The sequence below is a fragment of the Aminobacter sp. BA135 genome (assembly GCF_050859125.1).
Classification (GTDB): Bacteria; Pseudomonadota; Alphaproteobacteria; order Rhizobiales; family Rhizobiaceae; genus Aminobacter; species Aminobacter ciceronei.
The window spans coordinates 5254061-5311731 of sequence record NZ_CP139572.1 but is presented as its reverse complement, the minus strand read 5'-3'; the positions used below and the strand labels follow the sequence as shown (position 1 = coordinate 5311731).

At 58.7% G+C, this 57671-nt stretch carries 39 protein-coding genes and 20 pseudogenes (2 of these 59 running past the window's edge); 35 read left to right on the top strand and 24 right to left on the bottom strand.

The window, feature by feature from the left end; all coding sequences use genetic code 11:
• The 5 genes in view from SLT36_RS25830 to SLT36_RS25810 are tightly spaced (at most 24 nt apart) and all read left to right on the top strand, a layout consistent with a single transcriptional unit that may run on beyond the window.
• On the top strand, positions 1 to 283 hold the final stretch of the coding sequence (locus SLT36_RS25830; RefSeq protein WP_432284919.1) for an ABC transporter substrate-binding protein. The gene continues 1301 nt to the left of window position 1, outside the view; 283 of the gene's 1584 nt are visible here — the last part of the coding sequence; its start codon lies off the left edge, out of view; the stop codon is at positions 281 to 283.
• A 24-nt stretch (positions 284 to 307) separates the two neighbouring features.
• Positions 308 to 1246: an ABC transporter permease gene (locus SLT36_RS25825; RefSeq protein ID WP_432284918.1), complete on the top strand. Its 939-nt coding sequence runs from the start codon at positions 308 to 310 to the stop codon at positions 1244 to 1246.
• Between the two features lies 1 nt (position 1247).
• The gene (locus SLT36_RS25820) at positions 1248 to 2138 is read left to right on the top strand and encodes an ABC transporter permease (protein WP_432284917.1); all 891 of its coding nucleotides are present in this window, start codon (positions 1248 to 1250) and stop codon (positions 2136 to 2138) included.
• Positions 2135 to 3148, top strand: coding sequence for an ABC transporter ATP-binding protein (locus tag SLT36_RS25815; RefSeq protein ID WP_432284916.1), 1014 nt, complete (start codon positions 2135 to 2137; stop codon positions 3146 to 3148). The genes SLT36_RS25820 and SLT36_RS25815 overlap by 4 nt, the downstream gene beginning before the upstream one ends.
• Complete coding sequence (locus SLT36_RS25810) at positions 3145 to 4149, top strand: ABC transporter ATP-binding protein (RefSeq protein WP_432284915.1); 1005 nt, start codon at positions 3145 to 3147, stop codon at positions 4147 to 4149. Before SLT36_RS25815 ends, SLT36_RS25810 begins: the two co-directional genes overlap by 4 nt.
• Before the next feature lie 607 nt (positions 4150 to 4756).
• Here SLT36_RS25810 and SLT36_RS25805 read toward each other — a convergent pair.
• From SLT36_RS25805 to SLT36_RS25785, 5 genes and pseudogenes are all read right to left on the bottom strand, one after another.
• Positions 4757 to 5071 (bottom strand): hypothetical protein, encoded by a 315-nt coding sequence (locus SLT36_RS25805; RefSeq protein ID WP_432284914.1) that lies wholly within the window; start codon positions 5069 to 5071, stop codon positions 4757 to 4759.
• Positions 5068 to 5988 carry an ABC transporter substrate-binding protein gene (locus tag SLT36_RS25800; RefSeq protein WP_432284913.1) on the bottom strand — a complete coding sequence of 307 codons (921 nt, stop codon included), beginning with the start codon at positions 5986 to 5988 and terminating at the stop codon, positions 5068 to 5070. Before SLT36_RS25800 ends, SLT36_RS25805 begins: the two co-directional genes overlap by 4 nt.
• A gap of 474 nt (positions 5989 to 6462) precedes the next feature.
• Positions 6463 to 6831, bottom strand: a complete 369-nt coding sequence (locus tag SLT36_RS25795; protein ID WP_432284912.1) for a trimethylamine methyltransferase family protein — start codon at positions 6829 to 6831, stop codon at positions 6463 to 6465.
• A 68-nt stretch (positions 6832 to 6899) separates the two neighbouring features.
• A pseudogene (locus tag SLT36_RS25790) lies at positions 6900 to 7373 on the bottom strand (trimethylamine methyltransferase family protein); the annotation flags it as partial.
• A 115-nt stretch (positions 7374 to 7488) separates the two neighbouring features.
• Positions 7489 to 8004, bottom strand: a pseudogene (locus tag SLT36_RS25785) (trimethylamine methyltransferase family protein); the annotation flags it as partial.
• A 533-nt stretch (positions 8005 to 8537) separates the two neighbouring features.
• On the opposite strand from SLT36_RS25785, the pseudogene SLT36_RS25780 reads away from it, so the two are divergent.
• A pseudogene (locus tag SLT36_RS25780) lies at positions 8538 to 9201 on the top strand (tyrosine-type recombinase/integrase); the annotation flags it as partial.
• Positions 9202 to 9270: 69 nt separating this feature from the next.
• Here SLT36_RS25780 and SLT36_RS25775 read toward each other — a convergent pair.
• The 3 genes and pseudogenes from SLT36_RS25775 to SLT36_RS25765 form a co-directional block, all read right to left on the bottom strand.
• Positions 9271 to 9921: pseudogene (locus tag SLT36_RS25775) on the bottom strand (tyrosine-type recombinase/integrase); the annotation flags it as partial.
• 107 nt (positions 9922 to 10028) lie between these two features.
• Positions 10029 to 10172, bottom strand: a complete 144-nt coding sequence (locus SLT36_RS25770) for a hypothetical protein (protein WP_432284911.1) — start codon at positions 10170 to 10172, stop codon at positions 10029 to 10031.
• A complete protein-coding gene (locus SLT36_RS25765; RefSeq protein WP_432284910.1) occupies positions 10147 to 10713 on the bottom strand; it encodes a tyrosine-type recombinase/integrase in 567 nt (188 codons plus the stop codon). Before SLT36_RS25765 ends, SLT36_RS25770 begins: the two co-directional genes overlap by 26 nt.
• 579 nt (positions 10714 to 11292) lie before the next feature.
• Between SLT36_RS25765 and SLT36_RS25760 the strand changes: the two are divergent.
• Positions 11293 to 11995, top strand: a pseudogene (locus tag SLT36_RS25760) (IS5 family transposase).
• Positions 11996 to 12008: 13 nt separating this feature from the next.
• Here the strand turns inward: SLT36_RS25760 and dddP are convergent.
• Together dddP and SLT36_RS25750 are read right to left on the bottom strand one after the other, a co-directional pair.
• A complete protein-coding gene (gene dddP / locus SLT36_RS25755; protein ID WP_432284909.1) occupies positions 12009 to 13340 on the bottom strand; it encodes a dimethylsulfonioproprionate lyase DddP in 1332 nt (443 codons plus the stop codon).
• Positions 13341 to 14335: 995 nt separating this feature from the next.
• Positions 14336 to 15580, bottom strand: a complete 1245-nt coding sequence (locus SLT36_RS25750; RefSeq protein ID WP_432284908.1) for an ATP-grasp domain-containing protein — start codon at positions 15578 to 15580, stop codon at positions 14336 to 14338.
• A 973-nt stretch (positions 15581 to 16553) separates the two neighbouring features.
• Here SLT36_RS25750 and tnpB point away from each other — a divergent pair.
• From tnpB to SLT36_RS25720, 6 genes and pseudogenes are all read left to right on the top strand, one after another.
• Positions 16554 to 17282 carry an IS66 family insertion sequence element accessory protein TnpB gene (tnpB, locus tag SLT36_RS25745; protein WP_432288484.1) on the top strand — a complete coding sequence of 243 codons (729 nt, stop codon included), beginning with the start codon at positions 16554 to 16556 and terminating at the stop codon, positions 17280 to 17282.
• A 69-nt stretch (positions 17283 to 17351) separates the two neighbouring features.
• Positions 17352 to 18933: pseudogene (tnpC, locus tag SLT36_RS25740) on the top strand (IS66 family transposase).
• Positions 18934 to 19524: 591 nt separating this feature from the next.
• Entirely contained in the window at positions 19525 to 20508 is a 984-nt protein-coding gene (locus SLT36_RS25735) for a thiamine pyrophosphate-dependent dehydrogenase E1 component subunit alpha (RefSeq protein ID WP_432284907.1), read from the top strand.
• A gap of 19 nt (positions 20509 to 20527) precedes the next feature.
• Entirely contained in the window at positions 20528 to 21535 is a 1008-nt protein-coding gene (locus SLT36_RS25730; protein WP_432284906.1) for an alpha-ketoacid dehydrogenase subunit beta, read from the top strand.
• 131 nt (positions 21536 to 21666) lie between these two features.
• Positions 21667 to 22428 carry an SDR family NAD(P)-dependent oxidoreductase gene (locus SLT36_RS25725; RefSeq protein ID WP_432284905.1) on the top strand — a complete coding sequence of 254 codons (762 nt, stop codon included), beginning with the start codon at positions 21667 to 21669 and terminating at the stop codon, positions 22426 to 22428.
• A gap of 493 nt (positions 22429 to 22921) precedes the next feature.
• Positions 22922 to 24130, top strand: a complete 1209-nt coding sequence (locus SLT36_RS25720) for an ATP-grasp domain-containing protein (RefSeq protein ID WP_432284904.1) — start codon at positions 22922 to 22924, stop codon at positions 24128 to 24130.
• A gap of 42 nt (positions 24131 to 24172) precedes the next feature.
• Here SLT36_RS25720 and SLT36_RS25715 read toward each other — a convergent pair.
• Together SLT36_RS25715 and SLT36_RS25710 are read right to left on the bottom strand one after the other, a co-directional pair.
• Positions 24173 to 24983: pseudogene (locus tag SLT36_RS25715) on the bottom strand (IS110 family transposase); the annotation flags it as partial.
• 106 nt (positions 24984 to 25089) lie between these two features.
• Positions 25090 to 25260 (bottom strand): annotated as a pseudogene (locus tag SLT36_RS25710) (aminopeptidase P family protein); the annotation flags it as partial.
• Between the two features lie 804 nt (positions 25261 to 26064).
• On the opposite strand from SLT36_RS25710, the gene SLT36_RS25705 reads away from it, so the two are divergent.
• Positions 26065 to 26817 carry an SDR family NAD(P)-dependent oxidoreductase gene (locus tag SLT36_RS25705; protein ID WP_432284903.1) on the top strand — a complete coding sequence of 251 codons (753 nt, stop codon included), beginning with the start codon at positions 26065 to 26067 and terminating at the stop codon, positions 26815 to 26817.
• Between the two features lie 146 nt (positions 26818 to 26963).
• On the opposite strand, the pseudogene SLT36_RS25700 reads toward SLT36_RS25705, so the two are convergent.
• The 3 genes and pseudogenes from SLT36_RS25700 to SLT36_RS25690 all read right to left on the bottom strand — a co-directional run.
• Positions 26964 to 27086, bottom strand: a pseudogene (locus SLT36_RS25700) (6-carboxytetrahydropterin synthase); the annotation flags it as partial.
• A 254-nt stretch (positions 27087 to 27340) separates the two neighbouring features.
• Positions 27341 to 27889 (bottom strand): iron-sulfur cluster assembly scaffold protein, encoded by a 549-nt coding sequence (locus SLT36_RS25695; protein ID WP_432284902.1) that lies wholly within the window; start codon positions 27887 to 27889, stop codon positions 27341 to 27343.
• 27 nt (positions 27890 to 27916) lie between these two features.
• Positions 27917 to 28071: pseudogene (locus tag SLT36_RS25690) on the bottom strand (iron-sulfur cluster biosynthesis family protein); the annotation flags it as partial.
• A 752-nt stretch (positions 28072 to 28823) separates the two neighbouring features.
• On the opposite strand from SLT36_RS25690, the gene ectB reads away from it, so the two are divergent.
• The 4 genes and pseudogenes from ectB to SLT36_RS25670 all read left to right on the top strand — a co-directional run.
• Entirely contained in the window at positions 28824 to 30083 is a 1260-nt protein-coding gene (gene ectB, locus SLT36_RS25685; protein ID WP_432284901.1) for a diaminobutyrate--2-oxoglutarate transaminase, read from the top strand.
• Complete coding sequence (locus SLT36_RS25680) at positions 30073 to 30915, top strand: hypothetical protein (protein WP_432284900.1); 843 nt, start codon at positions 30073 to 30075, stop codon at positions 30913 to 30915. Before ectB ends, SLT36_RS25680 begins: the two co-directional genes overlap by 11 nt.
• A 229-nt stretch (positions 30916 to 31144) precedes the next feature.
• Complete coding sequence (locus SLT36_RS25675; protein WP_432284899.1) at positions 31145 to 31618, top strand: GNAT family N-acetyltransferase; 474 nt, start codon at positions 31145 to 31147, stop codon at positions 31616 to 31618.
• A gap of 79 nt (positions 31619 to 31697) precedes the next feature.
• Positions 31698 to 31904, top strand: a pseudogene (locus tag SLT36_RS25670) (IS5/IS1182 family transposase); the annotation flags it as partial.
• A 143-nt stretch (positions 31905 to 32047) separates the two neighbouring features.
• Here SLT36_RS25670 and SLT36_RS25665 read toward each other — a convergent pair.
• Positions 32048 to 32307 (bottom strand): annotated as a pseudogene (locus tag SLT36_RS25665) (IS21 family transposase); the annotation flags it as partial.
• A 41-nt stretch (positions 32308 to 32348) separates the two neighbouring features.
• Between SLT36_RS25665 and SLT36_RS25660 the strand changes: the two are divergent.
• Positions 32349 to 32495, top strand: a complete 147-nt coding sequence (locus SLT36_RS25660) for a hypothetical protein (protein ID WP_432284898.1) — start codon at positions 32349 to 32351, stop codon at positions 32493 to 32495.
• A complete protein-coding gene (locus SLT36_RS25655) occupies positions 32492 to 32689 on the top strand; it encodes a hypothetical protein (protein WP_432284897.1) in 198 nt (65 codons plus the stop codon). Before SLT36_RS25660 ends, SLT36_RS25655 begins: the two co-directional genes overlap by 4 nt.
• Before the next feature lie 595 nt (positions 32690 to 33284).
• Here the strand turns inward: SLT36_RS25655 and asnB are convergent.
• From asnB to SLT36_RS25620, 7 genes and pseudogenes are all read right to left on the bottom strand, one after another.
• The gene (gene asnB / locus SLT36_RS25650) at positions 33285 to 35117 is read right to left on the bottom strand and encodes an asparagine synthase (glutamine-hydrolyzing) (protein WP_432288482.1); all 1833 of its coding nucleotides are present in this window, start codon (positions 35115 to 35117) and stop codon (positions 33285 to 33287) included.
• 271 nt (positions 35118 to 35388) lie between these two features.
• Positions 35389 to 35604: pseudogene (locus SLT36_RS25645) on the bottom strand (transposase); the annotation flags it as partial.
• A gap of 121 nt (positions 35605 to 35725) precedes the next feature.
• On the bottom strand, positions 35726 to 36418 hold the full coding sequence (locus SLT36_RS25640; protein ID WP_432284896.1) for an ATP-binding protein: 693 nt from the start codon (positions 36416 to 36418) through the stop codon (positions 35726 to 35728).
• Between the two features lie 10 nt (positions 36419 to 36428).
• Positions 36429 to 36821, bottom strand: coding sequence for a hypothetical protein (locus SLT36_RS25635; protein ID WP_432284895.1), 393 nt, complete (start codon positions 36819 to 36821; stop codon positions 36429 to 36431).
• A 343-nt stretch (positions 36822 to 37164) separates the two neighbouring features.
• Positions 37165 to 37388: pseudogene (locus tag SLT36_RS25630) on the bottom strand (IS5/IS1182 family transposase); the annotation flags it as partial.
• Positions 37389 to 37785: 397 nt separating this feature from the next.
• Complete coding sequence (locus SLT36_RS25625) at positions 37786 to 38415, bottom strand: amidase family protein (protein WP_432284894.1); 630 nt, start codon at positions 38413 to 38415, stop codon at positions 37786 to 37788.
• 577 nt (positions 38416 to 38992) lie between these two features.
• A pseudogene (locus SLT36_RS25620) lies at positions 38993 to 40647 on the bottom strand (MFS transporter).
• Between the two features lie 596 nt (positions 40648 to 41243).
• Here SLT36_RS25620 and SLT36_RS25615 point away from each other — a divergent pair.
• From SLT36_RS25615 to SLT36_RS25585, 7 genes and pseudogenes are all read left to right on the top strand, one after another.
• A complete protein-coding gene (locus tag SLT36_RS25615; protein ID WP_432284893.1) occupies positions 41244 to 41519 on the top strand; it encodes a hypothetical protein in 276 nt (91 codons plus the stop codon).
• A pseudogene (locus SLT36_RS25610) lies at positions 41518 to 41757 on the top strand (hypothetical protein); the annotation flags it as partial. The gene SLT36_RS25615 and the pseudogene SLT36_RS25610, both read left to right, overlap by 2 nt.
• A gap of 12 nt (positions 41758 to 41769) precedes the next feature.
• Positions 41770 to 41934: a hypothetical protein gene (locus tag SLT36_RS25605; RefSeq protein ID WP_432284892.1), complete on the top strand. Its 165-nt coding sequence runs from the start codon at positions 41770 to 41772 to the stop codon at positions 41932 to 41934.
• Between the two features lie 443 nt (positions 41935 to 42377).
• Positions 42378 to 43553: a M24 family metallopeptidase gene (locus SLT36_RS25600; protein WP_432284891.1), complete on the top strand. Its 1176-nt coding sequence runs from the start codon at positions 42378 to 42380 to the stop codon at positions 43551 to 43553.
• A 493-nt stretch (positions 43554 to 44046) separates the two neighbouring features.
• Positions 44047 to 44168 (top strand): annotated as a pseudogene (locus SLT36_RS25595) (transposase); the annotation flags it as partial.
• Between the two features lie 666 nt (positions 44169 to 44834).
• Complete coding sequence (locus tag SLT36_RS25590; RefSeq protein ID WP_432284890.1) at positions 44835 to 45830, top strand: succinylglutamate desuccinylase/aspartoacylase family protein; 996 nt, start codon at positions 44835 to 44837, stop codon at positions 45828 to 45830.
• Between the two features lie 278 nt (positions 45831 to 46108).
• Positions 46109 to 46241: pseudogene (locus SLT36_RS25585) on the top strand (IS91 family transposase); the annotation flags it as partial.
• 63 nt (positions 46242 to 46304) lie between these two features.
• Here SLT36_RS25585 and SLT36_RS25580 read toward each other — a convergent pair.
• Positions 46305 to 46633 (bottom strand): annotated as a pseudogene (locus SLT36_RS25580) (IS91 family transposase); the annotation flags it as partial.
• Here SLT36_RS25580 and SLT36_RS25575 point away from each other — a divergent pair.
• The 8 genes and pseudogenes from SLT36_RS25575 to SLT36_RS25540 all read left to right on the top strand — a co-directional run.
• Positions 46616 to 46870: pseudogene (locus SLT36_RS25575) on the top strand (transposase); the annotation flags it as partial. The pseudogenes SLT36_RS25580 and SLT36_RS25575 sit on opposite strands and share 18 nt — an antisense overlap.
• A gap of 438 nt (positions 46871 to 47308) precedes the next feature.
• Positions 47309 to 48478, top strand: coding sequence for a M20 aminoacylase family protein (locus SLT36_RS25570; RefSeq protein ID WP_432284889.1), 1170 nt, complete (start codon positions 47309 to 47311; stop codon positions 48476 to 48478).
• A 71-nt stretch (positions 48479 to 48549) separates the two neighbouring features.
• The gene (locus SLT36_RS25565) at positions 48550 to 49653 is read left to right on the top strand and encodes an ABC transporter substrate-binding protein (RefSeq protein WP_432284888.1); all 1104 of its coding nucleotides are present in this window, start codon (positions 48550 to 48552) and stop codon (positions 49651 to 49653) included.
• Positions 49654 to 49829: 176 nt separating this feature from the next.
• Positions 49830 to 50897 (top strand): ABC transporter ATP-binding protein, encoded by a 1068-nt coding sequence (locus SLT36_RS25560; protein ID WP_432288481.1) that lies wholly within the window; start codon positions 49830 to 49832, stop codon positions 50895 to 50897.
• A 22-nt stretch (positions 50898 to 50919) separates the two neighbouring features.
• Positions 50920 to 52698, top strand: a complete 1779-nt coding sequence (locus tag SLT36_RS25555) for an ABC transporter permease subunit (RefSeq protein WP_432284887.1) — start codon at positions 50920 to 50922, stop codon at positions 52696 to 52698.
• Between the two features lie 560 nt (positions 52699 to 53258).
• The gene (locus SLT36_RS25550) at positions 53259 to 54515 is read left to right on the top strand and encodes a sarcosine oxidase subunit beta family protein (RefSeq protein WP_432284886.1); all 1257 of its coding nucleotides are present in this window, start codon (positions 53259 to 53261) and stop codon (positions 54513 to 54515) included.
• Between the two features lie 17 nt (positions 54516 to 54532).
• The gene (locus SLT36_RS25545; RefSeq protein ID WP_352610991.1) at positions 54533 to 54799 is read left to right on the top strand and encodes a sarcosine oxidase subunit delta; all 267 of its coding nucleotides are present in this window, start codon (positions 54533 to 54535) and stop codon (positions 54797 to 54799) included.
• A protein-coding gene (locus SLT36_RS25540; protein ID WP_432284885.1) for a sarcosine oxidase subunit alpha family protein crosses the window boundary here: on the top strand, positions 54796 to 57671 show its 5' portion. It continues 163 nt past the right edge of the window; the window shows 2876 of its 3039 coding nt (coding positions 1-2876); it begins with the start codon at positions 54796 to 54798; the stop codon falls past the right edge of the window. The genes SLT36_RS25545 and SLT36_RS25540 overlap by 4 nt, the downstream gene beginning before the upstream one ends.

Genomic DNA, 57671 nt, shown 5'->3' with positions numbered 1-57671 from the left:
GTACGACTACGTGACTTGGTTCGTGCAAGATCAAGTGGGGATATGGAACTGGCAACGCTTCCGCAGCGAACGCTTTGACGAGCTAAACGCTAAGGGACTCTCCATCGACGATCCCAACGAGCGGGCAAAGCTTTATCAGGAGATGCAGGACCTGATGGAGGATTCTGGTGCATTCCGGTTCCTGACCAATGAGACCAATCCAGTCATGTGTCGGACGACGCAAATGACACCGGCGATGCGCCCAGATGGAACTCCGTTATATATCGATTTCCAGCCGGCTTAAGCTTGAGCGATCGGAACCGGAACTGTGTGGATCTATCTATTGAGACGCGTTTTACTCGCGGTCGCAATTACGGTGATCGCGGTGACGCTTGTGTTCATGATGATCCATGCAGTGCCTGGCGACCCAGCAGTTGCTCTGCTAGGTCCCCGCGCCACGCCTGAAATGATAGCGCACCTCCATCGGGAGATGGGGCTGGATAAGCCGCTTGCCGTGCAGATCGTCATTTTCTTCGAAGGGCTGCTGCAAGGCAATCTTGGTTTTGATGTGTTGAGTCAACGTCCAGTTGCGGACATAATTTTCGAGCAACTTCCTTACACCATCGAACTAATCTTCGTCTCAATTTCGTGGGCGGTGGCGATTGCGGTGCCGCTCGGTTGTTACTCGGCCGTGAGGCGTAACTCGGTCATCGACCAGATCGTCGGGATCATGGCAGTCGCCACGATCGCGATTCCTCCGTTCGTCATGGCTGTCTACGCACTTCTGATTTTCGCTGTCACTCTCCGTTGGTTACCAGCAGTCGGAGCCGGAGACGGTTTTTTGGACGGCCTTGTTCATCTCATTTTGCCAGCCTTCGCCGTCGGGATCGGCTGGGTCGGGTACATCTCCCGGCTTGTACGGGCATCCATGATGGAGATCCTAGGTGAAAACCATGTGCGAATGGCCCGTTCTTTCGGGATTTCCGAATGGCGCATTGTTTCGTGTTACGCGCTGCCGCTTGCGATCCTGCCGACAGTGACGATCCTCGGCGTGGGCATAGCGTGGTTGCTTTCGTCAGCTGTTTTTATCGAGGTCGTTTTCGCAAGACCAGGCATCGGTGCATTGATTGTACAGGCGGTTAACACGCGCAACTATGCAGTCGTAATAGGGGCCGTGCTCGTCACAACTGTTGTCACTGTCTTGGCGACAACGGTGTCCGATCTGATCGCGGCCTCCCTTGATCCTCGAACCCGCGAGAAACTTTAGCATGGCGAGCCTTGAAGCGCTCAGCGAAACTAGCCCGGTGCTAGCGCCCGGTAGCTTTCGCAAGATAGCGCGCCAATTGCGCAATAACCGTCTTGGCGTCCTTGGAGCCGTGCTGGTCGCGATCGTGTTCGCTAGCGCGATCTTCGCCCCGCTCATCACTACGCATGATCCGATCCGCATCATGGTGGGGCCACGTTTGGCGGACCCTTCACGGGCGTTTCTGTTGGGCACCGATCAACTGGGCCGCGACACATTCTCGCGCGTCATGATGGGCGGCCGCATCCCGCTGCTGGTCGCCTTCGCCTCGCTTGGCAGTTCGTTGGCAGCGGGCCTTGTGCTTGGTTTGTTTGCGGGCTTCGGACCGAGGTGGTTGGACAATTTGCTCCTTCTTTTATTTGATACGATCCGCTCTTTTCCCGGCATCATCTTCGCGTTGGCGATTATCGGCTTGCTTGGACCCAGCCTAGCCAGCGTGATTTTTGTCATTGCAATCACCTCTATGCCTATTTATGCGCGGGTCGTGAGGACCCAGACAGAGGCGCTGCGCAACAGTGAATACATCGCCGCAGAACGCACTCTGGGCGCTGGCACGACGCGCATACTCGCGGTGCACGTACTGCCTAACGTCATCGGCCCGCTTCTCATCCTCGTGAGCATGGACGTGCCTGCGGTCATCGCGGTGGAGGCCGGTCTCAGCTTCCTCGGTTTGGGCGTACGTCCGCCCACGCCCGATTGGGGGTCAATCCTCAACGACGGTTACAATTACATCCAGCAGACGCCGTGGCTTGTGATTGGCGGTGGTGTTCCAATCGTCCTCGCAACGCTAGGCTTCACATTCCTGGGTGAGGCGCTACGCGACATGTTCGATCCAAAGTTGCGGAAAGATCTATGATACGACACGATCGGTCATCGCAATCGACCTCACCCCTCCTGGAAATACGTCACCTCAATCTCGACTTCGGAACACCAGAAGGGCGCATTCATGCACTGCGAAACGTGTCGCTTGATGTCGCAGCCGCAGAGGTGGTCGGCATCGTCGGGGAAAGCGGATCCGGAAAGTCGACGCTTGCGTATACAGTGATGGGCCTGCTTTCGGAAAATGCCGATGTCACAGGTGGCGAGATCCTGTTTGAAGGGCGAGACCTGCTGAAGATGCAGGCTCAGTCGCGGCGTAGCCTGCTTGGCGACCGACTTTCCATGGTTTTTCAAGATCCGATGACTGCGCTTAATCCTGTGCGGACCATCGAGAACCAGATGATCGACATCCAGCACCACGAGCAAAAAAGCCGGAGTGAAAAGCGTGTTCGTGCCATCGACATGCTACATCGGGTCGGAATTCCCGATCCGCAAACCCGGATCGGCGCCTATCCGCACCACTTTTCCGGCGGCATGCGTCAGCGGATATGTATTGCGATGGCGCTGCTTGTAAGACCTGCGCTCCTCATCGCCGACGAGCCGACGACTGCGCTCGATGCAACACTTGAAGTCCAGATCATCCATCTGCTCAAAGGTCTCCAAAGGGAGATCGGATGCTCCGTCCTGTTCGTATCCCATCATCTCGGAGCTGTGGCTGAGTTGTGCGACCGGGTCGTCGTCATGTATGCCGGCGAAGTGGTCGAACAAGGTGATGTACGCAGCATATTCCGCAATCCCGGCCATCCCTACACACGCGCCCTGCTTGAGTGCGACCCGGGGCGGCTTAAACGAACCACACGCACGTTGCCGACCATTTCCGGCGAGGTACCCAGTCTCCTGGGCTTGAAAAAGGGGTGCATCTTCAGCGCGCGATGCCCGCAGGCGTATGATCGCTGTCTCCAGGAACAGCCAGTCGATCAGCCCATTAGCGTAGGGCAGACGGCACGATGCCATCTGCTCGAAGAAAATCGGCTGGCTTCGGCATGAGCGCCCTCCTCAGCGTTCGGGACCTCTGCGTCCGCTTCCGCACGATGGGGCCGCTTAAAGCGCTCGCAACCGGGACAAAAGCCCCTTTCATCGACGCAGTATGCGGTGTTTCGTTTGAAATTCATAAGGGCGAGACGCTGGCCCTTGTCGGCGAAAGCGGCTCCGGAAAATCTACCGTCGCTCGCACGATGATTGGCCTGCAGCGGGCGGTGAGCGGCAGCATCAGATTCGATGGGCAGGAACTCACGGGCCTAAGTGCGGTAGAACGCAAGCCCTACTTGCGGCGCATGGCGATGACGTTCCAGGATCCGATCGGTTCACTCTCGCCAAGGCTGACGGTGCGATCGCTCTTGACCGAGCCTTTCCGCATCCATGGGCTGAAGGATGGCGATTTAGGATCCGAAGCGACGCGCCTGCTGCGGATGGTGGGGTTGCCGGCCGATTTTGCTGGCCGGTATCCTCATCAGCTCTCCGGAGGTCAAGCCAGGCGCGTCAGCGTGGCGCGTGCCCTAGCGCTCAATCCGGACTTGATCATCGCCGATGAGCCGACCGCCGGCCTGGACGTCTCGGTGCAAGGCGAGGTGCTAAACCTTCTCACGCGCCTGCAAGACGAACTAGGCATCGCGATCATGATAATCACGCACAACCTCAATGTAGTGCGCCACATAACCGACCGCATGGCGATCATGTATCTCGGCCGCTTCATTGAAGTCGGCACGACCCAGAGTATTTTCCATCAGCCAAGCCATCCCTATACCGAAGCGCTGCTTGCGGCCAATCCCGAGCCCGACCCAGACGCAGTGCTCAACAGGATTGAGCTCAAGGGCGAAATGCCCAGCGTGATGAACCGACCATCCGGCTGCGAGTTCCACACCCGCTGTCGTTACGCTCAAGACAACATCTGTGGCCGCGTCGCTCCCCAATCCTCAGTCAGCCTGCAGGATCCGGAGCACAGCTTCAGATGCCATTTCCCGTTAAGCTCCAATTCTTTGACCTGCTGAACCGTCATCCAGCGGAAACCGGGGGCCGATTTGTTTGCAATTTTGGCTTGGCTTAAGCAATTTGTGAAAGGCGCGAAAGCCCTTCACCAGCACAACCGCCCCTTAGGGTAATGCATCGGCATACGATAGCGGGTCTAATAGCCGAGCGATTCGGGATGTTCCAGCCGAAACCCCGCGCTAGCGACGGCGTAACATAAAAAGGGATTGGCTCACTGGCTTCGTAACGGGGGAACTGCGTGGAAGGACACCTTCCGCGCGTGTCCACGACTTAACTGTCCCGCATAAGCACTGCCTGGGTTCGCAGGCCCAAAGACGGGCGGGGCGTATGGCGCTCGGTGGGCAAGTGGGGAGGGAGGAGTCCACGGTTCAATGAAGGGCTCAGAAGAGGATCTTTCCGCCGGTGCCCTAAAAGCCGAACAAAATCATGCCGCGCATCAAATCGAATCTGGCAGCCAGACATCTTATCCTCGGGCAGCCGGTGGCTTTCCCAGGTAATAAACGCCTATGAAGTGGCAGTCTCCTCTATACGTCTCCCGCAAGCTCCAAATTCGTTCTGGCTTAGCGGTTCTGGGGACGCTTCTTGTCGGAAACAAGCCGCAGTTCTCGCTCAGCCCAAAACTGGCTTGCATTCGAGATATAATGGGGTTCCATCCGGGCGCATTGCGGCCTGAACCTTGGTTGTGCGATACACGACGGGAGTGGCCCCGTGGGTCAGGAATCGGAAATCCCCAGATTCCTCCATGAGGTCCTGCATCTCCTCGTAGAGCTTTCCACGCTCATTAGGGTCAGCGATGGAGAGCCCCTTGACGTTGAGCTCGTCATAACGTTCGTTGCGGAAACGTTGCCAATTCCAGACGCCGACCTGAGCCTGCGTGAACCAGGTCACATACTCAGACGGATCTGGGAGTCCGGTGAAACTCATGACGAATAACTGCACATCCTTCCAGTGGTCTCCTTCCGATTCCATTCCGAGCGTCCAGAACGAACTGGAATCTCGGGTTGGACCTCCAAGGAAATACCGATCTGCGACAATTGTGCCTGAACTGTCTGGGCTATAGTCGACGAAGTGCTATCGTTCAGGCAGTCGATGCTCAAGGTCAGATCAGTGACACCAGCCTTTTCCATGAACTCCTTGGCCTTCGCGATCGCCTTCCGGCGGGATGAGCGCCTTCTCACGATGTCCGACAACTCCGGGGGAACGGTGCCGGTTGCCAGCACCGCTTGGCCGGCGTACGCTACATCTAGGATCTGTGGGACATCGATAGCCCATTGGATCGCCTTCCGGACATTGATGTCCTTCAGTTTGGGATGATCCATGTTAATGCCGACCCAGACGTAACCGGTTGAGGGCTTTTGTACTATCTCGCTACCGGGGGGCGGATTGCTCCTGAAAGACGCAAGCGATTCGACACTGATACTAGTCAAATCGACATCGCCTGCCTGATAAGCGCGTTCAGCCGCCTTAACATCGGGAATAGGAAAGATGCGGATTTCGTCAAAGCCGGGCCTTAGGCCCGACCAGTCCGGGTTCCGGGTGAGAATGGTATATTGATTCGGCTTCCAATCGGCCAGCACATAGGGACCGGAGAACGCAGGGGGCTTCATGCCGAAATCACCGCCGTCCTTATTTGCCCGCAGCACGGCCTCCTCAGAAACGATTTGGCCCGCCGCGTGAGGCAGTGGAACGAGCCACACAGCTGCATCGGGCCTCTTGAATACAATGACACCCGTATAGTCATCCTCAAGCTCGACCCGATCAAGCAGCTCCCAATGGGGCTTCATGGGTGAATTTAGTTTGACCACGCGCTCGAACGAGAACTTCACGTCCCGAGCAGTCATTTCGCCGTAGCCGCGGTGAACTTGATGCCCTTTCTGAGGCGGAAGCGGACATGTGTGGGGTCCACTTGTTCGATCTTTTCCGCCGCCTCTAACTCCCAGCCCCAATCGGAGCCTGACTTATACGCGTGAGCTTAGAATAAATACAGTGCATCACGTCCACTTCCGCGTCCGTTACAACGAAAGCGGGATCTAATTTGCTGAGATCGGCATTGGCACGCGCGTTTAGAACCTTGCTTCGGCAGCCCAGATGGCCTGGGTGAGCGGCATACCCGAGGCGATGATGCCCCACCAAGCGCGGCACCAGCTTTGAAGAGGTTCGACGGCTAACAATCCCAGCAATATTCGTCTTCATATCCATTCCCCTTATCTGCCAAGCGGTGCTGCTTTCGTTGCGATACATCCAATCAAATGTTGAAAGCTGCTGACATCTAAAACGCGCGCTAGCGTTTCCGGCATTCTTTGCGAAGCCTGGACTTAGGCAAGGCTTGGCGAAATTTCCTCCTGGCGTTTGGCGACAAACGCATCGAGTTCCTCGCGCACGGCGGGGTCCATCGGCGGCTGCTCGTAGCTCGCGATGATTGCTTTCGCCTTCTCCCTGCAGCGCTGTGCCATGTCCTTGGAGCCTTTGACCTTCCACTGCTCGTAGCTTAGGTAGTCGAGGATCTCCGGCGCGATGAACGCATCCTTGAAGCGCTTGAGCGTGAAGGAGTCTCCGAGATAGTGGCCGCCGGGGCCAATGCGGCGCACAGCTTCGAGCGCATCCTCGAAATATTCGAATGATATGCCCCGGGCGTATTTCTCGATGAGCAGGTTCTGTTCAGCATCGGCGACGAATTTCGCCATGCAGCACACACCAGACCGGCTTCATCCCAGCCGCCGGCATGCATCATAAGGTTCGAGCAGGCGCTGGCGCCGGACATGTAGGCAATGGCTGATTCATAACCGGACTGGGCATCGAAGGTTTTGGCGGAGGATTGAGACGCAGTGGTTCGCCACGGCACGTTGTAGCGCCTTGCCAGTTGTCCGATGACGGCGTTGATCAGAGTGACTTCCGGCATGCCGGACATGGGGGCGCCGCTGCGCATCGACACCGAGACGGAATATTGACCGTAGATCATCTTGGCGCCTGGCGCGGCAAGCTGAGTATAGGCCAGAGCGGCGAGCGCCTCCGCATTCAACTGGGCGATCGTGGCGGGGATGTCGGCGGGAGTGTTGGCGGCACCGAGCACGAATGGAGACAGCAGCACGACCTGGTTTGCGTCGACGAAGGCGCGAAGGCCTTCCAGCATGGTCGAATCCCAGACAAGCGGCGAGTTGCCCGACACGTGACCGATCATCACCGCATTCTGATCCATAAATGCCTTGCCGTGCACGATCTGGCCCATGGCGATCGAGTCGTCGGCACGCTGCTTTCCGGTCGTCAGACCGAAGAAAGGCATGTTGGGTTTCCACCAGGCTCGAATGATTGATGTGCAGATGGCGCCATGGCACGGCGATGTCGGTCGGCTCGCAAGTGAACCCGCCGGCGATATGGAAACCGGGCAGCATCTGGGTCAGCCGGTTCATGTTCCGGAGATCCTCGATCGTGGATGCGCGCCGCACGCCCTGAAGATCGCGAATATTTGGCGCACCCTGCATGACGCCGAAAGTCATTGTGTCTGGCGCGATCTCGAAACGCTGTGACGGATCGCGAGACGTCATTTCAAAACGGGGAGGGGCTTTGGAGATGAGGTCCATCACCATGTCGCCCTCAAGGCGAACACGGTGTTCACGGACATCCGCACCGGCTTCTTTCCACTGCCTGATTGCCGTCTCGTCTCTGAATTCGATCCCGATCTCGCGCAGGATAGCCAGGGAAGCCTGGTGGATGCGCTCAAGCTGCTCGGCAGTGACCGCCTCTACCGGCCGGATGCCGTACTTGATGGTTGACACACGTGGCTTTCTTTCAGCCTCCCGTGCTGCAACGACCGAAGAGCGGCCTCCGCGGCGTCGGTTTACGGGAACGTCAGTGTCCATTCAGAGCCTCACCCGCGACAGCGGAACGACCGGCATCCCGCATTAAACACTCGTGGCTCCGCCGTCTAAGAAGGCGTGCCTGACTTGTTCTAATGATGATAGGTGCCGGCAATTGGCCTGAGAAGGGCAAAAGGTTTCGCCAGTCTTAATCCCACTTTATGTCCAAGGCCCTCGGGCGAAGGCGCGCGCGAGGCAATAAGTCGGGATGAGGGCCATTCAGGCGCTGGCGGAGTTCTTCAGGTTGAGTAACGCCCCAGTCAACTCACGTTGGCATAGTATAAATCAAATCATAAAAAGGTTTTATAACCTTGATGCAATGAAGTCAACATGCATTCAAGTTGATGGGCCTACGCTTTAGACTTGGTTGGTGAAAATAATACGAGCTGAAACTCAGAGGTTTGTTCTAAGGCTGTTGATATTCATGATTGAACGAAGCCGCTAACGCGGCATTTGGCGGATCGGTTTGCGGGTGACGCTTCTGTTTTGAAGAATTGCGGCTGTTGAAGCGCAATCTCGAGAACAGGAGCAATGAGATGGTCGAGTTGAGCCCACTTCGCCGGCGCATGATCGAGGACATGACGATCCGCAATCTTTCGCCGGCCACGCAACGATCCTACGTACGCGCGGTGGCGAAGTTTTCCCGCCATTTCGGCCGCTCTCCGGACCGGCTTGGCCTTGAAGACGTCCGCGCCTTCCAGGTGCATCTGGTCTCAACGGGCATTTCCTGGCCGGCGCTGAACCAGACGGTGTGCGCACTGCGGTTCTTCTACGGCGTGACGTTGGGCCATGCCGAGATCCCGGAGCGCATTGCCTACGCCCGCTCGCCACGCACGCTGCCGGTGGTGTTGAGCGCCGACGAGGTGGTCAGGTTCCTGGAAGCGGTCCCGAGCCTGAAGACGCGCACGGCCCTGACGACAGCCTACGCTGCTGGCCTTCGAGCCTCGGAGACCGTCGGCCTAAAGGTCGGCGACATCGATAGCGAGCGCGGCGTCATTCGGGTCGAGCACGGCAAGGGCGGCAAGGACCGCACCGTGATGCTGTCGGCGCAGCTTCTGCGGATCCTGCGGATTTACTGGCGGCTGCGAAGCCGCAGGACGGCTGTTTCCCGGCCGCGGCGCCGATCGCCCTATCGATGTGCAGGTGCTGTATTCGGCCTGTCGCTCGGCGCGTGCGGCCGCCGGCATCGACAAGCGGGTGAGGTCGGCGGTGGCTCAGATACCAGTAGGTCGCATAGATGTTGACGTGGCCCATGTAGGTCGCAAGCGCCGCCATATGCGCGCCGCTTCGGCTTCGATCCGCCGGAGTGCCTTGCAGTGCGCGTACCGCAAACGTGTGCCGCAGATCGTGCAGGCGCGGACGGCGCTTCGCCGCCGGTACGATACCCGCCCTGTCGATCATCCTGTCGAAGGTCTCTTTGACCCCGATGTAGCGCAGCGGCAGACCACGCGCGTCAACAAACACCGGATCAGTCTCGGAACAGGGCCGGTGATGCGCCACATAGCCCTTCAAGCCCGCTACGGCCGTCTCATGCAGCGGCACCAGGCGGGTTTTCCGGAACTTGGTCTCGCGGATCAGCAGGCCGTCGCGCGTCACGTCGGCGACCGTCAACTTCAGCGCTTCGGAGATCCTCAACCCGGTGACTGAGAGCAGTGCGATCAATGTCGCGTAGGTCCGTGAACGCAAGCTGCCTTTGGGTCGAAGCCGAAGAGCGGCCTCGATGAGGTGATCGATCTCCGCTGCTAAGGAGATATGCGGCGGGCGCCGCGTCTTGCGGGCGCCGAAGTGATTAACCGGCGGCAGCTCATGCCGGGCGTCTTCAACCCGCACATGACGCACAAAGCGGCAGGCAGCTTTCAGTCGAGCATCGCGTTGCGCGACAGACGGTCCCCGCGCCGCCCAATCGATTGCGGTTTGCATTTGCCCGCGCTCGGTCGCAAAGGCGGCAAAGCTCCTGAGCAGGTATTCCGCATTCAGCATCGCAAATCCAGTGGCACGGCGGAGCGCCAGATAAGTGTCGATGGCCTTCAACACCAGAGAACCTCCGGCCAGGGCTGCGCGATTTGCTTCAGGAGCGTGACATCGATCTTGGCGTAACGGGCTGTCGTGTCGATGCCTCGGTGCCGCAGGACCAACCCGATCTTCTCAAGCGGAACGCCATGGCGCAGCATCTCGGTCGCCGCCGTGTGTCGCAGGACGTGCGCCCCCTTGACTGGGCGCCACGATGCCGGCCCGCTGCATGAGGCGTTTCACCAGCGACGAGATGCCGTCACCGTTCCGGAACGGTCGAAACGGCGCGATATTGCGGAGGAACACATGATCGCTCGGGCAGGTCGAAGGGCGACACGCGAGGTAGTCGGCGATCGCATCCCCGACATCTTGCGGAAGCGGCAGACGCACCTCGTAGCGCGACTTGCCCGAGACCCGCAGCGAGCCCGTCTCCCACTCGATGTCGTCAAGGCGGAGTTGCGCCACGTCGCCGGCCCGCAGCCCGAGGCGCACCAAGAGCAGGACGATCGCGCGATCACGCCGGCGCGCAACGACTTCGCCATCGCATGCCGCGATGAGCCGGTTCACCTGCTCCGCCGCTAGATCTCGCGGCAGGTCGGCAAGCCGCCAACTGGCAAAGCCAGGAACGACATCGGCGAGACCTGTTCGGCAGCGGCCTTTGACGGCAAGATACCGCAAGAACGCGCGCAGGCTGGTCGTCAACTTCTCCACAGTTCCATTGCCGCAATGGCTCGCGCGGTCCAGGAAAAAGCTGCGGATAGCGGCTGGTTCCCACCTTCTTTCATAGTGCCGTCATCAAGTGGGCGGCATCGCGGGCGTACAGCTTGATGGTGGGATCGGACGCCCCGCGGTGCTTGCGCAGCCACACTTTGAAGTGAGCACTAGTCGCGGCTCGGCACGCAGCAATGCGGCAGCGGCGGACCGGCAAACGCCGATTTCGGCAAGGTGCAGGCGAAAGAGTCTGGCGCCGAAAATGGTGTGGTGGTTGCGACGCCCTCCCATCGCACGCGGACATCGACAAGTGCGCAAGTGCTCGCTGAACATCGCCAGATCAATGTCGCTGAGCATTGCCCCTTGCCGCCACGACATGGCCGAGGTGCGCTGCCGCCCGCAAATATCGCGCGGCCGTCCCGGCGCTATAGCCCTGCCGCTCGAGCGCGGCCGCGAAACTGTCGAGAGACGGTCCGCTTGGCCCGCTCCGCAGATGCCCCAGCAGCTTCGATGCCGAGAAGTCGTGCCGGTATCAGCATTTTCCGGTGAATTGTTGCGCTCTTTGTCTCCATAACAGCGCGGTCGTGCGCCTCCGTCAGCTCGGCCAGCCGATGGCCGGCCACAAACGGAGACGAACATGTTGGAGACTTATACAATCGCCGCTTTATCGAAGCGTTGCTTTGGATTGTGCGGACAGGAAGTCCGTGGCGCGACCTTCCCGCCTTCTTCGGAAGCTGGAACAACGTTTTCAGGCGCTACCGCGATTGGGTCAAGGCTGATGTTTTCATTCGGCTTTTCGAGGCCTGTTCGGATGAACCGGATGAACCGGACATGGAATGCGCCACGCGCAAAAGGGGGACTCAAAGCAGGCCATAGGCCGCTCCAAGGGCGGCATGACAACCAAAATCCTGGCACTCACCGATGCACTTGGCAATCTTGTGCGCTTTGGCCCGGCCAGCGGTTCGATACCGTGGGTGTCGCACCGCTCATCGATGGTGTCTGTTTCGGTGACTTGATCGCCGACAAAGCCTTCGATAGCAACGCCATCATTGCCGACCTGAATGAGCGCGGCGCCAAGATCGTTATTTCACAGTATTCACGTCGTACTTTTCCCCTGCCGCTCGACAAGGAACTCTACAAATGGCGCCACCTAATCGAGAACTTCTTCGCCAAAGTCGAGGAATTCAAGCGTATCGCCATGCGCGCCGACAAAACCGACCAGAGCTTCGCAGCCTTCATCAATCTCGCTGCTGCCGTCATAAACTCACACTGAATCTCAACAAGCCTTAGGCCATCAAAGCCTCATCAAATGGGCATGTCGTGAGATTTTCAACTCCGCTCTCGGTCACCAGCACCTGCTCTTCGAGCTTCACGCCTTCCCGCCCACCGACGGCACCGATATAGGCCTCGATGCACAAGGTCATCCCCGGCTTGAGAACATAGTCGAATGCTCCCGGGATAAAGTCTTCAGGATATAGGATTGCGGGATACTCGTCGCACAGACCAATGCCATGCATCATGACCCCATATCGCTGCTCGACGAACTGCGCGGGGAGCTTGTGGCTACGCTGCGTGAGTTCGGTGAAAGAGACGCCCGGCTTTAGCATGGCCATGTTTGCAGCTACGTGCTCGTATGCGATGGCGTGCAGCCTTCGCTGTTCGTCGGTGGGTCGGCCGTCACCGCAGTGCCAAGTCCGGGAAAAGTCGGCACACATGCCGTACGGGCCTACCATATCGGTGTCGAAGGCGACGAGGTCTCCTGAGACAATGCGACGAGGGCCGGCCTCCTGCATCCAAGGGTTCGTGCGCGGGCCGGAAGTTAAAATGCGCGTTTCGATCCATTCGCCACCACGTGCGATGTTTTCGGCATGAAGAACCGACCAAAGTTCCGTTTCGGCTTTGCCGGGCTGCAAGCGTTCTCGCATTTTGGCAACGGCAATCTCGCAGGTTGCGAGAGAGCAGCGCATGGCGTTGATCTCGTCGATTCCCTTAATGGCCCGGGCATGCTCCATGAGCTGCATGCCGTTGCAAATCTCGACACCAACTGCATCGAGCGCGCGCAGGCCGGGGATTTCGATCTTGTCGACGGCAAGACGGCGGTTTTTGCCGCCAGAGCGGCGCAGCAGTTCGTCAATTTGCCCGGCAAAGTCCCTGGCGATTGCATCCTCTTCGTCGCCGGCGACAAAATAGTAGAAGCCGGCGCCGCCATCCCGGATTTCATCAATGAGCGGCAGATAAGTGGACAGGTGGCCGCAACGGTGGAAGTCCCAGAGAACGACATACCCATCTGCCGATATGAACACAGCTCGCGACGGATTGTGCATGATCCAGATGTGCATGTTTGATGAATCGGTCGCATATCGTATGTTCAGCGGATCGAAGCAGAGCACGCCTGCATAGTCCCTTTGGCGGAGCTGCTGAACAACCCGATCAAGACGGGTCTTGCGCATACGATCAAGGTTGGGCGTGGTCAGGCCCAACGCTGCCCACTCCGCAAAGGCGACGTCCGTCGGGCCGATTTCAACCCGATCGTTGTCATCCAGGCTCCCATCCGGCTTAAGTGCTTTTGCCACTCGCGTGGGATCAATTTTGCGGTTCACAATCGAAAACGAAGACATGTTAGGCCCCTTGGTGGCTCACTCTTGCCCGGATCTAAGACCGGATTCCATGGATGCTAAAGGCGGAAAAAAACATTGCTCGACATAAAATCGATTCATCTGAATTCTAGTCTAGTTTCTTTCCGGATGACGACGATCGGCGAGTAGCAGATGTTTCGCTGAGTTGTTGCGTGCTCTCGATCTTGGCTCGGGAGAGAACGGGGAACTTCGGTGGATGCAGCGCACCAGTCGTCGTCGTTCGGCGTGTTCCGTGGACACAGCGATCCTACCTGCGGGTGCACCTGATCTTGACCGTGGCTTTAACGAACTGATGCCGACGCGCTCGGCGCAACTGCGATCGCGCGCGCGGGGCCGACCATGTTGTCTCGGGCATCCTCGATCAAGAAGGCTGAATAGACGGCTGCCAACGTGGTGCAGCGTCATGCCCCCCTCGCACAGAGGGGCGTCGAAGCTTGCCCGAATCGCCGGTCGAGCAACCCGGGTCCAGTTTCTTTTATCGGTCACGGTGACGCCCGCTTCTGCCATTCCCCGGTCCTGTAATCACGCTGCCGTTTCATCGCCATCTCCATGAGCTCGCTTTAGCCTGTCACTCGCTGGTGCCTAATCGGTCAACTCATCTGCTTACGTCAGGGGTGGAACCTGCTTGACAAGGAACCTGAGGCAGCGCGACTATGAGGACCCCCCTCCGGTCGTAAGGGAACGCTATTTCTGCGGGAGTAAATATGCCCTATCAGCTAGATACACGTTCCGAGGCTGAGCGTTCGTTGGAAGAGAAATGCTATGCGATTTCGACCCTACTGATAACGACTCCGCTAGTCGGCTTGCTTTTTGCATTTGCGTCCCAGGGGACAAATCTTTTTGACTCAACTAACCCGGAGGCGGCCTTTCTCCAAAGTTATTCGATCGTGCTGCCGCCGCGGTGAGCCAGAGCGAATGCCGTGGAAGGCCGCAAAGGCATCGGACGCCACATCTGTCCTACAAGACCTCAAATGATCCTAATCACCGATTACCGGAAATGGCGTGATTGACCATCGTATCATGTCGGCAGCGCACTGTACTATTGCTTCGGTCTGTGCAGCGCTCGGTGAAGAGGCGAAGACATGTCCAATACAATCTCGGAAATCGCCGTTCCTTAAAATCGGGCTCTTGGGTTCAACATACAATTTGACCTCGGCGACGCCTGGTATAGCCGCGGCGCGACAGTAGCCACGGATCCAATCGAGTGTACCATCACCTTCAGCAACCAAAAACCGCGCGGCCGCAGCATGCGAATGCATTCTGCGTAAATTCCATTCCTCTCCAATGACAAGCCTGAGGTGCTCGGTAACAAGGTCAATGCCGTAAGCGAGCTGAATTAGTTGAGGAGTGGGCGTACCAGCAAGCCGTGGATTCACCTCAATGACAACCGGGCCCCGTTTCGTCCAAACAAATTCAATGTTGGTTGGCCCCCAGCCGAGGTCGAGGGCTCGCAAACAACTGAGCGAAGCGTCTACGATAGCCCGGTGCTCGTTATCCGTCAGCAGGGCCGGGTAGGAGCACCCGCGCAAGACGAAATGCGGTGGTTCGCCCCAGTCAATGGCGGCGATCCCAATGACCTCACTTCCCATCACCTCAGCGCTATAATGGGGACCTTGTACGCATTCTTCGACCAACATCCTCGGCGAAGACTCGCCCATCAGATAGGGTGGATGTATATGCTTCCGGCCCAACAGATAGGTCGTATGTTCGGCTAATTCGTCGACATTGCGGCACAATTTAACACCCCTGCTCCCGGTCCCCACAGCCGGCTTAAGAATCGCCGGCAGGCCAATCTCGGCTACAGAGCTTTCTACGTCCGTCGCGTTCGCTGCCAAACGATAAGCAGGTATCGGCACGCCGGCCTGGGCGAGGAGCTGACGTTGAGCGAATTTGTCGCAGCATCCTCCGATCGATTTCGGCTTTGGTCCTGGTAAATTGAAATACTGGCAGAGCTTGCCAACAGTTGCATAGACAGAGTCCAAGGCGCCCGTAATGCCAGCTATGTGATAGATCGTACGCAGTCGGGAACATTCGAGGATCAGCGTATCGGGATTGTCCGTATCGACACGGATTGCTTCAATGCCTTCGGCCGCAAGATAGCCGTACTGAGCTGGATTGGCTGACAGCAAGATTGGATGGAGGCCAAGACGCTGGGCGGCTTGGACAAATAGCAGACCCATGCTTCTGTGGCCTTCAATCAGGATGAGAGCTCTTTTTGCCATTTGGCGGTAACTCCAACTTTCCGTGTGCGGCGGTCTCAGACATGGACGATGCTAGCATTGCGGTCGCCGGGCAGTTGCTAATTTTTTGTAAATATAGGTGCAGGACCGGTGCAATATTTAGGTCCAGCTGTGTAGTCCGGAGTCTCGGAATTGCCCAGCGGGGTTCCGTTGCAAAGGTACCAGTTTTACAAGTCTGTGATACTGCTCCCGTGAGCTAACACTTGGCATTCAAATGTTCGCCTGAGTGGTCTCGAAGATGGTGCTGAGAGATTGGCCCGTGCAATCCTGACTGGGGGTTACTGGCGTCCCGACGCGAGTTTGAACCTCCGCCGCTGATCGCTGACCGAGAGCTACGTCTTGTTTCGGAGCCTGCCGCCTCGATTGGGGATGGGCTTCGTTCGCAAGTCCGGCAGTTGCAGAGGATCAACAATGTCAGTAGCGTCGTCGCAACCGCCATCATCGCCGTCGGCGCCACCCAGTTCGTCCCTCGGCCATTTAACTAACAGGCTGGGGGCATGGCGGTCGTGGGCTTACTGAGCAACCCGATCATTCGGTTGATTTCGGTCGTTGCGAGTTGCAGGCGGTTGACAACCGCGCCGCTAGGCTCTGCTCTTCTCTTCGGGTGACTCGATAGAGAATGAGCCCGTCATGGCATTAGTCACCGCGTTTGTCCGAACCGACCCGGCCTCCATCCATTGGTTGGGCTTCGGACATTCTTGTCTAACTTGGGACAAAAGCCATTTGCTGATTTGTCCAGGGAAGGCTCCTCACTGAAAAACGATTGTGACCGCCTGTCCTTACGTGAGACGGCAGGGTGCTACTTGAGACTGGATGCAGATGGCTTTTTATCTTCGCAAGCAAAGATGAGATCAGGGTAAGCGCCAAGCTGACCCCATCTGGCGCGGCTTGAGGTGATGAGCGAGAGATAGTGACACTGAAGCAAGGAGCCGAGGAGCTTGCAGTGTCAATTTCTATGTCTGCGCCTATGCCTGATGATAGAAGTTTCCATGTTCTTGAGGCGGTTGCGAACCGGCTGGAGGCAAGCCCGCAGCGTCCGCGGCGGCGCTGGTCGGCGGAAGCGAAGTCGCGGCTGATCGAGGCGACACTGAAGCCGGGCGCGAATGTATCGGCCATCGCCAGACAAGCGGGGATGGCGCCCGCCCAGCTGTTCGGCTGGCGGAGCAAGGCGATCAAGAGCGGTGCGGTCACGCCGCAGCGAGATGCGGATCGGCTTGGCTTTGTCGAGGTCACCCAAGCGGCGGCGTCTTCGACCAGTGGAGATCTGTTTGGGCGATGTGGTCATTCGGGCCGGCGCCGACGTCGGCCAGGATCATTTGGCCAGGATCATCCGGGCGGTTCGCCAGGCATGATCCCGGCCGGCGTGAAGGTGTTGGTCGCCAGTCATCCCGTCGATTTTCCCGACGGCCTTCTGGCCCTGGTGCGCGATGCCGGTTCGGATCCGTTCAACGGCGCGCTTTATGTCTTCCGCGCCAAAAGAGCGGACAGGATCAAGATCGTCTGGTGGGACGGCAGCGGCGTGTGTCTTTATGCCAAGCGACTGGACGACGCGAAGTTCTGCTGGCCGCGGATCGGCCACCATCGGGTCCAGCTCAATCATGCTCAGCTGATGGCTCTGGTTGACGGAATGGACTGGAAACGGGTTCGGACGGAGACCGTCAGGCGGCCGCAATCGGTTGGGTAAAACCCTGCGGCATGATGAATCAGGGAAAAAAGCGGGAAAATTGCCCGCGAATATGCTCTGATTTTGGCCATGTCGGCACCCGATCTTGCGCTCCCGGACGACGTTGACGCGCTCAAGGCGATGGTTATTGCCATGGCCGAAAAGGCCGCCCTTCTGGAGGAGCGCAACGTCCATCTCGAGCTGGTCAACAAGAGCGCCGAGGAGCGGATCGCACGACTGACGGCGATCGTGAAGATGCTGGAGCGGTCGCGCTTCGGCAGCCGCTCCGAAAGGCTGCGGACCGGCGCGCTGAGCGAAGAGCAGTACCTCTCGTCTTCGACGAAATCGAAACCGGCGTGGCAGCCATCGAAGCGCAGATGGAAAAGGCTGCGGGTGGGTTGAAAGCGAAGCGCGCGCCGCGCCCGCGCAAAGGCTTTGCGGCCCATCTCGAACGGGTCGAGGTGGTTGTCGAGCCCGAAACGCCTGCCGGCTGCGAAGCGCTGGAAAAGATCCTGATCGGCGAGGACGTCTCCGAACGGCTCGATGTCACCCCGGCGAAGTTCCGGGTGATCGTCACGCGTCGCCCCAAATATGCCTACAAGGGCTGGGACGGCGTCATCCAGGCAGCCGCACCCGCCCGCATCATCGAAAGCGGCATTCCCACCGAAGCGCTGCTGCGCAGATCGCGGTGTCGAAATACGCCGATGGCCTGCCGCTCTACCGCCAGGAAGCGATCTATGCCCGCGACCAGGTCGAGATCGACCGGTCACAGATAGCGCAGTGGATGGGCAAGGTCGGCTTCGAGCTCGAGCCGCTCGCCGATTACGCACTGACCCGCATCAAGCAGGGTGAGCGGGTCTTTGCCGATGAGACCACGCTGCCAACGCTGGCCCCGGGATCGGGCAAGGCCAAGACGGCCTATTTGTGGACTTATGTCCGCGACGACCGGCCGTTCGGGGGCAGCGGACCGCCCATCGTCGCCTACCGCTTCGAGGACAGTCGCGCCGGCGAATGCGTCGCCCGCCATCTGGAAGGCTATTGCGGCATCCTGCAGGTTGATGGCTATGCCGCCTATAACCGGCTGGCCAAGCCCGATCGGGCCAACGACGGCATGACGCTGGCCGGATGTTGGAGCCACGTGCGGCGCAAGTTCTACGAACTGCATGTCGCAGGCTCGTCCGTCATCGCCTCGCAGACGGTGGCGCAGATGGCCCCGCTCTGGGCGACTGAGGAAACCGTCCGCGGCAAGGATGCCGCAGCCCGGATGGAAGCCCGCCAGGACAAATCGGCTTCGGTTGTCGCCGCGCTCTTTGCCCGGTGGGAAAAGGAACTGCCCAGGCTATCGGGCAAGTCGAAGCTTGCCGAGGCGATCCGCTACGCGCTCGGCCGCCGCGCTGCGCTCGAACGCTTCCTTGCCGACGGCCGCATCGAGCTGGACTCCAACACGGTCGAACGTGCGATCAGGCCTCAAACAATTACGAGAAAGAACTCGTTGTTCGCCGGCAGTGACGGTGGTGGACGGACATGGGCAACCATCGCCACGCTTCTGGCCACCGCCAAAATGAACAATATCGATCCGCATGCCTGGCTCACCCAAACCCTCAAGCGCATCGCCAATGGCTGGCCAAACAGCGACATCGAGGCGCTCATGCCTTGGAACTACCAGCGCTAAACGGCATCAGCTACGCGCTAACAGATCAGGAATGACGGCTACGAGAAGACCGTCTAGGCCTGTTGGGCAACTTCTCGCTGGTGAATGTCGGAACCCTAACCGGAGCGACCAAGTTTTCGAATGCGCCCCCAAGGAGGTTTTTTGTTGGGGTCCGACATTGTTGGCGAACTTCGAACAGAAGGAGGTCTGTGCAGTTCTTTCACGACGCCTTTCTTCGATGCAGAAGCCTGTAATACGAGCTTCAGGTCAAATGGCATGACGTGTGCATAGGATTGTGCGAACCGGAAGGAACACCATGATGACAGGGAACCAGATGAAAGTGCCTGCCGAGATCGTGCCTGTTAACACCCGATATAGGGACGTCATCCATCGCATATTTGCCGAAGAGGCCGACCAAGGCCCCCCAGGGCTAGCTCGGCGTCTCATCCACGACCCGCTTAAACGCATGAAAGGGGTGACCGCGCTACCCAAATGCAGCAGGATAGAGACTTGCCGCGTACCTTCGGACCTCGAGCACGAGGATTTAGCCGATGCGCGCTCATATACTGCAGGCGACCACCCATCGAGTTTGCTGACGGGCACGGTTGGGTCATGCAGTTGAAGGGCGATCGCAGGCTAGAGGCTTTTCGACGGATGCTTCGCATCCGCCTATTCGAAGAAGAGGGTAGGCGCCTATTCAACCGTGGTCAGATCCCTGGTTGGTTCCACACGACCGTGGGTCAGGAAGGCGCTATTGTCGGAGCAAGCCTCGCCCTCAGGGACGGTGACGCCATGACCGGAACACACCGTTCCCATGGCCATCCGATTGCGAAGGGCGCGCATTTGCAGGCGCTTATGGCAGAACTGATGGGTAAGGAGGGCGGCATTTGTAAGGGGCGAGGCGGTTCGATGCACTTTGCGGACAGGTCGGTCGGTATTATTAGTGAATCGGGAATCGTCGGAGGGGGCATTCCTCTTGCCACAGGATGCGCATTCAGCGCCAAGGTGCGCGGCGTCGATCAGGTTACCCTTTGCTTTTTCGGCGACGGAGCAGTGAACCAGGGCACTTTTCATGAGAGCCTCAACATGGCCTCATTGTGGAGGCTACCCGTCATCTACCTTTGCGAGAACAATGGCTATGCAATCACCACCTCGGTAGCGACAAGCCACGGACAGCCGGACATTGCGCTACGAGCGGCAGGTTACGGAATTCCAGGAGCAATAGTTGACGGACAGGACGTCAGCGCCGTCTATCAATCTGCGGCATATGCGGTCACACGAGCACGCGCGGGGCAGGGGCCCACTCTAATAGTAGCCAACACTTATCGGTTCGATGAACACAATATTGGCTTGGCCGTTCCTGGGGAGCCTTATCGACCGGTCGAAGAAGTCGAGGCACACAAACGCGACCGGGACCCAATTTTGCTATATCGCACTGTGCTCCTCGAAGAAGGGATAAACGAAAAGACACTAACAACCATCGAGCAGGAAGTGGCCCAAGCCGTCACGCAGGCCGTACAATTTGCTTTGGCCAGCCCCATGCCCCGGCCCGAATCGTTGCCCGACTATATGTTCGTGTCGCCCATTGCCCACTAAGACTGGGCTGGAGGATTTAATGGAAGTGAAAGACGATACCCAGGGAGATGTAGCGACGCCGGGTCGCGATATTCAGTTGACCTATTTTGAAGCGATCGTGCAGGCGCAGCTAGAGGAAATGCATCGGGATGAGCGCGTCGTATTAATGGGAGAGGACATCTCGGTTCATGGCGGCGGCAAGCTTATCGAATGCTTCGGCAAGAACCGGGTTTGGAATATGCCAATTTCAGAAGGCAGCTTTACGGGACTTGGCATCGGGGCTGCCATCAATGGTTTGCGACCCATCGTAGACCTTTCAACCGCCAGTTTCATCTATCTCGCCTGTGACCAGATTGTAAACCAGGCATCAAAATTGCGGTATATGACTGGGGGCCAGATCGACATCCCAATCGTCTTTCGCTGCTCTATGTTCTCGATGGGCTCCGAGGCGGCACAGCACGCCGACCGTCCTTATCCGCTTTTTATGAATGTCCCGGGCCTCAAGATTATCAGCCCGACCAGCGCTGCCGATATCAAAGGCCTCATGAAATCCGCCATTCGCGACGGCGATCCTGTACTCGTCTTCGAGGACACCCGCCTATGGCCTCTCAAAGGCGACGTACCAACGGATCCGGACCATGTAATCCCGATCGGTAAAGCGGACGTGAAGCGCGTAGGGAAGCACGTTTCCATCGTTGCGGTCGCCGGTGCTATTAGGCCGACCATGGAAGCTGCCAACTGCCTCATCGAGGAAGGCATTTCGGTCGAAGTGATCGATCCGCGTACCTTGAAGCCGCTCGATTATGAGGCAATTAAGAAGTCAATCGAGAAGACCGGACGCCTGATTATTGTCGAGAACGGACACCGTATCTGCAACGTCGGAAGTGAAATCGCGGCGGTGATGGCGGAAGAGTCCTTCGATTTATTGAAGCGGCCAATCTTGCGCCTGAGTGCCCCAGACATTCATGTCCCCTTCAGTCCGGCTCTCGAGAAGGACTTTTTTCCAACGAGGGATAGCATTATTAGCGCCATACGACGGTTACTATGAATTACTAGCAATCTGACAGCTAACACAGCAATTTCGGTTACAGTGGCAGTAGACTGTGATAAAAGTCGAGCTATAGGAAGCAGGATATCTGATAGTAAACCGACAACATTCCGGACGTTATAGAGATATTCATGCGTAATTCAGTAATCGATAGCAGATTCAGCTTGCGTGGGAAAACTGCTTTGGTAACCGGCGGAGCACGCGGCATCGGATTGCAAGTCGCGCTAACATTACAAGAAGCGGGCGCCGATATAATTCTCACTGGAAGAGATGGGGTTCGCGTGGCCGCGGCCGCAGGTCAGTTCCCAGTCAAGCCGGAAGTTTACCAGCTGGATGTTAGGGACTCGCAATCGATACGCGATCTCGCCGATGGCATCGCCGTTTGTCCTGATATCCTTATTAACAATGCCGGCGTGTCTCGCGCGGCGCCGACGAAATATACCACCGACGAGGATTGGCGAGCTGTCCTTTCGGTCAATTTGGACGGGCTGTTCTACTGCTGTCGCACCTTCGGGTCCCTCATGGCGGAGCGCGGTTCTGGCGTTATTGTAAATATCAGTTCGATGTGCGGAGATGTTGTCACCCGACAGGCATCCGTGGTCACAGCTTACAACGCGAGCAAGGCAGGGGTAACTATGGTAACCAAGACTCTTGCTTGCGAATGGGCAAGATCTGGAGTTCGCGTTAACGCAGTTGCGCCTGGATTCATACAGTCAGAGATGACTAACCAGTATCCTATTGAAGTGGTCAGGGCATGGTCTGACCGGACACCGATGGGTCGATTCGGCCAACCTCATGAGATTGCATCTGCCGTCCAATTTCTTGCGAGCGACGCATCAAGCTATATCACCGGAACGGTACTGTTGGCGGATGGTGGCTACACTTGTTGGTGATAGCCTTATATTAGTTAATTCTGGATGGCCAGAGCAGTTCGGCGGCGCGTTCTTGAGGGCTGCTATAGGCTAGGTGTGAGCCCGTTCACGCAAACAGTTTGCGAGGAGCAGAAGCTCGTCATCATACCTTCTCCCAGACGCTCCCCGACCGGCTCCCGTGATGCAGACATCGGTCATCAGCCGCTGCCATTGGGATCTCTGGTCGAACCGGTGTAGGAGGATTCGGGCGCTTGCCTCTCCTGCAAGTTCACCGTTCACCAGGAACGGCGCGGTGGTGACGAACTGCACCGTCATCGCCGCCACCCTTCGTCCCCAGGCGACGATAGGCGAGGAATATAGATCAACGACGCAGCAATTAAGACCCTTCCTGGTGGTTAGGACTTCTGTAACAGAGAAATCTAATTACTTCACAATAGTTTAGCAATCTCAAGCCACGAATATTGGTATGTTGATGATATCAGCGACAAAAACGGCTATTCGGAGTCGACAAGCAATGAAAAGAAGAGCGCTTATCCTGATTGGGGGCACAAGGACAAATGGCCCTCTGTATGTCCAAGCGGCCAGAAATCTTGGCCTGAACCCGATTACGATGGCGGATGATCCACGTCGGCACGACTACCATGCCGCGGAAGACAATGAAGTAATCTGTGTGGATACATCCAATCTCGATGCATTGATCTGCGAGTGTGCTCGGCTATTTGCGGCCTACGATATTGCTGGTATTACGAGCTCGGAGGAAGCTGCATATGCGACAGTCGGCAGGCTCTGCCGACATTTCAACCTGCCAGGTCCGAACGCCGACTCGGTTGAACGATGCTGCGACAAATTCACTCAACGTCAGCTGCTTGCGCAGGCCGACATTCCAATTCCTGCCTACGGGTTGGCAACGAATGCGTACGAGGTTGTAAGCTCAGCTGCTGAAATCGGCTTTCCTGTTATTGTAAAACCAGCCACGGACACCGGCGGCAGCGAGGGAGTCCGATTGTGCGCGAGCCGCGATGAGTTAATCCAGCATACTGCTTATATATTGAGTAGATGGAACACACGGCAGTCTTCCCCAAAAATATTAGTGGAAGAATTCGTGAAAGGCTCTCATTATTGGGTGGAAATGATGGGAGATGACGTCATTGGGATCGCCTCTCTCGAGTTCGGTCCCTCACCGCATTTCGTATATAATACATGCGCCTACCCGGCCGTGCTGACCAATGAACAGGATGAGCGCATCTCCGATGTTTCACTGAGATGTTTGCAGGCTCTCGACCTTCACTGGGGCCCAACCAACGTTGAACTCAGATGGACGGAACAAGGGCCAGTCGTCATTGAAGTAAATCCGCGTATGTCGGGTTCGCCCGGTGTTGAACTAGTTGAGCTAGCTTGCGGCATCAATCTTATCAGAGAGCACATTAAACTCGTGATTGGCGATGAGGGAGATTTGCGCGGAAGCCGTTCAGACTCTGCCGCCGCGCAATTCCTAGTTCCTGAACGCGATGGCGTTCTCGATTGGATCGAAGGCGTCAGCCGGGCGGCTGCTATACCTGGCGTTGCCAAAGTGAAGCTTTACCTTCAACCAAACACCACGATCAAAAGGAGAGGCGATCACCGAGACTTAATCGGATATGTGACCGCGAGCTCACCTGACTTAGCTCGGACCGAGGCAATACTTCAGCGGGCCGTCGACTTAATTGAGTGGTCGGTTGCGTAAGTGTGGTTTCCGTTGCGTCCTGGCGCAGCGGAGCGACGCTGTGACTGTCTCGCCGGTCGATCGTTCGCCGGGAACGAGGCCAAGATAACAGATGAGCTGGCACGGGCTCTCGAACCGCTGCACGTCACCAACCTCGGTGGCGAATGTCACGGCAACGATCAGGGTCTACGCCCCTCAGGGTCTGCAAGGCCCGCACGATCGGCGCCAGTGACCAGGTCGACGAACTCCTGGATCACACCCTCAAGTCGCTCGACTCGCTCTTTCGAGACGCGGACTGCTTCAACCATTTCCTGAAGCGCGATCTGATGCGCCGGGTGTTCGAACGGTTGTTGCCGCAGATAGCGCATCGACCAGCCTTTCCTGCGAGGATAGATCCGTCCGTGCTTGAGCATGAAGGCGCTCACATGCTGCCGGTGGACGCGAAGCGTCTCGACTGCGGCCGTCCGGGCGCGGACGAGATCCCGCATGGCTTCGTGACCTTCATCTGGGATCCACACTGCCGTCAGTTCGCCGGCGCGCAGCAGTCGAGCCAACGCAAGGGCGTCCCGGCGGTTCGTCTTCACCCGATCGCCAGGCTTCCTCGGGATCAGCGATGGGGCGACCACCATGCATTCATGGCCGAGCGAACGGATCCGCCGATAGAGACCATAGTCGGTCGGGCCGGCCTCGTAACAGAAATACACCGGTCGAACTTGGTGGCGATCCGCTGGATAACTCGGCGCATACTCGTATCCGATGCGTCGACCTCGCCGAAGAAGCGAACCTCTCCCTCCCGGCCAGCATCCGCAATCGCGATGGCGTTCCTCAGCTTCGCGACATCAATTCCGACAAATGCTTCCCTATAATCTGCCACGGCTCGTCCTCCTGTGATGAGGATCGGATCGGACCGCCCGAGCAACCCTCGGACGCGCAGTGTAGGGCGAGCCACCTCACCGGCAGAGGCGGGCATACGGTCTTACTACCATATCGGTGTCGAAGGCGACGAGGTCTCCTGAGACAACGCGACGGGGGCTCGCCTCCTCCATCCAAGGGTTCGTGCGCGGGCCGGAAGTTAAAATGCGCGTTTCGATCCATTCGCCACCACGTGCGATGTTTCGGCATGAAGAACCAAGTTCCGTTTCGGCTTTGCCGCGTTCTGGCATTTTGGACAACGGCAATGATCGGCGCGGCTAAGCCTTAAATGCAGCTGGAAACGCATTGGAGACGACGAAAACGTTCGCTGGAAAGGCGCTCGATCTAACGCTCCGAGCGGTCGAAACATTCTGCAATGCCGCATAGAGCAGTGGATCCTCAATACCCCCCGACGCGTTACGCGCATTAGGCCAGGAGACTTGGGCACCAAGGCAAGAGAAGCTTACCAGTTCTGCCGCATCCGGACAAGGACAACCCTTGTGCCGATTCCCACCAAACCGCCCAGCTGGTTCCGAACAAGGCGGTGTCGCAGGTCTGATCTCAGCTTGTTTACGATCGCGCGAGGCATAAATTGGTTTTAACCCTAGCGAAACCTTTTGCCCATTCTCAGGGCAGTTGCTAGCGCTTACCATCAGCGTGAGACAAGCAAGTCTGGCCTTAGCAAGTCTGACCTTTATCGGAGCCACTTTTTGCTTACGGGCAGTTTTCGGCTGCAGCATGACGTAATTATCGATGTTAATACTTTCGCATCCGCCGCTGCAGATGCCGGTTGTCCGGGCTGCTGCAGCGGGCGGGTGAACGAAGGAACAGGTCTCGGACATCAGGATGGCATCCGGCTCTTGCGGTAATCTCTGCAGGCCCGCGGGAGCGCCTTCGGCGCCTCCCCGTCGATCCTGCACATACGGCGGTGGAGCTTGGCAACGTGGCCCGCTCGGCAGATCGCAGAGTCGGTGACACCGACGAGATCATCGTGCTTTATGCGATGTCCCGCTATTTATGCAGGTCGCTCGTCGAAGTTAAGGGTGGAAAGAAAGTTGGATAAAAGGTTTGCAGGGAAGGTTGCGCTCGTGACGGGGGGGCGGAGCGGCATCGGTCTTGCGACTGCGCGACGTCTTAGGCACGAGGGTGCCCGCGTGTTCACGGCGCAACGTGGTGAGGCCCCCGAGTTCGAGGCCATTGCCGTGGATTTCACAGCTCCGGCCAGGGCGGCTCATGTGATCGAAGCGGTCGTCGAACGGGCGGGACGGCTCGATGTCCTGGTGAACAACGCCGGAGTAATGCAGGAGGCGCTCGTCGAAGATATGAGCCTGGCAGATTGGGAGAGGACAATCGCCGTAAATCTGACCACCCCATTCATGCTCATAAAGTCGGCGATGCCCCACCTGCGGCCCGCTGGCGGTACGATCGTGAATGTCGGATCGGTCGAGGGGCTGGGATCCAACCCGAAACACGCGGCCTATTGCGCCTCCAAGGCGGCTATTCACGGGCTCACCCGGGCGGTGGCGATCGACCACGGTGCCGAAGGGGTGCGTTGCAACGCGGTTGCGCCCGGGTGGATCGACACTGACCTGAATGTGGGTTTCATCGAGAGCATGCCGGATCCCAAGCGCTTTCGCCAGCAGATCGGCAATATTCATCCAATTGGGCGAACGGGGAAGCCGGAGGAAGTCGCGAACCTCGTAGTCTGGCTGGCTTCGCCCGAATCTTCTTTTGTCACGGGCCAAGTGTGGACGATCGATGGAGGCCGAATGGCGAAGCTCAGTCTACCACAGTAGAACCTGCGCAGATTTACCAGTCCGGATTGCGTTGGAAGTGCACGTCGTCCCTTAGAGGCATCTAGCGAAAGGTTCGTGACACCACGGCATAATGTCTCAATTTTTCAGGCGGGATTGGATCATATTTGCTGAAGCTCATGGACCGACGGGTCTTCCAGGCGCAGTTCCACACGGTATGAGTGGCCACGCATGCGGTGACAGCGGTGGGTTTCTGGCACGCCCGGAAGACAGTGCGCTGCCTCGAAGGTGAAAGCTTGCGGAATTTTCATGATCCCGAGAAGTTTGTGCGTTTGAAGGCTCAAGCGCCAACGTGGGTTGGCAAGACAATAGGCCACTGCGGCGGTCGTATTCGCCTCGCGCTCGGGCCCATCCATCGGCTGCCGCGCCAATCTGAGGATATACGAGCTTTTAGATTAGCTCGTCCCGTGCCATGACCGCGAGGCTTGCATTGCATTTCGGACTGACGTACAGCCAGTCGATGCCGGCGGGTGTAGGGATGGTTCCGTTGGTCTCCACGGCCATTTCAAACACCAAGGGATCCAGCCCTTCCAGGAGTTCTTCCTCGATCTGGAGCAGGGGGCCCCTCCGGTGAGCACGCCAAGACGCTGCCCAGTTCCCGACCCGCGCCAGGCTTGCTCGACCGGCCTTGACGACGAGGCGTGTTCGAAGCCTGCCTCACAGCACGAAAGAACTCGCGCATCAGCCGCAAGCCGCGCTCCAGGATCAGGCGGTCGAGCAATGAGTATGTCGTGTGCGGCGGCTGGGCGCCGAAAAAATCGGCTATGTCCTGATCCGTGATCTGAAGAGCTTCGTCGATGGTCATGCCGACGATGAATTCGGTAAACGTCGAGGAAGTGGTTATAGCCGAGCCGCGACCGAAGGCCTGGAACGTTGCGGCGGTGATCGTCTGCGTCTTACGGTCAAAACTCATCGTCAATTTAAGCCCATCGCCGCAGGCGACGGCGCCGACCTCGTCGGCCGCATTGGGGGTGTCCAAAGCGCCGACATTGTGCGGGTTGATGAAATAGAGCTTGTCGCTGAAGAGGTAGACGTTGTCGGTGTCGTCCCGCATAGGCGCCGATCCTTGTCGTGATGGCGGCTAGCCGAAGGACTTGCCGCAGGCGCATTTGTCCCGCGCATTGTCGAAGACAAAGCCCGAGGACTCCAGGTCCGTGACGAAGTCAACGGTCATGCCGGCGACATGAGCTGGGAGTTTACGTCGACGAACACCTTGATCCCGTCCGTCTCGATGACGGTATGCGCTCCAGAAGCCGCGGCTTCGACCGTGCGATGGCGAACACCGGGCGGTCGATAGCCGCATCAATCGCGCCTTCTCCAAGCAGGCGCCGTCGATTCTGTGTCGGCTCGTGGGTGCCGAACACCACTCAGGTATTCGGCCCTTGGCCTGTAGTGCGGCTGCCACCTCGCGTGCGCCGGCCGAGGCTTGTATATGCCATGAAACCGGGAGGCGGACCAACGCGCCGCCCAGGGAACAGGGCAATCACCGCCACGGGGCCACGGCCGCGATTGGAGGCCGCGGCCAGTTCCAGTTCTGTCGCCAATTCGCGGTCTGGCTCGCCCGCGTTCTAAAACCAGACTTGCGGGCACCAGTCTCGCCGTCACATCGAAGGAGAGAAATCGCTATCTGCCACAGCTACTCGTCGGCAAGGATTCCCGTCACGGCGGACGTAGAGAAATACCAAAGTCCCGTGCTTGCAGTCGCGCAGGAAAAAGCGGTGCGGTTGTGTCAGTCGCCCTTGCCAACAACGCCCCCCGATAGCGTTGCTGGCAAAGCCGGGTACTGACTGCCACGCTATCGATACCCAAAGCGTTGCAACGGATTTGTCAAACAAATTTACAGAGTCTTTGCGAATGCACGTCGCTGACCATGATACGTTCGCTCTAAGTCCGAGATTGGCCGAAGCTAATCGTCAAAATCAATGGTTTGGAATGCGTGAACATAGAATTTGGCGTTGATCGCGAGCCGCATAGAGAGAGGCCCTTTAATGGATATCGACATTTTCGCAGCTTACGAATCTAACGTTCGTCGCTATGGGCGATCGTTTCCCACAGTCTTTACGAATTCCCTGGGGGCGACAATCTGGGACGAGGCCGGCAAGCCCTATATTGATTTCCTTGTAGGGTCCGGCGCGCTCAACTACGGTCATAACAATCCAGATATTATGGCGCCGGCAATTCAATATCTCGTCGATAAAAATATTGTTTTGTCGCTTGATATGTATACAGCTGCAAAGCGTGATTTCATCGAGGTGTTTGTCGAGTCGATCCTGAAGCCTCGGGGCCTTTCTTACAAGATACAGTTTCCTGGGCCGACCGGGACGAACGCTAACGAAGCGGCGTTGGCGCTGGCGCGAAAATATACCGGTCGCTCGAGTGTCATGGCCTTCACAAATTCGTACCATGGCATGTCGCTCGGCTCCTTGGCGGTGTCGGGTTCAGCGTCAACCAGACAGCTTGGCGGCGTTGCTCGCCATGATGTGATCCGTATCCCTTACGAGAACTATCCGAACCAAACTTTCGATTCCGCGAGTTACATTGATCACGTGTTGGGCGACCCAGGCAGCGGGGTAGAAAAGCCGGCCGCAATCATCCTGGAGCCCATCCAGGCAGAAGGCGGCATGAACACCGCATCCGCACCTTGGCTATCAGAAATTCAGCGCATTTGCCGTAAGCACGACGTTGTTTTCATCGTCGATGACATTCAGGCAGGTTCGGGACGAACGGGCGATTTCTTCTCATTTGAGTTCGCGAAAATCGAGCCCGACATCGTGTGTCTTTCGAAATCGCTAAGCGGTTCAGGTAATCCGTTGTCCATCGTTCTGATTCGCCCCGACATGGACGTATGGAAACCGGGAGAACATAGCGGGACCTTTAGAGGCAATAATCTCGCCTTTGTGACTTCCGCGGCCATGTGCAAAATGTGGTCCGATAGGCAGTTTACTAAAGCCGTCGAGGGGACGGCCGTCAAACTGCAAGAACACCTTGATCGCCTCGTTGCGAAATTCCCGAAGTGCATCGAACAAAAGCGCGGCCGTGGTCTGATGGCCGGCCTCAAGTGCCGTTCACAGGCCGTTGTTGGCCGTGTGCACGATGTCGCGTTCGAAAACGGCCTGCTGATCGAATCCTCCGGGCCAAATCGCGACGTCATCAAAGTCCTTCCGCCGATAACAATCTCAGACGACGAACTTGATCACGGAATTGCCATCCTCGATCAGGCACTACAGGAGAAAACCAATGGCGACTAACCAAGTAGCTCAAACGCCGGCCATCTCGCCTCTTACGATCAAAGAACGAACCGGCTCGATCAGCACTGCGGAGATCATCTCAGTCCTGAAAGGTGAGATCACGGCTCTTCACATCAGCCAAGCTTTCAGCGCCGAAGTAGCCGAGGACATCACCACGAAGTTTTTTGGCAGTTCCGGTCTCAACGAGCGCAAAGATGGCGTGCCCGGGCAATATGTCGGTGCATCCCACTACAGGAAGGATGCAGCCACCTATTTCAAGGAGGCGGAAAATGCGCGGCCGCACGTTGACGCCCTTTTTGGCAATTTAGTTGACCCGGTCCGGGCCCTATTCGACGCGTTGAAGCGAGAGCTTCACAAACAAGGCATTGAATTGCGGCTGGCGCGCTCAGAACACGGTCAGGCTAACGTTTGTCGGGCTCTCAGTTGGACCGGCAGTGGCAAATTTTCCTTGGACCCCCACGACGATGTCGCTCAAGTGTTACGTGCTGGGAACGATTACGAGCTTTCTACGGTGGCGCATAACACCGTCGCAGCACTCAACTTTTATCCCAGCATGCCTGAGGAAGGTGGAAATTTGAGGCTCTGGAGTCACAAGCCGACAGTCGCGGATCGAAAGTCGCAAGGTGTCGAGACCACGGGTTATCCGTATTCGGCAGCTTATCTCGAGCCGGTCCCTTCTCGCGAGTTCCAGCTCAAGGCTGGGGATATTGCACTAATCGATGGCGGTTTCGTTCACGGGGTCACCGGTCAGTCAGGCAATGGAAAGCGTCGTCTGGTGCTAAACAGCTTTTTTGGATTTGCGCGGCCGGATCTCGTTCTCTGGTGGACATGAAGGTGGATGTCGCAGCGACTGACCGTGACCTGCCACTGAGATTTCATCCAGTGGCGATTAGAGCCTCGGCCGTTTTGCTCCGATACCGCTGTTACGTTGGCTGCCGGTTAGACCGAATCGGCAACTATCTAGTGGTAGAAATCTGACGCTTGGTACCCGATGCGGATTACCTGTTCCGACCCTTTGCGGACAACGGGGAACAATTTTACAAAGTCTATGACCTCAGAGGGTGTCACAGTTGGCCAACAGCGAATACATAATCTCTGACCTACGGCACCAGCCCCGGTTCAAAGCGACCGTGGCGCACCGCATTTGGCAGGCGTGGTGGATCGGCCAAGACGTACCGCTCAGTTACATCGAAGGTCGCGTAGAGGAAGATCTTACCTCGAATAGAATCCCATTTGCGCTTGTGGCGCATCGTAGCAAAGTGTTCCTTGGAACGGCTTCGGTCATCGCTCACGATATGGACGAACGCCCGCAATATTCGCCTTGGGTTGCGTTGGTTTGGGTGGACCCGGAGCACAGGGGAAGCGGTGTCGGTTCGGCGCTTGTCCGCGCGGCGGGAGACGCGGCTTTCAAACTCGGGCATTCCCCGGTCTATCTCTGCGCAACTCCCGAAAAGTCTAGTTTCTATCGGCGCTTGGGGTGGGAAGCTATTGAGGACGGCGTGAGTGGCATGAACGTTTTCATGTGTTCCCAATAATCTAAAGTCGGCTTTCCACCGAGGCTGTGTGAAAACTCCCGCTCATGCTAGTCTACTGCGGGTCGAGCGAGGATTCGGAATAGCGGGTTTCATTGAGGGAAAGGACCGCCGGGAACAGCTTTTCTTGGCGGAATGCCTCGATGATAATGTCGCCGAAGACAGCCCGGTCCGCGTCGTCGATGTCTTCATCGACGAACTGGACTTGAGCGATTTGGGCTTTGCAGCGGCGACGGGGCGGCCGGGTTACAGCCCTGCGACGATGCTGAAGTCCCTGCGATGGGGATTCCGTCCGCTCCCTGCTTCAGAATAAACGCCTGCTGCGCGTCCGGAAACTTCGATGCCTTCATCGTCTTGCGCTCCTCCCAGCCAAGGGATGTTACCGCGGAAAACTCCACTTTCGAACGATCCAGTTTTCAGGGATCAGAGCAAGACGGTCCGAACGACTTCAGTGAAGATGCGGAAGGGTGCGACAAGCAGCGGCCGCAGGTGCGGCTTCTCCTCCTGGAACATGGCCTCGACCTGACGGCGAGTGCTGCCGTGGATGCGCTTGGAAGCCCCCAGTGCCTCAAGAACTCGTTCTAGGCTTCCAGCGTCTCGAAGCGCCGTCCGGCCAGCGCGGTCCCCTGAGTATGTTGGATCGCATTCTCGACGCTCCCCTTCCGATTGGGGTCCGCCACGCGGGCCGCCTCAATGTGGACCACACATCTTCCGTCATGCGCGTGCAGTCGAGATGCTGCGCGCGTCAGTTCCGCAGAAGGTCATCGGCGACCTCTTGGGGCATCGCTTAACCTCATCGACGGTCCCCTACCTCAAGCTTGCCATCGAGGATCCTAGGGCCATCGCGCTCGATGTGCCGGGCGCGGAGGTGCTGGCATGACCACTGGTTGGCCCGATCGCGATCGCACGACCATTGACCGCTACCTCGCGAGCTTTGATCAACGCAGCATCAAAAGCCAAATCTGCTACCGTCAGGCTTCCAGGATGTCGTCGAGCGCCACGGCAAACTCGATAGGACGTGCTGATCGTGTGGCGGCGGGCATCGGCCGAATGCTGGGCAGCGACGTCGATTGACCGCCATCCCATCACTGTCCTGCGCGATGCGTGCAATATCAAGCAGTCCATGCCGGTCTGGCGCGCTCTGGCGTCGCGCAATCCGGAAAAGGCTTTTGCTCAATTGCGTCGACCACAGCCTTCGGCAGCGTGCGGGAAGAAGTCATGGCTGAGCGCGTCGCGCGGATGCGGAATTGGGGATACAAATACTCCACGCAGTCGGAGAGATTGTTAGGTTTGACTCCGGCACTTCAGGATCAACCGATCGGCGCCCGGCGACAAACAAGGTGAGACTCCGTATTGCCTCACCCTGGAATGCTCCCGAACGATCTTTCCGTTGCCTCACCATAATGTTCCCCTAGGTTGGGATACCATCAATGCGCGATCAGCTCGATTGGCGGCTCCACGTGCATCGGGTCGTCCACCGCCGAGCGATAGGTGAGCGCAACCAAGGCCTCGACGTCAGATCACCTTGATACTGGGCCTTGTGTTTGGCCCGCGGCTGCGTTTTGAAAGACATCAGCTCCGCTACTGCCGTTGCCGCTTGCCTGAACCCACACCAATAACGATCTGTGCACCAACGCCCCTTTGCTATCATTTTGCGTCTTCTGTAGTCTCAAATCGTGAGACTCACGTTGTAATCCGTCAGGAAATCCTGCAGGGTCAGGATTTCCTCAACCCGCCTGAAGTTGTCGGTCGCATCGAGCAATGCTCGGGACTGGTCGAGAGACAACAGCGGGGCCACTGCCGCATTACGGTCATTCAGCAGCGCGGTGAACCGCGTGCGCAGCATTCTGTCATAGGTGGCATCCTGGATAATCGGATACGCGCTCTTCACACGCTGGACCACCGACTGCGGGAGCAGGTCCATCGTGGCGGCCCGCAGCAGACTCTTCTCGCGCCCGTCGAAGGCCTTCTGGGCCCATTGGGTGCCGAACACGTACTCAACCAGACGGTGATCGCAGTAAGGGACCCTTACCTCAAGACCCAACGCCATGCTCATCCGGTCCTTGTGGTCGAGCTCCATCGGTAGGTACCGCGTCAGGAAGAGGTAGGAGATCTCGCGCATGCGACGCTCGTGCGGATCGGCCGAGGCCGGCCCGGTCAGGGCCGGCACTTCCGCAAGTGCCCTGCGGTACTGCTCGTCGAGGTAGCCGGGGAGGTCGAGTTTCTCGACAAGGCCAGGGTCTAAGCACCGCCGTACGATATCGTCGCTGTCATCGATCCAGGGAAACGTGTCGGCCTGAACGTACGAGGGATCGTGGAAAAACCGGTAGCCGCCGAAAAGCTCGTCGGCACCCTCCCCAGACAGGGCCACCGACGAGTGTTGCCGGATGGCCCGGAACAGCAGGTAAACGGAGCTATCTTCGTTCCCGTAGGTCAACGGCAGGTCGCGGGCGTGGAGGGTGGCCGCCCGCACGTTCGAGTCCATGAGTTCGTCCGCCGACAACGTAATGTCCGTGTGGTCGGTACCGACGAACTTCGCGACATCCTGCACGTATGGCCCGTCGGGTGTGGGGCGCGCCGGGCCAGCAATGAAGTTGTCAGTGTAGCCGACGAAGTCGAGGGCGAAGGATCGGATCCGTTCGTCGCTGAAGCGCGCAGCCAGGGCGGTCATAGCCGAGGAATCAAGCCCGCCCGATAAGAGTGTGCACAGCGGCACGTCGGCGATGAGCTGCCGCTGGATCGTGTCCTCGAGCAACTCTCGGACGCGCCGAACCGTGGTAGGCACGTCGTCGGTGTGTCCGCTGTCGGCGAGCTGCCAGTAGCTCATCTCCTTGATGCCTTCGCGGGTCACCCGGACGATGTGGCCGGGCCGCACCTCACGCATACCACGGAACACGGTGTTATGCGGGTCGGCGACGAGAGATAGTGTTCGCCGAAGCCCGTCGGCGTCCATGGCCCGCTCGGCGAGACTATTGGCGAGGATCGCCTTTGGCTCGGAGCCGAACAACACTCCATGCTGGGTGGGATAGTAGTAAAGCGGCTTGATGCCCAGCCGGTCGCGTATGAGAAGCAGTTCGCGCTTGCCGGAGTCCCACAGTGCATAGGCAAACATCCCGTTGAGTTCGCTCACGGCTCTGCGGGGGTCACGCTGGCCCCACTCGCGGTGGGCGCGCAGCACCACCTCGGTGTCACTGCTCGTGTCGAACCGATGGCCCTGGGAGGCAAGCCGTTGACGCAGCTCGCGGTGGTTGTAAGTCTCGCCGGTGTAGACGAGCACCAAAGCCGGTCGGCCCTCCTCCTGGTGCGTTATCGGCTGACGGCCGCCCTGGAAATCGATGATAGCCAGGCGGCGGTGTCCCAGTGCCGCAGGCCCGTCGATCCAAGTCCCCTCGTCGTCCGGACCACGACAGGCCATGGTGGCCGTCATATCGGCAAGCTCCCTTCGCGCGTCAGGACTTCCTAGGTCACGATCGAAATCAATCCATCCACAGATGCCGCACATATTTTGACTCCTTGCCTGGGTAAATGTCGAATCCATGAGGTGGTTTGCCGATGAGCACGCATGCGCCATGCCAAATGAGAAACCGTTTCGAGGCAAAGGGATAGATTTGGCTCATCTAAGTTGGGTGTCCGACGTTGTCGGGGAGCGGACGGCGCCGAAGTCGAAACGCTTGCGGGTCAGGAGGATATCTTGTTCGTGCAGAAGAGTGCGCCTCGAGGGTAAGCGATTGCGTCTAGGCACCTTTCCCGAATCGTCTTGATGGTTAAGTTGCATACTCAGTCCAGTTAGGTTCGGGCCTCCGAGGTGCCGATTTCCATGCCCGAACCTCGCGCCGTCCGCCACTGCTGACGCCGACGGCAATGATGATGGCGACCGACAAGATGCGGCCGCCGCGGCGCGCCTTCAGGTAGGTCGCATCGATCCACAAATACGGCAAGTCACCCTCGATCGGCCGCTCAAGGAAAGCCTTCACCTTGCCGTCAATCTCCTGCGCATTTCGATGATGGCGCGCCTGTATTCCGATCTGATGCCGCGCAGCATTCCGATCTGATCGTGCGTAGGTGCAGCACCTGATCGTCGGGGAAGATGTCACTGCATTTGTGGCTCGGTCAAGCGGCAGCGGAGATGATGGATCTGCGCATGGATTCACGGGTGAGTCCGAGCCGGTGAGCGCTGTGAACGAGGCGGTCGAGGATGGTATCGGCGTAGGTGGGATCTCCGATCAGATCGAACCAGCGGGTCACCGGGAGTTGGCTGGTCACCAGCGTTGTGCGACGCCCGTACCGGTCTTCGAGGATTTCGAGCAGGTGGTCAATCGTCGAGGATGAGGAGATCGACCCTGGCGAGGCTTTCATGCGCGCGGCGATGCGGCCGTCGCCCTTGGCCAGGGACAGGTCATCGATGAGCCGCGGCAGTCGGGTGTAGAGGACCGAACGGTTGTCACGGCAGGCCTTGTGACCGATGGCGCAGGCCAACCAGCTCTTCCCGGCCACGGCCGGCCCGACGATGGCCAAGCTCTCATGGGCAGCGATCCAGTCGCCCTTCAGCAGCTTGTCGAACAGCCGGCGATCGAGACCGCGGCGCAGCACGGTAATCGACATCCTCGGGGCACGAGCATGGGGGCGTGGCCGCGCATGACGAAAGCGAAGCGCAAGGCGCCGGTCATTGCGGTAGGTCCCCTCGTGATCGAGCAACAGGGCAAGCCATTCGGCGTGGCTGAGGTTGGCGGCATCGCTATTGCTTTCAGGCCATGCCGGCCAGACCGAGTGCCCCAGCAGTTCGAGTGTCGGATGTTTGAGCATTGTAGTCCCTTCAGTGGTAATATCCGGAGCCCCCGATGTTGGTGTGGAAGATCGGCGTGTGGTCCGGGGTTTCGCGCACCGGAATCTTGTCGAGCCCCTTCTTGAGGATCGATTTGACCGAGGGATAGTTGCGCGCCTGGACCTCCAGTGCGCGCCGCCCGGCCGCTTCCAGGCGTTGGGCGCCGAAGCGCTTCTCCAGGCCGATGATGCCGAGGCATGCACGGTAATCCTGCTCGGGATGTGGCCGATCCTCGATGATCTTTTCGACCAGCAACGACAGCATCGGCCCGATCCGCGCCGCTTCCTCCCGGATCTCCACGGGCGTCCATTCACGGTAGCGCCGATGGCTCGACGGCATATGTTCGAGGATCGTCGTATGCCGCCCGTTGCCGCTGCCACGCATGTGGGCTGCGATGCGTTCGCCATCGAGGAAGATTTCGACGGTGTGTGCCGTAATTCAAGCCTCGACCTCGCGGCGGGCGAAGCGCCAGGGCACCGAGTAAAGGTGGTGCTCAATCGCGATGTGGTAATCGAGTCCGACTCGGCAGCGCTTCCACTCAGCGTGGACTCACCGTCCCACCGGCAGCGGCTTGAGGTTCGGCGCGTCGATCTCCTGGAACAGCTGGCGCCGCGTTTTGCTGAACTAGCAAAGCACCCGTGTGTCGTTGAGATCGGTTATGCACTCGGCGACCGCCGCGTTCACCTCGGCCAGGCTGTAGAACATCCGGTTGCGCAAGCGGCCCAGGACCCAGCGTTCGACAATGCCGACACGGGCTCGACTGTCGCCTTATCGCGTGGCTTCCTCGGTCGATCACGCCCGCCGTTGGACCGGCCTCGCGCCCGGCTCGCTCGCGATCCAGCATCGGCGCCACGTCGTGAATGATCTGGACAGAAATCGCCGCGCCACCTCGCGAAACCAGCCGTAAACCGTCTGCCAGGCGCCGAAATGGATCGGCAGCATCCGCCAGCCATGCTAGCGGATGATCTCGAGGATTCTCGTCCCAAGCTCCGGATCGATGTTTCAAGGGACGGCAGCGGTGAAGCTGTTCTCCAAAGAAAGATGTCCCAGGCGGCTTTCGATCGCATATGCCGCCGCAAGAACGGAGGTGTCGGAATAACGCGCACCGACCAGTTGGAGCCCAACGGGGAGCCCGTGATCATCCAGGCCAGAGTACAGATGCCGCAGGCTGCTGTGTGAGGTTGAACGGATAGGTGAATGGGGTCCAGTCCACCCACCCAGTGTAACTATCATCTGGGACATTTCGCCGGGAACGGGCGATAGGAATTGTCGGTGTGACCAGGAGGTCCCCGTCTTCGTGGAACTTCGCCATGACAGCGCAAAGCTCGAACCTTGTCGCCTCCGCTCCCTAAAATTCGGCAAGCGGGATCGTCATGTCGCGTTCGGCACCTTCCAGAAAGCCGGGATCTAAGAGCTGCCTTTGCTTTCTCTTCATTCGCGACAGAATACGGGCTGCGCCGGCGAACCAAAATGTGGTAAATACCGGATTGACTTCGATCACCTCGGCTCCAAGAGCCCGAAGCTGGTCGACCGCCTTGTCGGTAACTCTTTGAATGTCGTGCGCCACTTTCACATACCCAAGGTCTCGACTGTAGCCGATGCGCAGACCCTTGAGGGTTTTTGGTGGATCGACCTCGATACCGGGATAAGCGGGTCCCGCATAACCGTAGCGAGCGTCCTTTCGTGCGATGACATTCATCATCAGGATCGAATCCGTAACCGTGCGGGTCATCGGCCCCAAGTGAGACAGCGTGGTCATAGCGCTAGCAGGCCATTGCGGAACGATGCCGAAGCTCGGCTTGAGGCCGAATCCTGTGAAGCTCGCCGGTATGCGGATTGATCCCCCACCATCGCTACCTTGATGAAGAAGGCCGAGGTTGAGGGCCGCCGCGACTGCCGCGCCGCCTGAGGATCCGCCAGGCGTCAGGTCAGGATCCCAGGGTTGCGGGTGATGCCAAGAGGGGGCTATCTGTAACACCTTTCCAGCCAAACTCCGGGGTGGTTGTCTTACCTAAAATAGGATAACGGCACCGGCCTCGCGAATGCGAGCTGTAACGGGCGCATCGTCTGTCCAAGCCTCGTCGGCGCTTCTGGACAGTGATCCACGCCTTGTCGGCCAGCCCGCGTCAAGGTAGATCTTTGATGGTGGCCGGAATTCCATCGAGAACTCCGGCGGGCTCGCCCTTCATCCAGCGCCTTCCGAAGCCCGGGCAACAAACCTCGCCCCTCGGTGATCGACGAGGCAAAATGCGTTCAGCGTCGGGTTGTTTGCGTCGATGCGACTGAGACAGTCATCAATGACTTCAATCGGCGAGACCTGCCGCGTTCGATATAGCTCGAGGCACTCGCATGCCGTCAGATCGCCAAGAGATGTTGGCACGGGTGAACGACTCTTCATTTTACAAGGTGCGCTATATTATGTTTGTCAGACTCATGATGGCAATCATTGCTTGTGGCCTTCTCGATTTTGTTATGCTGCAATGACGTTCCTTCTTATCTATTTTTATTCAGTCTGCAGTGCGCATCAATTCGACCTGAGACGCTTGGTCCTCCGTTCAATGGCGAGGGAAAAAAGGTGTCGATTGCTCGGCCTTGCGAGGGGCACTTGTCGGCCGCTCGATTGACAGCGTTGTTTGCGGTGCATGCTTTCCTTTGTGCAGAAGGAGGATCTTATCGTCCAGTTTCTTGTCTGCCTCGGTAAGACGATGATTCAAGCGGATGTAGTCGGTCCAGGTCGGCGTGCGGAATGTCTCTGTCCATCGTAAAGGCTTCTGCAGGTTGCGCTCGAGCGTCCAGTGCCGAGCACCGACGTGGCTGTGCACATGTCGGCGCTGGCGCATGAGGTCCAGGAAGGCTTCGAGATTTTCCGCAGGTACCAAATACTCAACCTTGACCACGATGGGGCCGCTTCTCGGCTTCAGATTAAGCGCGACCGCCGGGGCGTCGAATTGCTCCAAAGGATCGGGCTCGGATTCGTGGCGGTCGCGAAGAGGAAACAAAAAACCGGCTGCAGCTACGAGCAACAAAGCACCAGCTGAACCTTCCAGTGCCAGGGTCAGGGAATGGTTCTGCGCCACCGTGCCCCATATCCAGCTGCCGGCCGCGATGCCGCCGTCTATCAATGCATAATAAATCGAGATGGTGCGCCCTACGACCCAGCGCGGGCTTGCCATCTGCACGCTCACCCCGACCCCGGACCAGGCGTTGACCCAACCCGCGCCGCCCAAGGCGAGTGCAACTGCCGCCACTGCGATCGAAGAGGTCAGCGCAAGGGAGAGGGAGCACGCCGCGCAGGCGACGCACGCGAGGGTCATCAGCCGCTCTTGAGACAAGTTCCGTCTGAACAGGCTGTTGGAGATACCGGCGATGACAGCCCCTGTCCCGAATCCCGCCATCAGCGCGCCATAGGCGAGCGGCCCGCCCTCCAACTGATTGCGGACAACCAGCGGCAGTAGCGCAAGTATGGAAATGCCCGTCAGGCCAAGGAGGGTTCCGCGCGCGATCGCCGCCTTGATTTCCGATGACATCGCCGTGAAGCGCAGACCGTCATGGATCGCCGTGTCATCGATTCACGCGAAAGAGGTGAGGAGCGAACCTTCCACTTGCAGCGCCATATGGTGACCAAAGGGACCAGATAGGTGAGTGTGGTTACGGCGAAAGCCGCCAGAAGCCCGAACGAGGCAACCACGATGCCGCCGAGCGCTGGGCCCACGGTTCGGACAGTGTTGAAGCCGACGGACAGGAGGGTGACGGCAGCGGGAACATCGCGTCGGTCCACCATATCGCCAACCGAGGCCTGCCAGGCGGGATCGTTGAGCGCGGTACCACTTGCAATCAAGAAGCTGAAGCCGAGGATCATCCACGGACTGACAAAGCCCAGCGCCACGGACGCGGTGAGCATTGCAGAGGCTATCACCATGAGGCATCGGCCGGCGAACATGACCCTGCGACGGCTGAAATTGTCAGCGAGAACTCCGGCGAAAACGGACAAAACGAAAGCGGGCAGGTTAGATGACGCCTGCACCAGCGCAACCATCAGATCGGAGGTCGAGACTGTGGCCATCAGCCAACTGATGGCAACAGTCTGCATCAGCCAGCCGAGGGAGGAGACTTGAGAGGCCAGCCAGATCGAGCGAAACGTCGGATTCCTGAGCGGCGCAAACGTTGCTGGAGAAACTCCATCCGCATCTGCGCCCGCCGCTCTGCTCATTGCTCCGACCGATTGTGTTCCGCCGAGCCTACACCACTTGGCGGGACATGATTCAATTACCGGTCGGATGCGTCAAATGCAGTCTTTGTATTGTGGTCATCTGGCAGCGAGATGGCCCCGGGTAGACAATCGGCCGCAACAGTGACGCGATACGCAACCTGCAACGTACCCGTTTTGATTGGACAGGCAGCGTAGGGGATAGGACATAGGCTTGCGCCTATGTTTAAACTATGAACGATCCGTTCTTACATCCTAACTCTTTGCCTGTAAGCGTCGCATGCCCGAGGTGACGCGACTGCGGTGCAGGTCTACATCGATGCGGTGGCGAAGTCCGTATTCGGGAGATCGAGAACGCGTGCGCCATCTGGAACGCATGCTTGGTCGCAAGACCACGGAGGTCGAGAACTCGCTGCCACCTAAAGAAACCAGCCATGGGGCAGCCAGCGTCGTCGCCGATCCTCGCTTCGGCGAGATCGCGCCGGATCTTTCTCATTGCACAATCTGCCCGGCGTGCCGTTCGGCGAGGTGCGCCTCAGGACCGGTGTGGTCAACTGTGCGTCACGCGGCATGCGCATCGAGCTGGAGGGCAATCGCCCATGCCCGAGACCGGCGTGTCGCCAATGATTGCGATCATCCAGTTGATGCCGGCCCTGCCTGCGCTCGAACGCGAAACCTTTGCCGACGACGATTTCGGCATGGTGACCGTCACCCATACTACGATGGGCGAGGCGGTGTTCGGCATCGCATGGCGGACCTGTGCGCCGCCGCCGAGGCGCTGGCCACAGGATCGCCAGCCAGCATCGCCTTGCTGCTCACTGGGACTACCAGAAATCTTCTTTGCCAGGCGGTGGAGCATCTGCGGCTGGCTCTGAGGAAAACCTGCCGATGCGCGCATCAGAAGACTTCGGCGTGTTTGGCCGCAAAGCAGCTTCGGCGATGTTCTTTCTTGGTGCAGGCGAGCGGCACCCGGCGCTGCACAATCCGGACCATGACTTACCCGATGACCTGATTTCGCCTAGGCTAATTTCAGCTAACGTCAACTTCAGTGCAGAAAAATCGAAATCCCGCCGGCTCTTAGAGCCTGAATCAAAAAAGTTCCTTATACTCTAATACGAAGTCATCATGAATTGCCCGGCAACCGACAGCGCGGTCACCCCGGAGATTGGTCAGCAGCGCGACGGCGAGCCACTGCGCACCGGGGCCGAGGATGACTGCAACGCAAAGGTTTTGGACGAACATCATCTCGACTGGTTTGACCACCACCGCCTGTTGCCAGTCGAGGATTAGGACGATCGGTCGCGTTCCGCTGGCGGGACGAGCGCCATCTCGGCAAGCGAGGGTCGTGACGCTCGACTCGCACAAGCTCATCCGTCGCTTTCTCCCGCACACTGCCCTACGGTTGCAATCGCATCCGACCCGCCGCAGGATGCCTCGTTCGCGCGATTTTCAACATTCACTCTCTGACGGTTCTTGGAGTCTTAGTTGGCAAGCACTTCACCGCGAACTGAATGCGTGGCGGAGCAGGAATTGTCCTCATCGATCGCTATGCCTTTGCTGCATCTCGCCGCCAGATGACGACGATATAGAAACTGCATTTGACGCAAACCGCTAGGACGGTTGAATGTCTGCCTGAACCAAAGCCCGGAACGCTAAGCGACAGCTTCTAACATCGGTCCGATGCGTGCTGTTGCGCAACCAAACCACTACATGGCAAATCATTGAGGTGAGATATGGCGACGATGTCCTCAGCTATTCCTCTGACGGGTGTCCCGTTCCCGAGATCCGAGTACGAGCGCAGGCAGCTCAACGTGCTGGCGGCAGTGGCGAGCGCGGGGCTAGACGCTCTTGTAGTGACAGCCCATGGCCATCTTCGCTATCTCAGCGGATACGATGGCAGTGGTGGGTACTTCGCACCGTTTCCTTTGATCATGGTGCCCGGTCGGTCGCCAATATATGTGGTACGACAGTATGACGAGCAAGCGGTTCGTGCCTATAGTTGCATTGATGAGATAGTTACTTATACCCACCAGCAAGATTTTGGAAAAGTGTGTGCGGACGTCATTCGTCGGTATGGCTTGCAAAGCAAGAGGATCGGTTTGGAGCTTGGTTGCTGGAACCTCGCGCTGGCAGATGTCACTGCGCTTCAGACGCAGCTTCCCGACTTAAAGATCGCTGACGCGACTCGGCTAGTGTCTTCGGTGGCAGCGGTGAAGAGCGAGCTAGAACTGGAGTGCATGCGGGACGCAATGCACATGACTGACCTAGCAGTCCGAACCTTCCAAAGCTCGCTACGGAAAGGTGTTACTGAACTGGAGATTGCAGCGACCATGGCGGCGGCCATCAGCGCAGAGGCCAGCAACGCTGGCGGGGAAGTTGGGCTTGCTCCCGCTACCATTTTGTTCGGGGAACGGACGAAGTTGCCGCATGGCCCCCCATCTCGGCATCCAATTAGTAACAACGAGCCGGCTTTTCTGGAAATCGGTGCATCGAAACACGGGTACACGGTAGGGATGGTCCGGTGCGCCGTGCTTGGGCGGCATCCTGAGGCTGAGTCTCTACACACCTTGGCCGAGGAGGTCATTGACGCCCTGGTTGCCGCAGTTAAGCCGGGTATCTCCGCGGCGGCAGTGGACGCTGCCGGCCGTGAGGTGCTGAAGCGATCTGGGCGCAAGGGTGTCTTTCGCCAACGAACGGGATACCAGACTGGCATCAATTGGACTCAACGCGGTGACCTGAGCTTGGAGCCGGGCGCAGAGGATATGCTTAAGGCCGGCATGACCTTGCACATGCCAAATATATTGTGCAGCGAAAACGGCTACTTATTCGGGGCTGGCGCTCACGTGCTGGTGACAGAGCGTGGTGCGGAACTACTGAGTCAAACGCCCCCCACGCTCTATCGCGCATGACGCTTAGGCTAGTCGAATCAAGGCGAATGATGAATGCGTGGCCGCGGTGCGGCTCTCCGAGAATGTCCTCCGAGCATGCTTGAAGGACTTTGTACCAGGCATCGCGTACCTCGATTTCTCGGAATCTGAGTCTTCTGGGCTCACCTGGAGCTATTTCGCGCTCCCACTCTTGAGTCAGCAGCATGCAGTTGGGTGAGCGCCGCGACGCTATTGACGGCACGCGACCATTCTGCAGCGCACTGATACCTGAGACACTTATAGGTTCTATGTACCGGTCGAGATGCATGGCCTGGCCGTTCCATATCCAGCGATGCGAATTTTGATGGACGGTCAAGGGCAGGTTGCACGGTTGCACACCTGCGCCCCGCGTCCCACAAAGCGAACTGGTTCGCTCTTCACCCTCTCGCGGTAGCCCGGAGTCCAAGGGGGGAGTGGCCTGCTGCCGGTTTCGTGGACACCGAGATAAGGTGTTTAGCGGAACTGGAGAGTTGGAATGCAGAGAAGGAAATCCGCCGCGAGTTCAAGCTTGAGGCGGTGAGATTGATCAAGGATCGGGGCGTAGCGATGGCCAAGGCTGCCCGCGACCTCGATCTCCCACGGAATGTGCTGCGACCTGAGGCTGATGCCGGCGTGCAGCGTAGATGTTCGTGCGTGCAGGCGCACCGAAGAAGGCAAACGCCTTGTCATGCGCGTCGAACACAATCTCATGCGTCTCGCGCGGAGCGTCAGCCGCTCACGCTCGGGCTTGTCTTGGTTGAGGCAGCAGGGCATCAAGCTGGTCCTGCCAGGTTCCGATCGTCGGCTTCGGCTGCCTACCGCGCTCGTAGAGGAACGACGTCTTATCGGCTAGGATCTTAGGAGTAATGTCCGGAGACCGAATCCCTGCACGACTTGGCCCAGGAGGTCATCGAAACGCTCGTTGCGGCGATTAACCTGGGGTACCACCGCAGCGGCCGTGGACGTTGAGGATGTCCTTCAGGCCAGCATAACATTGCACTATGCAAAAATATATTGCGAAGCAAAAACGCCTCCTATTTCGTACCGGCCTAAGGAAAAAGTGGATCCGCGTGGAAGGGAGGCCTATTTCCAACGTTTGCGGTTCTTCCTTGTGAATGTCGAAGCAGTGGCTGTTCAACAAAGCAGGCGCTGGCCATCTCAAAACGCGATGGCACCGTCCGGGACATTATATTGGCGAATTGAAGACTGGTTGGCGCATATTTGCAGAGCGGAGAAACGCAATTCCGGCGCCAAGGTCGTCCGATACCCACAATAGGCTGAACAATGAGCAAGGCACCACATCTCACGTTTGATCTGCATGAGTACGGCGTGAGCAGGGGGCATCTTGTTGTCCCGGGAGGTGCCGACCGTGGGGAGCTTTCGCTCCCGGTCTTCAGTCTCAATCGAGGAGAGGGACCGCGCCTTCTTGTAACCGGTGGAAATCATGGCAATGAATTGGAGGGGCCAATTGTCGCGCGACGGATTATTGATTGGCTGGCGGAAGCACAAACCTGTGGAAGGGTTATCGTCTTACCGGTGCTCAATCCATTGGCCGTGCAGGCGTGGAGCCGCAATACTCCGCTCGACGGGTTGAATCTCAATCGCGTCTTTCCGGGCCGTGCCGATGGATCAGTGACCGAACGAATCGCGGACGCGGTTTCGCGCGTATTGTTGCCAATGGCCGACACCGTATTTGACCTGCACAGCTTCGGACCAACTTGGCATTTTCCACCGGCGGCCACGACGCACCCCATTGCCGATCTCGATCTCATGGCCAGGACGGTGAGAATGGCGGAAGCGTTCAACTTGCCTTTGACATTGGTCTGGCAACACAACGACACGGCTGGAATGTTTGATATCACGGCCCAAAACGAGGGCAAGGTATTTGTTTGCACTGAATTCGGAGGGGGCACGGTCGGCGCGGACAATCTCGCGATCTACGAGGCTGGAGTACGCAACGCGCTCATGGCGCTCGGGCTGGTCGACGGTAAAGCCGAGTGTCCAACGTTCCGTCAACAGAAGTCCACCCAAACACTCGAAACGCGTCCGTCCGATGAGTTGAAATCGCCTGCACCGGGCATCTTCGAACCTCGCTGCTCGGTGCTGGATGAAGTGAAGCAGGGAGATCTCGTAGGCGTCCTGCATCCGATGGATTCGCTATCAACGGAGTCCATTGACATTCGCGCACCAGGGCCATCCATCGTCTTAGGCATAAGATCGGGGGCGCATGTCGACGTCAACGAGGCAGTAGCGCTCGTTGCGCGGCCGCTCAAACTCTGAGTGTCGGACGCGCATCGAACTCCTGACTGAATCAGCAGGAAAAGGAGATAAGATGCCGGTGCCTCTTAGATTAGTGAGCTGGCTGTTTAAAAAGCCCCACTGTGCGCGACGAAGTCTGCTTCGTCGGCAACAAACCTCTCGACGACGGCGCGCTATACCCATGTGGCAACAGGCACGATCGCCAGGACGCAAAGCCCGCTCGACCGCCTGACGCTGGAGTTGGTGCCGCCCGCCCGAGTCCCAGCGAAGCGCTCCGAGCTCCGAGCTAGGTAGCGGATATCTTCCGTCGCCACGATCATGCCTATCGTGTTGCCCATGACGGCCATCTCGGCCGCGTCGAGCGTCGCGCTATGTCCGCGAAAGAGCTCTGCCGAGCTGCGGCGCTTCGGGGTCATGTCGAGGCCTGTGAGGACTGCGCACACGCCTGCGTCTCCTATTGCTTTCGGAAGAAGCGTCTGGCAGCTAAGCCAGTCCCCATCGGGAGAGAGCGCCGCCGGGGACGAGGCAATGAAGGTGCGGATGATGGGTGAGCGCCTGGCCCCATGTGTGAAGAATGGCCAGGAACCCGATCTTACCGCCGAGGTACAGCGGATCGGCGGCGATGGTCTTGAGCGTTGCGGCGACGGCGTCGAACAGGATGGCATAGACGACAGCCTAATCGTGAAGGCGATCTCGGCGACTTCGGCCGGCACCGTGAACACGACGTGGAAGGTAAGGCACCGGCGAAGATCGGCCTGACGGTCGGCGAGTCACTGTTCGCGCGTCGCGCTCTGACACTTGGGACAATGCCGGTTGCGGCAGGAGCGATCCATGTCCTCTCCCGTCTATTCCAGCGGCTGTTCCTCTGGCGGCTCCATGCGGCCTATGCGGGTGGGCGACTACGCTTCTCCGGCACGCTCGACGGGATCGGTCAGGCCCATGCCTTCACGGCCGCGATCCGGCAGCTTCGTCGCAACAACTGGATCGTCTATGCCAAGCCGCCGTTCGGCTCCCCCGAGCAAGTCCTCGCCTATCTCGGCCGCTATATCTACATTATGGCTTCCTCGCCAATGGATGCCGTCCCGACCCGACACGTCATCATCCGGCAACTCGCGGTGGCGATGAAGGCCGCTCCGACAGCCGCAGCCGGCGAGACCACCAAGGAGGCTCCAGCGCTTTGACCCACCGGTCTGACCCTGCTGTGGCGGCATTCTGCGCACACCGCCACGCTAGCGCGATGGCGTATTTTTGGGCCGTCACGACCGCAGCCGGATACCTCATAAGGACAGGACACCGCCCCAGCATCGATCGTGCCAGCATCGCGGCATCAGGGTCGACGGACGCAATGACCCCCACATCATAATCTTCCCAGTGACTACTCAGACAGCCATCTCGGTCTTAGATGAGGCCGATATACAAACTGCATTTGACGGAAGGCGCCGGGCGATTGATTTTGATGAAGGCGCTAAGTCGCCTCGCCGATAATTTGGGAACAACAGATGCACAGCGTTGAGACTTTCCGGGATTTGCAGGGCGAGGCAGCCGAGTGGCGCCGCTACCTCCACCAGAATCCCGAGCTCGGCTATGGAGTTCACAACACGGCTAGCTTCGTCGCCGAGAAACTAGCTTCATTCGGCATCAATCATATCGAAACGGCGATCGCAGAAACCGGTATTGTCGCAATCATTCAGGGCGAAGGCGGAGACGGACCGACGATCGGGCTGAGAGCCGACATGGACGCCCTGCCGATCCTAGAAGCCTCAAGCAAGCCCTGGTCTTCTCAAATACCGGGCAAGATGCACGCGTGCGGCCATGACGGTCACACGGCCATGTTGCTGGGTGCGGCGAAATACCTGGCAAAGACGCGCAACTTCAAGGGCTCCGTGGCCCTGATCTTTCAGCCGGCGGAAGAAGATGGACTGGGCGGTCAAAGGATGGTCCAGGAAGGCATCATGGAGCGGTTCGAGATTTCCCAGGTTTTTGGGATGCACAACTCGCCGGGCCTAGACGTTGGCAAGTTCGCGATTTGCGATGGCCCTACCGCTGCCGCTCTTGATGAGTTCGACATAATCGTCAAGGGCAGGGGGGGGCATGCAGCCAGTCCGCATCGGACCATCGATCCAATCGTTATTGCCGCACAAATCGTCCTCGGCCTCCAGACTTTGATCTCGCGGGGCACGGACCCGCTCGATTCCCTCGTTATTTCTGTCACCAAGCTAGAAGCCGGCACAGCATACAACATTATACCAGAATATGTTAATATATCCGGGACCGTGCGGTCCTTCGCATCCGAACTCAGAGAATATGCTGAACGACAGATCAGAAAATGCGCCGAAGGCATAGCGCAAGGATACGGCGCGGAAATTGAGTTTAAGCATCGGCGGCTCGAACCCTGCATGGTAAACCACACGGAAGCGACTAACGTGGCGATAAAGGCGGCATGCGGTCTCGTCGGATCTGAGTCCGTTAACGATAGGCTGCGACCCAGCATGGGAGGTGAGGATTTCGCTTACATGCTTGAGGCTCGGCCCGGATCTTACATTGAGCTCGGCAATGGCCCGACCGCTGCATTGCACAACCCGGCGTATGACTTCAATGACGAAGCGCTGCCCTATGGCATCGGCTATTGGGTGAACCTGGTCGATACGACGCTGGCGGCCCGTGATTAAGGCCGTACCACTGAATTGCGAAACAAAGAAGGAATCCCGTCCAGCGACGGCATTTTGAGGAGGAACGAACAATGAGCATGCCAATTAACCGCAGACGTTTCATGCATGGAGCATCCGCTATCGCGGTAGGTGCGATGTCTTACCAGTCCCGCCGCGCTGCTGCTCAGTCCTCGGGCGAACTGAAGGTCGCGCTCAATGGTGGCGATTACGCAAAGGCGTGCATCGAAGCCTATGTAAAGCCTTTCGAAGCCGAGACGGGAATAAAGGTGACTGCGGTTGCTGAAGAAGTCCCCACAGCCACGCTTGAGCTGATGGTGTCGACCAATAGCGTTTCTGTGGACGTGATCCCTGTGTCCGCGAACACAGCTGTCAAAGCTCCTGAGAAGCAGCTCCTGGAGAAGATCGATTATTCCATATACAAGAAAGACGAGTTGGATGCGATTATAGACTTCACCAAGAATGACTATACGGTTGGGTCGATCGTCTACGCATTCTGTATGGTTTACAATACCGAGAAGTACCCAGTTGGCAAACCGCGGCCGACCACCTGGGCAGAATTTTGGGATGTCAGCAGGTATCCCGGGGTTCGCACGTTGTCATCCGGCGTGTACGGTTCAGGGGGCCCATGGGAAGAAGCTCTGCTGGCGGACGGTGTGCCTGCTGATGCCCTTTATCCCTTGGATATCGACCGGGCTTTCGCCAGCTTGAACAAGATTAAGCCGCACATCCGCAAATGGTTTGTTACCGGATCCGAAAACCAGCAGTTGCTGCACGACAAGGTTGTCGATCTCGCGCAATCCTACGACGGCCGGGCGGTTGCATTGGTGGATCAGGGCGCGCCAGTTGAGGTCAATCGAAACCAACAAAAGGTGACTTGGGAAAGTTGGGGGATTCCAAAGGGCGCCAAAAATCTGCAGAACGCACAGAAATTCATTGAATTCATCACACGCGCCGATAGGCAGGCCGCATTTGCGCTGCTCATACCTTATGGCCCGGCGAACCGAAATGCGTATAAACTGCTTCCGGTCGATGTCGGACGAAAATTCGCCAGCAACCCTGATTACCTGAAGTCTAGCATAGTGATGGACTCCAAGTGGTATACTGCGGCAGGATCAGACGGCGTGACAAACGAGGAGCGGCTTGTCCAGCGTTGGAACGAGTGGATTCTTCAGTGATCGCCGATCAATGAGTGTCTGGGGAAGGCGGCCAGATGGTCGCCTTCCTGACTGAGGAATGGATTGAGCCGCCTCGGCCGGCATCCTGCTTCGAAGCAATGTGCCAGGCCGCCGCTTTCGTGTCGCGTGTTGGAGGATCAATCATGACCTTGCATCTCAAAAGCACCCCCCTGCCAATGGCCAAGGATGAAGCATTGGAAATGAGTTCGGCTTCGGCGCAGATTGAGTTCTGCAACGTGACCAAGATGTATGGCGCGGTCGCTGCGGTGAAGAACTTGTCACTTGAGGTTCGTCGCGGCGAGTTTTTGACTATTCTCGGGCCAAGCGGTTCGGGCAAGACCACTGCGTTGATGCTGCTCGCCGGGTTCGTAGCGCCTACGGAAGGAGACATCCTGATTGGTGGGAATTCGGTCGCCTCGGTACCGTCCTACCGGCGCGACCAGGGCATCGTCTTTCAGAGCTATGCATTGTTTCCGCACCTCACAGTGCGCCGGAATCTGGAATTCCCGCTCGAAATGCGCGGCGTCAGGGCCGCCGAGAGGGCAACGCATGTCGATCGAATGCTTGAGCGCGTACACCTTAAGGATTATGGCGGCCGGATGCCATCGCAACTAAGCGGGGGCCAGCAGCAGCGCGTAGCGCTTGCGCGAGCGCTGATAGCCGATCCGCCGATCCTCCTGCTCGACGAGCCACTGGGCGCCCTTGACCGCAATCTTCGTGAGCAGATGCAGGGCGAGATCAAGAGCCTGCACAGAGAGTTTGCCAAAACCACTGTATGCGTCACGCACGATCAGGAGGAGGCGCTGACGCTGTCGGACCGCATCGTCGTCATGCGCGACGGTCGAATCGAGCAAACCGGTGCACCAGAGGCTCTCTATGACCGACCCGCGACGCAGTTCGTGGCAAATTTTCTAGGCGACGCCAACATTCTCGAAAATTGTGGGTTCAAAGTCGACTCCGATGCCGTGCCGCCTGCCGGCGCCGTCGCGATGCTTCGGCCAGAACGTATCTGCGTAGCCGCTCGCGCGGCTCCTATGCGAGCCGACTCTGACCAAAGACAGTCTGTCGCCGGCACTGTCGCAGACATGATTTATGCCGGCCCGTTGCGGAAATACTATGTGCGCGCCGGGAACAGTGTGCTGATTGTGCGCGAACACGTTGCCGCGGGCCAACAGATCTTTCGAGCTGGCGATGAGGTACGTCTCGACTGGTTGCGCTCAGACGTTCGCTTTGTCAGTGCGTGAGGCGCCGAAAAGGGAAATCGGGATGAAGACGTTTCAGAAACTGGGCCGAATGCCCATCGTGCTCACGGCCCCCGCCATCGCTGTGCTGCTCGTCGTATTCGGCATTCCGATCATCCTGCTCTTCCTGACCAGCCTCAAAGCGCCCGCCTTCTCGCTTGCCAACTACCGGTCGTTTTTCAGCCAGCCGGCGAACATCCGTGTGCTCTACCAGACCCTCGAGATCAGCGGGTTGGCCACGGCAATCTGCCTCCTCGTCGGCTACCCTACGGCCTATCTGATCGTGGCGGCATCGAAGAGGCTGCGCATGGCTCTCATCTTGGTCGTCGTCATCCCCTATCTGACCAGTCTGCTAGCGCGCACCTATGCGTGGATCGTGATCCTCGGCGACAATGGCTTGATCAACAATCTGCTGCTCGAACTTGGACTGATCTCCAGTCCTCTCGAACTCATCTATAACCGCTTAGCCTTGTATATCGGTATGGTACACATCATGCTGCCGATGATGATCCTGGCACTGGTTAGCGTCATGATGGGTATCGATAAGTCGCTCATGACAGCCGCCCGTAGCATGGGCGCGCGCCCGTTCACCGCCTTCTGGCGGGTATTCTTCCCGCTCAGCATGCCGGGCGTGCGCAGCGGCTGTCTGTTGGTCTTTGTGATCTGCCTCGGCTTCTACATCACGCCCGCAGCCCTTGGCGGGTTGGGTGACGCCATGCTTTCCACCTTCATCGCGTCGCAGGTCCAGACTTTCTTTGACATGGGGCGTGTCGCCGCATCGGCCTTTATCCTCTTGGCGGTCGCTATCGTCGTGCTCTCCACGTTCGGTCTTGATCTTTCTGGCACACAGGGACGAGCGGCGCAACCGGCGCGAAAGTCTTGGACCAATCGACTGCCGGTTTTCGGCGGTTTTAAACGCCATCTAGACGAGATTTTTACTCCGCGTCGTGCGAAACGTTGGACGACGCATCTCTACCAAGCTGCCGGTCAAAACAATTGGTCGAAGATTGTCGGCATTATATTCCTAGTGTTGGTCATTTTCTACTTGCTGGTTCCGGAACTACTCGTCGTCATCATGTCGTTTAGCGCGGGACAGTTTTTGCAATTTCCGCCCCCAGGCCTTTCGCTGCAGTGGTATCGCGCCTTCTTCAGCGATCCGTCGTGGTATGGCGCCGCCTGGACCAGCATCCAGATCGGCATTGTGACTACTATCCTATCCACCATCCTTGGCACGCTTGCGGCTTACGGCCTCAATCGCAGTCTTCCGCGGCTGCGCAGTATCTTGACCATGGTGATCCTGACGCCTATCACCTTTCCGGTTATCGTCGTGGCAATAGCGACCTATCTCGGGCTGCTCAAACTCGGGCTGCTCGGCTCGATGACTGGCATCGTCTTAGCGCATACCATCGGCGCTATCGGCTATGTCGTCGTGATCGTGTCCGCCACGCTGGCGAATTTCGATCCCGCGCTGGAACGGGCGGCCATGAGCATGCGGGCAAATCCTTTGCGGACTTTCATTAGGGTAACGTTGCCTTTGATCAGGCCTGGTATTATTGGTGGCGCAGTGTTCGCGTTCCTCGCCTCCTTCGACGAGGTCGTCGTCACATCTCTGGTAGCCGGATTCTCAATCCGCACATTGCCATTGAAGATGTGGGAGAATATTCGCAACCAGATCGATCCTACAATTGCCGCTGTGTCATCGCTATTGATCCTCATCCCGGTACTCTGTCTAATCGTCCTCTACGTCGCGGGGTGGCGATCGACGCCTAGCCTTCAGCGCGCGGGTCCAGCAGCTGCGGCTTGAGATAGCGCCTTCAGTGTCAGAGGTGGGTAGACTGTAGCGTGAAGCTGCTCTCGATCCATGCATCAGGACAAGGATCTAAAGGCCTCAATTCGGCGCTGGCGGCGGGGATGTCATTCGGGGCGATCTACAGCCGTCCACCTTTCGACGGGGTCCACTTCCAGCCAAGCGGCATGCAAGGGTATCGTCATCTGTCATCTGAAAACGCGATGGTACCGATCGTGACTTTATGTTGGTGAATTCAAGACCAAGTGGCGCATACTTGACGCGCAGTGATTAGAACTGCATCCGCCCGTCAACGCAAAGTGAAGTGCAGTGCAGTGCAGATCAAAGACGTCCTTCTCGCGCCTGAAAATTGTAGATTGCTACCCCACCTCGACTACGGGACAGGGCGCTTCCCCGTTCCATGTGGGTTGCTGCGGAGGCGTAGCCGCACCGCGCGCCAGCTATCTGGCTGAAGGATCGGGGCCACGCGGTGTACGAACCGATCCGAATTACCGGGCGGCGCGCGGGAACTTTCGGCAATTTCGTGCAACTCCTGTACGTCAAATAGAGGGCCCGGCATGCGCGGCTATTCGGTTTTTTCCATCCTGCGCAATGGGCTCGCCGGCCAAAGGTACTGGCGGCGCGCCTGGCGCGCTCCCGATCCGAAGCCGGCCTATGATGTTGTCATTGTAGGCGGCGGCGGACACGGCCTCGCGACCGCATTCTACCTCGCCGAGAACCACGGCATACGCAACGTCGCCGTGCTAGAGAAGGGCTACGTCGGCGGCGGCAATGTCGGCCGCAACACCACTGTCATTCGCTCTAACTACCTGCTCGACGGCAACACCCAGTTCTACGAGTTCTCGATGAAGCTCTGGGAGGGCATGTCGCAGGCGCTGAATTTCAATGTCATGTTCTCGCAGCGCGGCATGCTCATCACGGCCCATTCGGCCGACCAGCTCGATGGCTTCGGCCACCGCGCCAATATCATGCGGCTGAACGGCATCGACGCCGACATTCTCGACCGCGACGAGGTGCGGCGGCTCGTCCCCTACCTCGATTTTTCCGAAACGGCGCGTTCCCCGATCCATGGCGCGATCTTGCAGGGCCGCGCCGGCACGGCACGTCATGACGCGGTGGCCTGGGGCTACGCGCGCGCCGCCGACGACCATGGTGTCGACATCATCCAGGGCTGCGAGGTAACGGGTTTCGTCCGTGACGGCGAGCGCATCGTCGGCGTGGAGACGACAAAGGGCCGGATTGGGGCCGGGAAAGTAGGGCTTGCGGTGGCGGGTCACACATCGGTCCTCGGCCGGAAGGCGGGCCTCGACCTGCCGATCGAGAGCCATGTCCTGCAGGCTTTCGTGACGGAGCCGATCAAGCCCCTTGTCCACCAGATCGTGGCCCACGGCACCGAGCATTTCTACGTCAGCCAGTCCGACAAGGGTGGGCTGGTCTTCGGCGGCGGTCTTGACGGTTATAATTCTTATGCTCAGCGCGGCAATCTCGGGATGGTCCGCGAAGTCGCGGAGGCGGCAGTCGCGCTAATGCCCTGCATTTCTCGCCTGCGCATTTTGCGCCACTGGGGCGGGGTGATGGACATGACGCCGGACGCCAGCCCCATCATCTGCTCAACGCCAGTCGACGGGCTCTACCTAAACGGTGGCTGGTGCTATGGCGGCTTCAAGGCCACCCCGGCCTCAGGATGGTGCTTCGCGCATACCATCGCCACCGGAAAGGCGCATCCGCTCAGCGCCGGCTACAGCCTGGACCGTTTCCGCACCGGCCGCACGATCGACGAGGCCGGCGTCGGGCCGTTCGCCTGGCTGCAATAACCGAGAGACCCAAGACCATGCTACGCATCGAATGTCCCTACTGCGGTCCGCGCGACCACGACGAGTTCCGCTACGGCGGTGACGCGTCGGTCATCCGTCCTGTCCACGACGACGCGGATTTCGAGGCCTGGTACCGTTACGTCTTCGTGCGCGAGAACCCGGCCGGCCCGCATCGCGAGTACTGGCAGCACGTGATGGGCTGCCGTCAATGGTTGGTGGTCGGGCGCGATACACGCAACCACGAGATTTCCTTGGCCCGGTCCGCACGGGAGGCGCGCGCATGAGGCGGCTCAAGGATGGCGGTCAGATTGATCGTTCGCAGCCGGTTGCGTTCACCTTCGACGGAAAGGCGATGGCTGGTTTCCGCGGCGACACGCTCGCGTCGGCGCTGCTGGCGAACGGCGTGAGCCTCGTCGGCCGCAGTTTCAAGTATCACCGCCCGCGCGGAATCTATTCGGCCGGGCCCGAGGAGCCGAATGCGCTCATGACTTTAGGAACCGGCGGGCGGCGCGAACCGAATCTGCCTGCGACCACGGTGGAACTGGCGGACGGCCTGGTTGCCGAAAGCCAAAACCGCTGGCCATCTCTCAAGTTCGACGTCCAAGGCATCAACGGCTTGTTCTCGCCGTTCCTGTCGGCGGGCTTCTACTACAAGACCTTCATGGGTCCGACCCGGCGGGCCTGGATGTTTTACGAGCACTTCATCCGCAAGGCGGCGGGGCTCGGCCGCGCGGGGAAAGAGCCCGATCCTGACCGCTACGAAATCCGTCATCTGTTCGCCGATGTGGCGGTGATCGGGGCCGGACCGGCGGGACTTTCGGCCGCGCTTGCTGCGGGCGAGGCGGGCGCCAGGGTGGTTCTCGTTGAGCAGGATTTTATGGAGGGGGGCTGTCTTCTGTCGGAGCCGGCGGACGGCGAGGCCCGGGCCTGGCTTTCCGTAACGCTCGCACGGCTCGCCGACATGCCAAATGTTTCGATGATGACGCGCACCACCGCGTTCGGTGCCTATGACAGCAATGTGCTCGGGCTCGTGGAGCGGCACAGCTCAGCAACCACCGATCCGGCGAAAGGCGAGGCGCGCCAGATAATGGCGCTTTTGCGGGCGAAAACGATCGTCTACGCTACGGGGTCGATCGAGCGGCCGCTTACCTTCGCCAACAATGACCGGCCCGGCATCATGCTGGCCTCCGCGGCGCGGACCTATCTGAACCGCTTTGCCGTAGTTGCGGGTACGAGGGTGATGGTCGCAACCGGCAACGACAGCGCCTATTCCGCAGCCTTTGACCTCGCGGCAGCCGGGGCCGAAGTGACGATAGCTGACAGCCGCGCGGAACCGACACATGAACTTTTGGAACAGGCGCGCCACTGTGGCATTGCCGTCCGCAGGAAATCGCTGATCTCCAATGCTTTGGGGCGTTATGCTGTACGCGCTGTTACGCTTTCCGAACCGGGCGGTACGATTACGCTGAAATGCGACTTGGTCGTGGTCTCGGGCGGTTGGTCGCCGACGATGCATCTGACCTCCCATCTTGGGGTAAGGCCGGTATATCGCGAGGACATAAACGCTTTCGTTCCCGGAAAGCTCGGAGCGGGGCAGTTCGTGGCCGGCGCTATGACAGGAGGCTTCATCATAGCCGGCGCCATCGAGGAGGGACATCGCGCGGGGGCAGAGGCAGCTGCGTTGTGCGGCGCAACGAAATCCGTCCAGCCGCCCTTTAGCCTCGATGACGCTGGACCTAATGATAGCCCGCTCCTCGCGCCTCACTTCGTGGGGGGAAAGGATGGTAGCCAGGCTGGGCGGCCGGAGCATAGTTTCCCCCTTCGATCGGCGCAGAGGGGGTTCGGGAACCCAAAGGCGGAACTTATCAAAGGCAAGGCCTTTATCGACCTGCAGATGGACGTAACCGTAAGTGACGTCGCGCTGGCGCATCGTGAGGGGTATGAGTCGGTCGAGCATCTGAAGCGCTATACGACGCTTGGGATGGGCACCGATCAGGGCAAGACAAGCAATCTCAGCGCGATTTCCGCCATGGCCGGTCTGCGGGGGATGGCGGTTCCGGACGTTGGCACGACTACATTTCGGCCTCCCTATACACCAGTTGCCGTTGGTGCGCTGGCTGGGCGCAGCCAGAGCCATCTTTACAAGCCGTTCCGGCGCACGCCAATGCATGACTGGCATGTCGCCAACGGTGCGCAGATGCTTGAGACCGGTGCCTGGATACGGCCCTGGTTCTACCGTGCTTCCGGCCGCGATGTGGATGAGGCCTATGTCGCGGAGATGCGGATGGTGCGCGAGGCGGCAGGGCTGATGGACATCTCCACGCTCGGCAAGATCGACATACAAGGGCCGGACGCGGCTACCTTCCTCGAACGCGTCTATGTCAATGGTTTTGCCAAACTGCCGATCGGCCGCGCGCGCTACGGCATCATGCTGCGCGACGACGGCATCGTCTTCGACGATGGCACAACGACCCGGCTCGGCCAGCGGCACTTTCTTATGACGACATCGACCGCGAAGGCCGCGGACGTAATGGCCCGGCTCGAATTCCTGCTCGATACCGCCTGGCCAGACCTGCGCGTGTCGGTGACCTCGGTCAGCGACGAATGGGCTGCGATGTCAGTTGCCGGTCCGAAGAGCCGCGATATCGTCGCCGCAGCGTTTCCCGACCTCGACGTCTCCAACGCGGCGCTGCCGCATATGGGACTGATCGAGGCAAAGTATAACGGCCGGCCCTTGCGCATCATCCGCCTCAGCTTTTCCGGCGAGCGGGCTTACGAGATCTATGCCGGCGCGAGCGTGGGCAAGGAGGTGTGGTGCCGGCTAATAGAGGCCGGCGCGCCTTTTGGCCAGAAGCCTTACGGCGTCGAGGCCCTGGGCGCCCTGCGCGTCGAGAAGGGGCATGTCGCGGGACCGGAGATCGACGGCAGGACGACGCTCGACGACCTCGGACTCAGCCGCATGGCGGGCAAGCGCAGCGGCTATGTGGGCGATGTGCTTGGCCGCCGCGAAGCCTTCAGCGACCAGGCGCGCCCGCGGCTTGTCGGGCTGCGCAGCCTCGAACCGGGCAAGCCATTGCGCGGCGGCTCGATCCTGTTCAGGCCTGGCGAGCCGATCCATGGCCACGGTCTCGGCCGTATCACCTCGGTGACCTACAG

Coding starts and splice junctions, on each gene's coding strand:
- SLT36_RS25820 (WP_432284917.1), top strand. CDS start 1,248: ATGGCGAGCCTTGAAGCGCTCAGCGAAACTAGCCCGGTGCTAGCGCCC.
- SLT36_RS25815 (WP_432284916.1), top strand. CDS start 2,135: ATGATACGACACGATCGGTCATCGCAATCGACCTCACCCCTCCTGGAA.
- SLT36_RS25810 (WP_432284915.1), top strand. CDS start 3,145: ATGAGCGCCCTCCTCAGCGTTCGGGACCTCTGCGTCCGCTTCCGCACG.
- SLT36_RS25805 (WP_432284914.1), bottom strand. CDS start 5,071: ATGAGTTTCACCGGACTCCCAGATCCGTCTGAGTATGTGACCTGGTTC.
- SLT36_RS25800 (WP_432284913.1), bottom strand. CDS start 5,988: ATGACTGCTCGGGACGTGAAGTTCTCGTTCGAGCGCGTGGTCAAACTA.
- SLT36_RS25795 (WP_432284912.1), bottom strand. CDS start 6,831: ATGGCGAAATTCGTCGCCGATGCTGAACAGAACCTGCTCATCGAGAAA.
- SLT36_RS25770 (WP_432284911.1), bottom strand. CDS start 10,172: ATGCTGCGCCATGGCGTTCCGCTTGAGAAGATCGGGTTGGTCCTGCGG.
- dddP (WP_432284909.1), bottom strand. CDS start 13,340: ATGTCTTCGTTTTCGATTGTGAACCGCAAAATTGATCCCACGCGAGTG.
- SLT36_RS25750 (WP_432284908.1), bottom strand. CDS start 15,580: ATGGCAAAAAGAGCTCTCATCCTGATTGAAGGCCACAGAAGCATGGGT.
- tnpB (WP_432288484.1), top strand. CDS start 16,554: ATGTCTGCGCCTATGCCTGATGATAGAAGTTTCCATGTTCTTGAGGCG.
- SLT36_RS25735 (WP_432284907.1), top strand. CDS start 19,525: ATGCAGTTGAAGGGCGATCGCAGGCTAGAGGCTTTTCGACGGATGCTT.
- SLT36_RS25730 (WP_432284906.1), top strand. CDS start 20,528: ATGGAAGTGAAAGACGATACCCAGGGAGATGTAGCGACGCCGGGTCGC.
- SLT36_RS25725 (WP_432284905.1), top strand. CDS start 21,667: ATGCGTAATTCAGTAATCGATAGCAGATTCAGCTTGCGTGGGAAAACT.
- SLT36_RS25720 (WP_432284904.1), top strand. CDS start 22,922: ATGAAAAGAAGAGCGCTTATCCTGATTGGGGGCACAAGGACAAATGGC.
- SLT36_RS25695 (WP_432284902.1), bottom strand. CDS start 27,889: ATGCGGGACGACACCGACAACGTCTACCTCTTCAGCGACAAGCTCTAT.
- ectB (WP_432284901.1), top strand. CDS start 28,824: ATGGATATCGACATTTTCGCAGCTTACGAATCTAACGTTCGTCGCTAT.
- SLT36_RS25680 (WP_432284900.1), top strand. CDS start 30,073: ATGGCGACTAACCAAGTAGCTCAAACGCCGGCCATCTCGCCTCTTACG.
- SLT36_RS25660 (WP_432284898.1), top strand. CDS start 32,349: ATGCTGCGCGCGTCAGTTCCGCAGAAGGTCATCGGCGACCTCTTGGGG.
- SLT36_RS25655 (WP_432284897.1), top strand. CDS start 32,492: ATGACCACTGGTTGGCCCGATCGCGATCGCACGACCATTGACCGCTAC.
- asnB (WP_432288482.1), bottom strand. CDS start 35,117: ATGTGCGGCATCTGTGGATGGATTGATTTCGATCGTGACCTAGGAAGT.
- SLT36_RS25640 (WP_432284896.1), bottom strand. CDS start 36,418: ATGCTCAAACATCCGACACTCGAACTGCTGGGGCACTCGGTCTGGCCG.
- SLT36_RS25635 (WP_432284895.1), bottom strand. CDS start 36,821: ATGCGTGGCAGCGGCAACGGGCGGCATACGACGATCCTCGAACATATG.
- SLT36_RS25615 (WP_432284893.1), top strand. CDS start 41,244: ATGCCCGAGACCGGCGTGTCGCCAATGATTGCGATCATCCAGTTGATG.
- SLT36_RS25605 (WP_432284892.1), top strand. CDS start 41,770: ATGAATTGCCCGGCAACCGACAGCGCGGTCACCCCGGAGATTGGTCAG.
- SLT36_RS25600 (WP_432284891.1), top strand. CDS start 42,378: ATGGCGACGATGTCCTCAGCTATTCCTCTGACGGGTGTCCCGTTCCCG.
- SLT36_RS25590 (WP_432284890.1), top strand. CDS start 44,835: ATGAGCAAGGCACCACATCTCACGTTTGATCTGCATGAGTACGGCGTG.
- SLT36_RS25570 (WP_432284889.1), top strand. CDS start 47,309: ATGCACAGCGTTGAGACTTTCCGGGATTTGCAGGGCGAGGCAGCCGAG.
- SLT36_RS25565 (WP_432284888.1), top strand. CDS start 48,550: ATGAGCATGCCAATTAACCGCAGACGTTTCATGCATGGAGCATCCGCT.
- SLT36_RS25560 (WP_432288481.1), top strand. CDS start 49,830: ATGGCCAAGGATGAAGCATTGGAAATGAGTTCGGCTTCGGCGCAGATT.
- SLT36_RS25555 (WP_432284887.1), top strand. CDS start 50,920: ATGAAGACGTTTCAGAAACTGGGCCGAATGCCCATCGTGCTCACGGCC.
- SLT36_RS25550 (WP_432284886.1), top strand. CDS start 53,259: ATGCGCGGCTATTCGGTTTTTTCCATCCTGCGCAATGGGCTCGCCGGC.
- SLT36_RS25545 (WP_352610991.1), top strand. CDS start 54,533: ATGCTACGCATCGAATGTCCCTACTGCGGTCCGCGCGACCACGACGAG.